At 55.4% G+C, this 57,671-nt stretch carries 52 protein-coding genes, 1 pseudogene and 1 other annotated feature; of the genes and pseudogenes, 13 read left to right on the top strand and 40 right to left on the bottom strand.

Translation table 11 applies throughout. From position 1 onward, the window contains the following. Positions 1-74: 74 nt before the first annotated feature. The 7 genes from uhpT to rbsK form a co-directional block, all read right to left on the bottom strand. The gene (gene uhpT / locus LCS67_RS00265; protein WP_000879181.1) at positions 75-1,466 is read right to left on the bottom strand and encodes a hexose-6-phosphate:phosphate antiporter; all 1,392 of its coding nucleotides are present in this window, start codon (positions 1,464-1,466) and stop codon (positions 75-77) included. Positions 1,467-1,608: 142 nt separating this feature from the next. Next, positions 1,609-2,937 carry an MFS transporter gene (locus LCS67_RS00260; RefSeq protein WP_000948174.1) on the bottom strand — a complete coding sequence of 443 codons (1,329 nt, stop codon included), beginning with the start codon at positions 2,935-2,937 and terminating at the stop codon, positions 1,609-1,611. 9 nt (positions 2,938-2,946) lie between these two features. After that, positions 2,947-4,449, bottom strand: coding sequence for a signal transduction histidine-protein kinase/phosphatase UhpB (gene uhpB / locus LCS67_RS00255; RefSeq protein ID WP_031567088.1), 1,503 nt, complete (start codon positions 4,447-4,449; stop codon positions 2,947-2,949). Next, positions 4,449-5,039, bottom strand: a complete 591-nt coding sequence (gene uhpA / locus LCS67_RS00250; protein WP_000633664.1) for a transcriptional regulator UhpA — start codon at positions 5,037-5,039, stop codon at positions 4,449-4,451. Before uhpA ends, uhpB begins: the two co-directional genes overlap by 1 nt. A gap of 74 nt (positions 5,040-5,113) precedes the next feature. Next, a complete protein-coding gene (locus LCS67_RS00245; RefSeq protein WP_000213192.1) occupies positions 5,114-6,127 on the bottom strand; it encodes an aldose 1-epimerase family protein in 1,014 nt (337 codons plus the stop codon). An 11-nt stretch (positions 6,128-6,138) separates the two neighbouring features. Next, the gene (gene fucP, locus LCS67_RS00240; RefSeq protein ID WP_000998359.1) at positions 6,139-7,455 is read right to left on the bottom strand and encodes an L-fucose:H+ symporter permease; all 1,317 of its coding nucleotides are present in this window, start codon (positions 7,453-7,455) and stop codon (positions 6,139-6,141) included. A 30-nt stretch (positions 7,456-7,485) separates the two neighbouring features. Beyond that, positions 7,486-8,406 (bottom strand): ribokinase, encoded by a 921-nt coding sequence (gene rbsK / locus LCS67_RS00235; RefSeq protein WP_000350272.1) that lies wholly within the window; start codon positions 8,404-8,406, stop codon positions 7,486-7,488. Between the two features lie 324 nt (positions 8,407-8,730). Here rbsK and LCS67_RS00230 point away from each other — a divergent pair, with 324 nt between their 5' ends. Next, positions 8,731-9,516 carry a DeoR family transcriptional regulator gene (locus LCS67_RS00230; protein ID WP_000448642.1) on the top strand — a complete coding sequence of 262 codons (786 nt, stop codon included), beginning with the start codon at positions 8,731-8,733 and terminating at the stop codon, positions 9,514-9,516. A 1-nt stretch (position 9,517) separates the two neighbouring features. Here the strand turns inward: LCS67_RS00230 and ilvN are convergent, their stop codons facing one another. The 3 genes from ilvN to ivbL form a co-directional block, all read right to left on the bottom strand. Next, positions 9,518-9,808: an acetolactate synthase small subunit gene (gene ilvN / locus LCS67_RS00225; protein ID WP_001171826.1), complete on the bottom strand. Its 291-nt coding sequence runs from the start codon at positions 9,806-9,808 to the stop codon at positions 9,518-9,520. A 3-nt stretch (positions 9,809-9,811) separates the two neighbouring features. Then, entirely contained in the window at positions 9,812-11,500 is a 1,689-nt protein-coding gene (gene ilvB, locus LCS67_RS00220; protein ID WP_000168439.1) for an acetolactate synthase large subunit, read from the bottom strand. A gap of 106 nt (positions 11,501-11,606) precedes the next feature. Further along, a complete protein-coding gene (gene ivbL, locus LCS67_RS00215) occupies positions 11,607-11,705 on the bottom strand; it encodes an ilvB operon leader peptide IvbL (RefSeq protein ID WP_001541152.1) in 99 nt (32 codons plus the stop codon). A 522-nt stretch (positions 11,706-12,227) separates the two neighbouring features. Here ivbL and LCS67_RS00210 point away from each other — a divergent pair. The 4 genes and pseudogenes from LCS67_RS00210 (at position 12,228) to emrD (ending at position 14,768) form a co-directional block, all read left to right on the top strand. Beyond that, a pseudogene (locus tag LCS67_RS00210) lies at positions 12,228-12,342 on the top strand (hypothetical protein). Then, positions 12,339-12,428 carry a type I toxin-antitoxin system toxin TisB gene (gene tisB / locus LCS67_RS00205; RefSeq protein WP_000117642.1) on the top strand — a complete coding sequence of 30 codons (90 nt, stop codon included), beginning with the start codon at positions 12,339-12,341 and terminating at the stop codon, positions 12,426-12,428. Before LCS67_RS00210 ends, tisB begins: the two are co-directional and overlap by 4 nt. A 92-nt stretch (positions 12,429-12,520) precedes the next feature. Further along, the gene (locus tag LCS67_RS00200) at positions 12,521-13,381 is read left to right on the top strand and encodes a DMT family transporter (RefSeq protein ID WP_072202822.1); all 861 of its coding nucleotides are present in this window, start codon (positions 12,521-12,523) and stop codon (positions 13,379-13,381) included. A gap of 202 nt (positions 13,382-13,583) precedes the next feature. Beyond that, positions 13,584-14,768: a multidrug efflux MFS transporter EmrD gene (emrD, locus tag LCS67_RS00195; protein ID WP_000828737.1), complete on the top strand. Its 1,185-nt coding sequence runs from the start codon at positions 13,584-13,586 to the stop codon at positions 14,766-14,768. Here the strand turns inward: emrD and LCS67_RS00190 are convergent. Both LCS67_RS00190 and dsdC read right to left on the bottom strand, forming a co-directional pair. Next, positions 14,695-15,780 carry a cellulase family glycosylhydrolase gene (locus tag LCS67_RS00190; protein ID WP_000238920.1) on the bottom strand — a complete coding sequence of 362 codons (1,086 nt, stop codon included), beginning with the start codon at positions 15,778-15,780 and terminating at the stop codon, positions 14,695-14,697. The genes emrD and LCS67_RS00190 overlap by 74 nt on opposite strands. A 63-nt stretch (positions 15,781-15,843) precedes the next feature. Next, the gene (dsdC, locus tag LCS67_RS00185; protein ID WP_100521861.1) at positions 15,844-16,767 is read right to left on the bottom strand and encodes a DNA-binding transcriptional regulator DsdC; all 924 of its coding nucleotides are present in this window, start codon (positions 16,765-16,767) and stop codon (positions 15,844-15,846) included. Positions 16,768-16,992: 225 nt separating this feature from the next. On the opposite strand from dsdC, the gene dsdX reads away from it, so the two are divergent. Further along, entirely contained in the window at positions 16,993-18,330 is a 1,338-nt protein-coding gene (gene dsdX / locus LCS67_RS00180) for a D-serine transporter DsdX (RefSeq protein WP_000543317.1), read from the top strand. Positions 18,331-18,347: 17 nt separating this feature from the next. Continuing rightward, a complete protein-coding gene (dsdA, locus tag LCS67_RS00175) occupies positions 18,348-19,670 on the top strand; it encodes a D-serine ammonia-lyase (protein WP_000427988.1) in 1,323 nt (440 codons plus the stop codon). Between the two features lie 81 nt (positions 19,671-19,751). Here the strand turns inward: dsdA and LCS67_RS00170 are convergent, their stop codons facing one another. From LCS67_RS00170 to ibpA, 6 genes are all read right to left on the bottom strand, one after another. Beyond that, positions 19,752-20,282, bottom strand: coding sequence for a radical SAM protein (locus LCS67_RS00170; RefSeq protein ID WP_000147834.1), 531 nt, complete (start codon positions 20,280-20,282; stop codon positions 19,752-19,754). Then, positions 20,279-20,641: a DUF202 domain-containing protein gene (locus tag LCS67_RS00165; protein ID WP_001113454.1), complete on the bottom strand. Its 363-nt coding sequence runs from the start codon at positions 20,639-20,641 to the stop codon at positions 20,279-20,281. The genes LCS67_RS00170 and LCS67_RS00165 overlap by 4 nt, the downstream gene beginning before the upstream one ends. Then, the gene (locus LCS67_RS00160; protein ID WP_000703964.1) at positions 20,631-20,978 is read right to left on the bottom strand and encodes a YidH family protein; all 348 of its coding nucleotides are present in this window, start codon (positions 20,976-20,978) and stop codon (positions 20,631-20,633) included. Before LCS67_RS00160 ends, LCS67_RS00165 begins: the two co-directional genes overlap by 11 nt. Before the next feature lie 443 nt (positions 20,979-21,421). Continuing rightward, entirely contained in the window at positions 21,422-23,083 is a 1,662-nt protein-coding gene (locus LCS67_RS00155) for a putative transporter (RefSeq protein WP_031567056.1), read from the bottom strand. Between the two features lie 188 nt (positions 23,084-23,271). Continuing rightward, on the bottom strand, positions 23,272-23,700 hold the full coding sequence (ibpB, locus tag LCS67_RS00150; RefSeq protein ID WP_001246919.1) for a small heat shock chaperone IbpB: 429 nt from the start codon (positions 23,698-23,700) through the stop codon (positions 23,272-23,274). Between the two features lie 109 nt (positions 23,701-23,809). Next, a complete protein-coding gene (gene ibpA, locus LCS67_RS00145) occupies positions 23,810-24,223 on the bottom strand; it encodes a small heat shock chaperone IbpA (protein WP_001532742.1) in 414 nt (137 codons plus the stop codon). Beyond that, positions 24,217-24,290, bottom strand: a sequence feature (ROSE (Repression Of Heat Shock gene Expression) occurs in the 5'-region of heat shock genes and acts as an RNA thermometer to modulate expression.). (Overlaps the previous gene by 7 nt.) Positions 24,291-24,532: 242 nt before the next feature. On the opposite strand from ibpA, the gene LCS67_RS00140 reads away from it, so the two are divergent. Next, positions 24,533-24,865, top strand: a complete 333-nt coding sequence (locus LCS67_RS00140; protein ID WP_001543704.1) for a YceK/YidQ family lipoprotein — start codon at positions 24,533-24,535, stop codon at positions 24,863-24,865. Between the two features lies 1 nt (position 24,866). Here LCS67_RS00140 and LCS67_RS00135 read toward each other — a convergent pair whose 3' ends face one another. The 13 genes from LCS67_RS00135 to torC form a co-directional block, all read right to left on the bottom strand. Then, on the bottom strand, positions 24,867-26,093 hold the full coding sequence (locus tag LCS67_RS00135; protein ID WP_024798146.1) for a DUF3748 domain-containing protein: 1,227 nt from the start codon (positions 26,091-26,093) through the stop codon (positions 24,867-24,869). A gap of 121 nt (positions 26,094-26,214) precedes the next feature. Continuing rightward, complete coding sequence (locus LCS67_RS00130; protein ID WP_031571841.1) at positions 26,215-27,258, bottom strand: cytochrome c-type biogenesis protein CcmH; 1,044 nt, start codon at positions 27,256-27,258, stop codon at positions 26,215-26,217. Then, on the bottom strand, positions 27,255-27,812 hold the full coding sequence (gene dsbE, locus LCS67_RS00125) for a thiol:disulfide interchange protein DsbE (RefSeq protein ID WP_000828293.1): 558 nt from the start codon (positions 27,810-27,812) through the stop codon (positions 27,255-27,257). The genes LCS67_RS00130 and dsbE overlap by 4 nt, the downstream gene beginning before the upstream one ends. Further along, positions 27,809-29,740, bottom strand: coding sequence for a heme lyase CcmF/NrfE family subunit (locus tag LCS67_RS00120; RefSeq protein ID WP_031571846.1), 1,932 nt, complete (start codon positions 29,738-29,740; stop codon positions 27,809-27,811). Before LCS67_RS00120 ends, dsbE begins: the two co-directional genes overlap by 4 nt. Beyond that, entirely contained in the window at positions 29,737-30,216 is a 480-nt protein-coding gene (ccmE, locus tag LCS67_RS00115) for a cytochrome c maturation protein CcmE (protein ID WP_001053601.1), read from the bottom strand. The genes LCS67_RS00120 and ccmE overlap by 4 nt, the downstream gene beginning before the upstream one ends. After that, positions 30,213-30,425, bottom strand: coding sequence for a heme exporter protein CcmD (gene ccmD, locus LCS67_RS00110; protein WP_000074110.1), 213 nt, complete (start codon positions 30,423-30,425; stop codon positions 30,213-30,215). Before ccmD ends, ccmE begins: the two co-directional genes overlap by 4 nt. Next, positions 30,422-31,159, bottom strand: a complete 738-nt coding sequence (locus tag LCS67_RS00105) for a heme ABC transporter permease (protein WP_031571853.1) — start codon at positions 31,157-31,159, stop codon at positions 30,422-30,424. The genes ccmD and LCS67_RS00105 overlap by 4 nt, the downstream gene beginning before the upstream one ends. Positions 31,160-31,210: 51 nt before the next feature. Then, positions 31,211-31,870, bottom strand: coding sequence for a heme exporter protein CcmB (gene ccmB / locus LCS67_RS00100; RefSeq protein ID WP_000990033.1), 660 nt, complete (start codon positions 31,868-31,870; stop codon positions 31,211-31,213). After that, positions 31,867-32,484: a cytochrome c biogenesis heme-transporting ATPase CcmA gene (gene ccmA, locus LCS67_RS00095; RefSeq protein WP_076167067.1), complete on the bottom strand. Its 618-nt coding sequence runs from the start codon at positions 32,482-32,484 to the stop codon at positions 31,867-31,869. The genes ccmB and ccmA overlap by 4 nt, the downstream gene beginning before the upstream one ends. Before the next feature lie 5 nt (positions 32,485-32,489). Beyond that, positions 32,490-33,890: a cytochrome-c peroxidase gene (locus LCS67_RS00090; RefSeq protein ID WP_000724469.1), complete on the bottom strand. Its 1,401-nt coding sequence runs from the start codon at positions 33,888-33,890 to the stop codon at positions 32,490-32,492. A gap of 189 nt (positions 33,891-34,079) precedes the next feature. Continuing rightward, on the bottom strand, positions 34,080-34,712 hold the full coding sequence (gene torD, locus LCS67_RS00085) for a molecular chaperone TorD (protein WP_001041512.1): 633 nt from the start codon (positions 34,710-34,712) through the stop codon (positions 34,080-34,082). Beyond that, complete coding sequence (torA, locus tag LCS67_RS00080; protein WP_000790661.1) at positions 34,705-37,257, bottom strand: trimethylamine-N-oxide reductase TorA; 2,553 nt, start codon at positions 37,255-37,257, stop codon at positions 34,705-34,707. Before torA ends, torD begins: the two co-directional genes overlap by 8 nt. Next, positions 37,247-38,431: a pentaheme c-type cytochrome TorC gene (gene torC, locus LCS67_RS00075; protein WP_001230254.1), complete on the bottom strand. Its 1,185-nt coding sequence runs from the start codon at positions 38,429-38,431 to the stop codon at positions 37,247-37,249. Before torC ends, torA begins: the two co-directional genes overlap by 11 nt. Before the next feature lie 129 nt (positions 38,432-38,560). Between torC and torR the strand changes: the two genes are divergently transcribed. After that, on the top strand, positions 38,561-39,253 hold the full coding sequence (gene torR, locus LCS67_RS00070; RefSeq protein ID WP_001562512.1) for a two-component system response regulator TorR: 693 nt from the start codon (positions 38,561-38,563) through the stop codon (positions 39,251-39,253). Here torR and torT read toward each other — a convergent pair. Further along, positions 39,226-40,266, bottom strand: a complete 1,041-nt coding sequence (gene torT / locus LCS67_RS00065) for a TMAO reductase system periplasmic protein TorT (RefSeq protein ID WP_001202035.1) — start codon at positions 40,264-40,266, stop codon at positions 39,226-39,228. The genes torR and torT overlap by 28 nt on opposite strands. 79 nt (positions 40,267-40,345) lie before the next feature. On the opposite strand from torT, the gene torS reads away from it, so the two are divergent. Further along, positions 40,346-43,081, top strand: a complete 2,736-nt coding sequence (gene torS, locus LCS67_RS00060) for a TMAO reductase system sensor histidine kinase/response regulator TorS (protein WP_031570950.1) — start codon at positions 40,346-40,348, stop codon at positions 43,079-43,081. A 104-nt stretch (positions 43,082-43,185) separates the two neighbouring features. On the opposite strand, the gene LCS67_RS00055 is transcribed toward torS, so the two are convergent. The 4 genes from LCS67_RS00055 to yidA all read right to left on the bottom strand — a co-directional run bounded on the left by LCS67_RS00055 (position 43,186) and on the right by yidA (position 47,482). Then, entirely contained in the window at positions 43,186-44,313 is a 1,128-nt protein-coding gene (locus LCS67_RS00055; RefSeq protein ID WP_015406218.1) for a DUF4056 domain-containing protein, read from the bottom strand. Next, positions 44,310-45,449: a BamA/TamA family outer membrane protein gene (locus LCS67_RS00050; protein WP_100521912.1), complete on the bottom strand. Its 1,140-nt coding sequence runs from the start codon at positions 45,447-45,449 to the stop codon at positions 44,310-44,312. The genes LCS67_RS00055 and LCS67_RS00050 overlap by 4 nt, the downstream gene beginning before the upstream one ends. Next, positions 45,446-46,468: a hypothetical protein gene (locus LCS67_RS00045; protein WP_000747394.1), complete on the bottom strand. Its 1,023-nt coding sequence runs from the start codon at positions 46,466-46,468 to the stop codon at positions 45,446-45,448. The genes LCS67_RS00050 and LCS67_RS00045 overlap by 4 nt, the downstream gene beginning before the upstream one ends. 201 nt (positions 46,469-46,669) lie before the next feature. Next, positions 46,670-47,482 carry a sugar-phosphatase gene (yidA, locus tag LCS67_RS00040; RefSeq protein WP_000985571.1) on the bottom strand — a complete coding sequence of 271 codons (813 nt, stop codon included), beginning with the start codon at positions 47,480-47,482 and terminating at the stop codon, positions 46,670-46,672. A gap of 304 nt (positions 47,483-47,786) precedes the next feature. Here yidA and LCS67_RS00035 point away from each other — a divergent pair, with 304 nt between their 5' ends. The 3 genes from LCS67_RS00035 to LCS67_RS00025 all read left to right on the top strand — a co-directional run bounded on the left by LCS67_RS00035 (position 47,787) and on the right by LCS67_RS00025 (position 51,267). Beyond that, a complete protein-coding gene (locus tag LCS67_RS00035) occupies positions 47,787-49,049 on the top strand; it encodes an MFS transporter (protein ID WP_000061262.1) in 1,263 nt (420 codons plus the stop codon). 13 nt (positions 49,050-49,062) lie between these two features. Continuing rightward, on the top strand, positions 49,063-50,256 hold the full coding sequence (locus LCS67_RS00030) for a mandelate racemase/muconate lactonizing enzyme family protein (protein ID WP_000975837.1): 1,194 nt from the start codon (positions 49,063-49,065) through the stop codon (positions 50,254-50,256). A 114-nt stretch (positions 50,257-50,370) separates the two neighbouring features. Then, positions 50,371-51,267: a LysR family transcriptional regulator gene (locus LCS67_RS00025; RefSeq protein WP_001054587.1), complete on the top strand. Its 897-nt coding sequence runs from the start codon at positions 50,371-50,373 to the stop codon at positions 51,265-51,267. An 18-nt stretch (positions 51,268-51,285) separates the two neighbouring features. On the opposite strand, the gene gyrB is transcribed toward LCS67_RS00025, so the two are convergent. The 4 genes from gyrB to dnaA all read right to left on the bottom strand — a co-directional run bounded on the left by gyrB (position 51,286) and on the right by dnaA (position 57,505). After that, positions 51,286-53,700 carry a DNA topoisomerase (ATP-hydrolyzing) subunit B gene (gene gyrB / locus LCS67_RS00020; protein ID WP_000072047.1) on the bottom strand — a complete coding sequence of 805 codons (2,415 nt, stop codon included), beginning with the start codon at positions 53,698-53,700 and terminating at the stop codon, positions 51,286-51,288. 28 nt (positions 53,701-53,728) lie between these two features. Further along, entirely contained in the window at positions 53,729-54,802 is a 1,074-nt protein-coding gene (recF, locus tag LCS67_RS00015) for a DNA replication/repair protein RecF (RefSeq protein WP_000059372.1), read from the bottom strand. Between the two features lie 197 nt (positions 54,803-54,999). Next, complete coding sequence (dnaN, locus tag LCS67_RS00010; protein ID WP_000673474.1) at positions 55,000-56,100, bottom strand: DNA polymerase III subunit beta; 1,101 nt, start codon at positions 56,098-56,100, stop codon at positions 55,000-55,002. A 4-nt stretch (positions 56,101-56,104) separates the two neighbouring features. After that, positions 56,105-57,505, bottom strand: a complete 1,401-nt coding sequence (gene dnaA, locus LCS67_RS00005; RefSeq protein ID WP_000059093.1) for a chromosomal replication initiator protein DnaA — start codon at positions 57,503-57,505, stop codon at positions 56,105-56,107. Positions 57,506-57,671 lie beyond the last annotated feature (166 nt).

The raw sequence follows: 57,671 nt of genomic DNA, 5'->3' as shown, positions 1-57,671 counted from the left end.
TATCCTGTCTGACGAACGCAAGGCATAAAAAAGCCCGGCGTTAAGCCGGGCAAAACGTTACCAAATGCACACATTTAAGCGATATTGACTTGCTGAATTTTTTTCTCACGGCGGATTTTGCGCTCTTCCATCACGGCGACCATCGCCATCAGGCAGATACAGCCGATCGCGGCGGCGTCCAGCGCGGCGAAGGTGCCCGCCCAGCCGGTCAGACCAAAAACGGGGGTGCCGTCGGCAATCATGCCCAGACCCAGCTTGGCAAAGCTATCGCCGATAAGATAAGCGAAGGTTCCCTTGATACCGTCCGCAGCGCCGATAGCTTTTTTCGGTACGAAACCGACTGCCGCCACGCCAATTAACAGCTGCGGCCCAAACACCAGGAAACCGAGCGCGAACAGCGAGGCCAGATAGACATACTGGTTGCTGGCGTGCTGGTAGACGCCGAGGGTGGCGATGATTAACGCCAGCGCCACACAGGCTACCAGCGCACGACGACCGTTCGCCAGGTCAGAGAGCCAGCCCCACAGCAACGTGCCGACCAGCGCGCCCACTTCGAACAGGGTAAAGCCCTGAATCGCCACCTCTTTAGAAAGTTTCAGTTCCTGGAAGGCGTAGACGGTTGACCACTGGTCGATACCAATACGCACCACATACAGGAAGATATTGGAGAAGCACAGCAGCCAGATCACTTTGTTTTTCAATACATATTCAACAAAGATCTGCCACTTGGTCATTTCGTTTTCTTCAGTCTCTTTATCCTCTTCGCTGATCTCTTCGCCGAACAGTTCTTCAGCTTTACCCAGACCGTAAGACTCCGGGGAGTCGCTGCCAAAACGCAGACCGATAAAGCCAACAATCAGCGCGATAATCGACGGGAAGATAAACATGCCGATGACGTGACCGTCGAACAGGTAGTTGGCGCCGAACAGCGCCACGCCTGCCGCGCCCGCGCCGCCGAGGTTGTGGGAGATATTCCAGAAGCCGAGAAAGGTGCCGCGTTTACGACGCGGAGTCCATTTGGTGATGGTCGAGTAGCTGCACGATCCGCCGGTACTCTGGAAGAAACCGCTCAGGGCATAGAAAGCGATCATCAGAAACAGACTGGTTGACCCCGCGCCCATACTGGCGCTGAAGCCGAGCATACAGATAGCGGAGAGGATCAACATAAACGGTAGAAACTGCTTGGTATTTTTACCGTCAGCGTAGTAGGAAACCAGCGTTTTCCCCACGCCGTAGGTGATCGAAAAGCCCAGGCCAATCATCCCCAGCTCGGTCATGCTCAACCCGTAGGTAGAGATCATGTCGTTCTGCGCGATGTTAAAGTTTTTGCGGATCAGGTACATGGTCAGGTAGCCGATAAAAACCACCAGATAGGACTGCATGAACGGCTTGAACCACATTTTACGCCGCACATCGAGCGGCAGATCCAGGGTCGGCTTGCGCACCTGGTTTAAGAAGGCCAGCATGGATTACTCCTGAGCTAATTTTTATACCTGCGAATGGCAGGCATTGTAAAAATCCACAGGAAAAGTGGCCTGCGACAGCGTCCAGGCAAAACCGGGAAAATTTCTTAGTTTTGCCCCATTCAGCGCAAAAAGGTGAGGTGCGTCACGCTTCGCTGGTCTCGCGTGGGGCCTGGGCGTTCAGAAATGGCAGCAGCAATAGCGCGGAGATCCCCGCCGCGATGGCGATGACCGCAAAAAAACCGGTCCAGTGCCAGATCTCCAGCACTTTCGCTAACGGCCAGCCGGAAAGCGACGCGCCGAGATAGGCGAACAGGCCGACAAAGCCGGTGGCCGCGCCCGCCGCCTCTTTATGCGAGCACTCCGCCGCCGCCATGCCAATGAGCATCTGCGGGCCGAAAACAAAGAAACCGGTGGTGAAGAAACAGGCCGCCTGCATCACGTAACTGGCGAACGGCATCAGCCACAGCGAACCCACAGAGAGCAGAATCCCGGCGGCGAAGATTAAATTCATCGGTCCGCGGTTGCCGTTGAAGAGTTTGTCCGAGCCCCAGCCCGCCACCAGCGCGCCGATAAATCCCCCCAGCTCAAACATCGATACTGCCGTGTTGGCCGTGACCAAATCTACGCCCAGCGTCTCGGACATATACAGGTTGCCCCAGTCATTGATCGCCGCGCGCACCACGTACACTAAGACGTAACACAGCGAAAGCAGCCAGATATAGGGATTCAACAGCACATATTTAGCGAGGATTTCTTTGCGGCTTAGCCCCGCGCCCTCTTGCTGTTGGGCTACCTCCAGCGCATCGTGCCGCCAGTCGCCTACCGGCGGTAAACCAATCGCCTGCGGACGGTCGCGCAGCCGCCAGCAGAGGACCATGCCCACCCCGATGGCAAGCAATCCGGCCACCATCATTCCGACGCGCCAGCCATAATGCAGGGCGACAGCGGCCATGACGAGAGGGATCAGCGCCCCGCCGACATTATGCGCGGTGTTCCATAACGCCCACCAGCCGCCGCGTTCGGTACGCGAGTACCAGGCGGTCAGCAAACGGGCGCAAACCGGCGATCCAAACCCCTGGAAAAAGGCATTCAACGCCCATAGCAGAGCAAAGGCCCACAGCGAGGTCGAGAAGCCGAACAGAATATTCACTACGCCGGTCGCAATCAGCCCGATGCCCATAAAATAGCGAGCGTTGGAGCGATCGCTAACGATGCCGGAAACAAATTTCGACACCCCGTAGGTGATGTAAAACAGCGTCGCCAGCAGGCCGATATCGCTGCGGGTCAGAATGCCGCTGGCAAGGATTTCCGGCGCGGCGGCGTTAAAGCTTTTACGGGTGAAATAGAACAGCGCATAACCCAACCAAATGGTGATCAGGATGTGCCGCCGCCAGTAGCGATAGCGGGCGTCAACCTCGTGCTTATCGGTGATGAGCGGCGCGTTGGCCGGGGCTTTTAAAAACGAAAGCATTATCCTTCCTTAAACGTAACGCTGGGGCAACGAGACGCTCACCCGCGTACCGTGGGTACAAGAGATGGTTAGCGTCCCGCCGAGCGCCGACACGCGTTCGCGCATTCCGGTCAGGCCGAAGCCCTGCTGCTGAGAGCCCGGCGGCAGGCCGCTGCCGTCATCCTCAATCACCAACATCAGCCGCTCATCCTGCTGCCAGCCCTGGAGCGTCACCGCGCTGGCATTGGCATGTTTTACGATGTTATTCAGCCCTTCCTGACAGACGCGAAACAGCGTCACGCGCTGACTTTCACTCAGCGCCGTTTCGTCAATTCGCCAGTCGAGGTGACTGACAATACCGCGGCTTTCCAGCTCCATTTCGCGCAGCAGCGAACGGATGGCCTGCGCCAGCGTTAAGTCGTCTAGCTGGCGCGGGCGCAAGCGCCCCAGCAGGCGACGCACGGCGTCATACACGCCCAGCGAAAGCTGCTCGATAAGTTGCCCGCTCTGCTTCACGCCGCCGTTATCCGCCGCCAGTCGTTGCACAATGCCCGCCTGGGTTCGAATCGCGGTGATGGTCTGCCCGATGTCATCGTGAAGCTCACGCGCAACATCGCGCCGCACGCTCTCTTCGGTCTCCAGAAGACGCTCCGCCAGCCGATGGTTGCGCGCCAGCTCCTTTTGCAACGACTGGTTCAGCTCGCGCAGACGCTGAATGCCCGCGCCAAGCAGTAGCCCGGTCAGGCTTTGCGCCAACAGCGAAAGTAATAAATCGACAGGATGATCGTGCCAGGTCTGGCTGGCGATCAGCGCGATAGCGTTCATCAGTGTGGCAATGAGCGCGCCCTGCCAGCCATAATGCCAGGCGAGCGCGATAATCGGCAACGCCAGGCAGAACGGCGTAAAGCGCGAAAGTTCAGCAGGTAAACCCAGTTGCAGCCACAGACTGACGATAAACAGCAGCAGATACCAGATCAGATGCCGCCCGCGCCAGTTTACCGGCTGCGATACCAGCGATGGTCCCAGCGGCAGCCAGGTAGTGCTGGTGAGATAGTGCCAGAAAACCAGGCAGATGGGAGCCAGCGTCAGACCACCCGTGAGGGTCAGCAGTAGCGCGTTCCATGCCGCTTCCCCCTGCCCCAGCCAGGGCAGGGATTGCAGTAGCGCCGCGGCGGTGAGGGCCGCGCCCTGAAGCAATAACGTGCGCCAGTCGCGCTGATGGCGGTAACGCGAAGTCAGCGCCACGGGCAGTAGCGTCAACACACCACCGATCATCAAAAGCGGCAGATGGGCCAGCGCAACTTCCTGCGCTAACCAGTACACCAGTAGCCACTCCGCGCCCAGCAATACTGGCCAGTATCCACGCGGGCATTGCAGCATAAGTCCCAGGCGCAGGCCGAAGGGAAAGAGTAGCGTCGCCAGCTCCGGGCGTTCTACCAGATGCAGGCTGATGCTCCACAGGCAGAACCACGCGGCGGAGAAAATAAAAAAGCAGGCAGCAACGGTGATTAAACGGGAAAAAAAGGTGTTCATTACCAACCGTCAAACATGCGATGCGCCAGTTCAACGTCATTGCTGACGCCTAATTTTTCCAGCAGATTCGCGCGATGGACATGCACCGTTTTTGGCGACAGCCCCAGCTCGGCGGCAATCTCTTTTACCGCCATACCCTGGGCGAGTTTTTCCGCCACCTGACGCTCGCGTTTGGTCAGCGGATCTTGCCGACCCGCCGCCAGTTTCACGGCAATATCGGGGGTCAAATAGCAGCCGCCTGTCGCCACCGTATGCACCGCGGCGATCAGTTCATCCGGACTACAGCGTTTAGAGAGAAAACCGCGCGCGCCGGCGTTCAACGCCTGTTCCACCAGCGCCGGGCTATCGTGAACCGAGAGCATGATCGTCGCCAGCCCTTTTGGCAGTTGGCTTAGCAGCTCCAGTCCGGAAATATCCGGCATTGAGATATCGCAGATACATACCTGTACGCCGCGCCCCGGTAAGCCTGCCAACGCTTCGCGCCCGGAACCAAATTCGGCGACCACCTGCAAATCGGGTTCCAGCCCCAGTAGCTGTGCAAAGCCGGAGCGGACGATAAGGTGGTCGTCGATAAGGGCAACGGTAATCATGGGTTCTGTCCTGATGGATAAAAAAAACGCGCTTACCTTAACGATAAGCGCGCGGCTGTTCAAGCCTTGAGCGGTCAGACAATGCCTGTCGTGACGGTGAACGTCCGGGTTTGCTGCGGTTCCAGTTGAAGCAAGGTTCCATTTCGCTGCGCCGCGAGAAAACCTTCAGGCCGACAGGTCGCGGGCAGGGCAAAGGCGGCAACCTGCTGATCGCCGTTATAAAGAATCCAGCGGGTCACGTAATTCAGCTCCGCGCTGGCGAAACGTGTCACGAACGTGGTGCCATCCGGGGCGATCATACTGAATTCCGGGGTATCCGTGTATCTGTCCAGTTCATCGGCGAAGAACACGATTTCCGGGTCGTAAAAACCAGGTTCGTTAAGCGTTGCCAGCGAGGCTTCACCCTGCAAAAGTCGTTGATTAAACGCCAGCCACTGCGCCGTGGGTTTGACATGCGCCGGCACCGACTCGCGTAGCGTCAGCGCGGTATCCGGGATATTCTGGCGGAACGTGGCGTTCGGCACATAGGCATAGTTCATGTGGCACATGTACTGTAGCGGCATGGCGACTGAAGCCAGGTTAGTCACTGTCATCTGAATATCAAACAGCGCGCTTGCTTTACGCATTACCACCGCAGGTTGCGCCTGATAATGATGACCGAACCCCATCACATACTCGTAGCGCCCGGTCACGCGCAGACTGTCGCCCTCTAACTCCAGCCAGGCGTCGTCCATAGCAGCGCAGGGCATCTCGCCGTGCAGCGGATGTGTATCTTCCGGCGACGGGCAGCCATTCGCCAATAGTCCGGAATGGAAAGCAAAGCAACCATACGTTGCCACCACTTCCGCAGCCGGCTTCGGCTGGCGGAACATGTTGCGCATAGTCAGATCATGACCGTCAAACTGCGCGTCCCAAATCATCTGCCCCATCCAGGGCAGAATCACCAGATGACCGCGGCTGTTTTGTATTTTCAATCCTTCCACGCCGCTGGCGTAACGAAACGCCGTAACCGTAAAATCATCATTTTCCAGCAAGATACGCGGCTGCTCGTTAAAAAGCTCCCGCCATAATGTAATACGTGTTGTCATGGTTGATCTCCTCAGGACGCGGCGACTTCAGCCAGGTTGCCGCGCACTTTGCTTTCGCGCCAGAAGTAAACGCCAACGTAAACAAAGCACAGCATGGAAACCAGGAATGAGAGCTGTAGCGAGTGGAACATGTCCGCCACATAACCCTGAATCGCAGGAACCACCGCCGCGCCGACAATCGCCATCACGATCACCGCCCCCGCCATTTCGGTATGTTCGTTATCGACGGTATCGAGCGTTCCGGCATAAATGGTCGCCCAGCAGGGGCCAAACAGAACGCTGACCAGCACCGCCACGTATACCGCGCTAAAGCTGGGCGCCAGCGCCACGTAGGCCAGGAACAGCGCGCCGATCACAGAGTAAAGGATCAGGACTTTTTCCGGGTTGAAGCGTGTCATCAGAATGTTGGCGATAAACTTGCCGATAAAAAAGCAGGCGAAGCTGTAGACCATAAAGGTTGAGGCATCGCGCTCATTGATATCGCCTAACTCCAGCGCCAGACGGATAGTGAACGACCAGACCGCCACCTGCATTCCCACATACAGGAACTGCGCCACAATACCGCGACGGAAACGGGCGTTGCTGGCGAGATAGCGTAACGTATCCAGCGCCGAGGGGCGTTTATGACTCGCGGTTTGCGCGACTTTACAGGTCGGGAAACGCGTCAGCAGGAACAGTACCATCACCACTACCAGAACCATAATCATGTACTTATAGGGTTCCAGAGTGTTTTCTAGCATCAGCACCTTGAAGTTGTGGACTTGCTCGGCATTCATGCCCGCCATCTGTTTTTCCAGGCTTTCCCCTTCGGAAAAGACCAGATATTTACCCAATAAAATGCCTGCCGCCGCGCCGATCGGATAAAAGGTCTGGCTGATATTCAGCCGCAGCGTGGCGTAGGCTTTCGGCCCGATCATCGAACTGTAGGTATTCGCCGCCGTTTCCAGGAAACTCAGGCCAATCGCAATGGCGAAAATCGCCGCGAGGAACATGGTGTAGGTCGCCATGTGCGACGCCGGGAAAAAGAGCGTACAGCCGACAATGTATAGCGTCAGGCCGATAAGTATCGCCACTTTATAACTGGTTTTTTTAATGACCAGCGAGGCCGGAATAGCAATTAAAAAATAACCGCCATAAAAGGCGCTTTGTACTAATGCCGAAGCAAAGTTGCTCAGCGAAAATACACTTTTAAATTGCGTAATCAGAATATCATTTAACGCGGCTGCGCATCCCCATAATGGGAATAAACAGGATAACAAAATAAACTGGAACAGAGGTGTCTTATTCAGATACCCGTCGGGCATCTGAACGATGTTTTTATCGTTCATAGTGCTACCTTTAACAGTGCAGGGTGATTGTTATTCGTTCAACGAAAGATACTCATTAAATTGCTCAATGCTTGGATAAGAGGATTGGGTGCCTTTCCCGGTGACGCTGAAAGCGGCAAAGAGGACGGCTTTTTTCATGGCGGCTTCCACATCCCCGCTCTGGACATAGTAATGCGCGAAACAGCCGATAAAGGCATCGCCCGCGCCGCTGGTATCGACAGCGTTCACTCTAAACGCCGGAACATGGACTTCCTGGTCACGCGTCATCCACAGCGCGCCTTTCTCACCCATGGTGACAATAATATTGTTCAGCCCTTTATCTACCAGCGAACGTGCCGCTGCGCGAATATGGTCATAGGTATCCACTGGCATACCGGTTAATATTTCCAGCTCGGTTTCATTGGGTACAAAGAAATCGCATTTACAGGCATAAGACATATCTAATTCCCGTAATGCTGGCGCAGGGTTTAATAACACTTCAATCCCGTGTTTCTTGCCAAATTCTATTGCGTGATAAACCGTTTCCAGCTGAACTTCCAGTTGCAGAACAATAAGCTGGCATTTTTTTAAATCTTCCGCCGCGCGATCGATATCTTCCGGCGAGAGAAACTTGTTAGCGCCTTTGATGATCAGAATGCTGTTGCTGGAGTTGGCGTTGACGAAAATCGGCGCTACGCCGCTGCTGGTACACGGTACTTTTTCTACATACGTCGTATTGATCCCCCAGGATTCGAGATTACGAATGGTGTTGTCGGCAAAAATATCGTCGCCCACTTTGGTCAACATCAATACTTTTGAATTGAGCTTAGCGGCCGCCACGGCCTGGTTCGCCCCTTTTCCGCCGCAGCCGATTTTAAACGCCGGCGCTTCCAGAGTTTCCCCTTCTTTGGGCATCTGGTTGGTGTAGGTGATAAGGTCCACCATGTTAGAGCCAATAACCGCGATATCCATTTTACTCCCTCTCAGAAATCGTCACACGACAATGATATTAAAATAACATTATCATGTTACTTCCGTATCATTTGTGACTATGATCGCGATTAGAGGATCATTTTGCCATTTACTGCGTGAACAATCCCTGGCGGAACATACGCGCATCAAATCATTTTTAGGGTTACAATTTACTGAAAATTAAATATTTATTGTTATAAAACGCGAATAAACCCACTTTTATTTCCTGACGGCCAGACGTATAGTAGTGCCACACTGTAATGTTCTCAGAAACACATAAATGTTACTGATGGAACATAACAACATGATTTGCGGAGAGGGTGAATGGAGACCAAGCAAAAAGAACGTATCCGACGCTTGATGGAGTTACTGAAAAAGACCGATCGAATCCATCTGAAAGACGCCGCGCGGATGCTGGAAGTTTCGGTGATGACCATTCGCCGCGATCTCAGCCAGGATGATGACCCTTTACCGCTGACGCTGCTCGGCGGCTATATCGTCATGGTAAATAAGCCTACGTCTTCAACCAATATGCCGCTGCCGGCGAAAAAGACGCATCATCGGGACGACCTTCCCGTTGCGATCCTGGCCGCCGGCCTGGTGCGTGAAAACGATCTGGTTTTTTTTGATAACGGTCCGGAAATGCCATTAGTTATCAGCATGATACCGGATGATATTACCTTTACCGGGATTTGCTACTCGCATCGGGTATTTATCGCGCTGAATGAAAAGCCTAATGCCACGGCGATTCTGTGCGGCGGCACCTATCGGGCCAAGAGCGATGCCTTTTATGATGCCAATAATCCTTCGGCGCTGGATTCGCTCAATCCGCGCAAAGTGTTTATTTCCGCCAGCGGCGTACATGAACATTTTGGCGTGAGCTGGTTTAACCCGGATGATCTTGCCGCCAAACGTAAAGCGATGGAGCGCGGTCTGCGCAAAATTTTGCTGGCGCGTCACGCCCTGTTTGATGAGGTCGCGCCTGCCAGCATTGGTCCGCTTTCTGCCTTTGATGTCCTGATTAGCGATCGCCCATTACCGACAGATTATGCCGTTCACTGTCGGAATGGTTCCGTCAAAGTCATCACGCCTGATTCGGAAAGTGAATAACTTACTCAAAAAAGACGGCAATTTTATTGAACATGGTGGGATCGGACTGGTTTCGTACCACCTTCGCCACGTCTTCCAGTTTATCGATCTGACTGATCATCTGTTCAAGCCGCTGATCGTCATTGACCAGAAGCCAGATGCGGCTCTGATCGCTACCCTGAATCGGTAAACAGAGAATACCCTCAACGTTGAAAGCGCGTCGGGCGAACAGCCCGCAGACGTGGGTCATCACGCCAGGATGGTTGCGAACGGTCAGCTCCAGAATAACGTTATCATGTGATTGTTTCTGCATGGCTTATTCCCCCACCATCTCTGTATTTGCCGCGCCCGGCGGCACCATCGGATACACTTTTTCTTCCGCATCAATGCGCACGTGGATCAACGCCGGTCCAGGACGACGAATGATAGCCTGCAACGCCGCCTGCGGATCGGCTTCGTTATTCAAATCACAGGTGTCCAGACCAAACCCGGCGGCAATCTGCATAAAATTGATGCTTCCCGGATAGGTTGCCGCAAAAACGCCCTGTTTATAGAACAGACTCTGTTGCTGATGTACCAGTCCCAGCGCGTCGTTATTCATCAGGATGATTTTCACATCCAACTGGTTTTCGCTGGCGGTAGCCATCTCCTGAATATTCATCATCAAACTACCGTCACCGGAAAAACACAGCACCTTGTTGCCCGGATTCGCCAGCGCCGCGCCAATCGCCGCGGGCAGACCAAACCCCATGGTGCCCAGCCCGCCGGAAGTCAGCCACTGACGCGGACGGTTGAGCGGATAAGCCTGCGCGGTCCACATCTGATGCTGACCTACGTCAGTGGTAATAATCGCGTTGTCGTCCACACAGGCGGCGACTGCGTTAATCAGCCCATAGTGACTAAGCGGGTTATTTTCCTGGGGAATACTGCAGGGGAATTCTTGCTGCAAGTCCGCCACCAACTGATGCCATGCTTCCCGCGGCTGTGCCTCGATATGGGGAATTAACTGTGCCAGTACATCATCGACATCCGCCTGAATAGCCACATGCGGCTGCTTAATTTTGCCTAACTCGGCGCGATCGATATCCACATGGATGATTTTGGCGTTCGGACAAAACTGCTCCGTTTTGCCAATCGCCCGGTCATCAAAACGCGCGCCCAGGACAATCAGTAAATCGGCCTCTTGCAGAATAAAATTGGTACTGCGCGCGCCGTGCATCCCCAGCATTCCTAACGACAGCGGATGCGCCTTAGGCAGCATTCCCAGCGCCATTAAGGTCATTGTCGTCGGCAGTTGCGCTTTTTCCGCCAGTTCGCGCACGCGTGTCGGCGCATTGATCACGCCGCCGCCCAGATACAGCACCGGACGCTTCGCCGCGTTAATCATTGCGGCGGCCTCGCGGATACTCTCCGCGCTAAACTCCGGCGGGGGTGATTTTTCCGCCGGCGACGGCAACGCATCCAGCTCAATTGTCGCCGTCTGCACATCTTTAGGAACGTCTATCCACACCGGGCCGGGACGCCCCGACTGCGCCAGACGAAAAGCATCGCTCATCACCTGAGGCAGCTCATTGATATTTCTGACCAGATAGTTGTGCTTGGTGATAGGGATAGAGATACCGTAGGTATCCACTTCCTGAAACGCGTCAGTACCGATCATGGACGCCGGAACCTGCCCGGTAATGCAGATTAACGGAATGGAATCCAGGCGCGCATCGGCAATGGCCGTGACCAGATTGGTCGCGCCCGGCCCGCTACAGGCCATACAAACAGCAGGTTTACCCTCCGTCCGCGCCATCCCCTGCGCAATAAACCCCGCGCCTTGTTCGTGGCGCGCCAGAATATGACGGATTTGCGTGCTTTGGCTTAACGCGTCGTAAACGGGGAGGATCGAACCGCCGGGAATGCCGGTGACGATACGAATCCCCTGGCGCTCCAGAAAATGAACAATAAATTCCGCGCCCGTAAAGCGCTGAGGTGTAGATGTTGTGCCCGAACTTGCCATGCTCCATTCCTTTTATTCTGAGCCGACGTTCCGGGAAGGTGTCTTAAACAAAAAACCCCGCCCGGTTTGCGCCGGCGGGGTTTTGGAATCGTGTGTGTTCCGGACCCTACGGCGCATTGCCGACGACCACCACCACACGCACGACGACCACTGCGCGAGATGGCGCAGTTGTTAGTAGGGTCGCGTTCAGCATGGAAGGGTTCATTAGGGGCCTTGTCTGTTTGTTATTAACACGTTTTATACAAGCACAGCGCTTTCAGCATGACAACGGAAAAATTTTCATCTGCACAAAAATGCGTCAGCGATCACATTTTTCTACGAATTTACACGCTTTGAGTATAGGCGTGATAAGCGTAGCGCCCTCCGGTAATCGCCGGGATTGATGATCACGCGTTTCACAATGCCGGAAAACAAAAAACCTCGCCGAAGCGAGGTTCTTACAGCGTAATGCGGGTGGTAGCCGCGAAGCACACTGTGTTATGTCAACAGCAGAAGTATACGCGTTCTGTGCAGAACGCGCAATTTCGGCGCGAATTTTGATGAATTTGAGTATGGATCAGAAGCTCCGTTCTGTCTATAAATTACTGTTAATTTATACAGTACTTAACTATAATGTCTTTGACACAATGTGTTATGCGGGGGCCGCATCGTAAACCGGCGCAACGAAGTCCTGGCTGAAACGGGTGGTGCCGTCAGCGCCTTAACCCCCTCGTGAGCACACTGTGTTATGTCAACACGCACACTATTCCTCGCAAAAGGGATCGCGTGCGCAACAGCTGGCAACAGGCAGCGGAAAGGTACGTCGGCTGGCAGTGCTCCTTAACCACAGGAGACGCGTATGAGCGTAGTGGATATCACCATTCTTATCCTGAAACTCATTGTTGCAGCACTGCAACTGCTTGATGCTGTTCTGAAATACCTTAAGTAATTCAGATTCAAGCCGCACCGAAGGGGAGCGGGCAACCGCTCCCCTTTCACCTTATCCGCTGGTCTTTCGCTTCCCGGGTATGTTACGTTTTTATGACACCCTCAACGACGCCTGACGCTATGACCCTTTCCGTTTTCTGCATTTTGCTGTTCGCCGCGCTGCTACATGCCAGCTGGAACGCCATTGTCAAAGCGGGAAACGATAAGCTCTACGCCGCGATCGGCGTCAGCGGTTCCGCGGCGGTCATGGCATTGATCCTTTTGCCCTTCTCGCCGCAGCCAGCTCACGCCAGTATCCCTTTTTTAGCGGCCTCTACCGCGCTCCAGGTGGTGTATACCGTCCTGGTGGCGAAAACCTATCAGGTCTCGGACATGAGCCAGACCTATCCTCTTATGCGCGGCACCGCGCCGCTGCTGGTGGCGCTCATTAGCGTTCTGTTTCTTGGCGACAGCCTGTCGTCGATGGCCTGGATCGGCATCGCAGTGATCTGTATGGCGATACTTGGGATGGCCTGTAATGGCCGCGCCAGCTCTCAACGTGGTGTCGTGCTGGCATTAACTAACGCCTGTTTTATTGCCGGATATACGCTGGTGGACGGGACCGGCGTAAGACTCTCCGAAACGGCGCTGGGCTATACGCTATGGTCATTTTTTCTCAACGGCGCCTGCCTGTTAACCTGGGCGATGATTGCGCGGCGGCGGGAAGCGTCGCGTTATCTGGCGCAACAGTGGAAAAAAGGCATTTTTGGCGGGATTGGCACTATGGGATCTTATGGGCTGGCGCTATGGGCCATGACCCAGGCGCCGCTGGCGGTGGTCGCCGCGCTGCGTGAGACGTCGATTTTATTCGGCGCGCTGATAGCCTGGCTGCTGCTTAAAGAGAAAGTGGCCGGGCTACGTCTGGTGGCGGCTGGCGGGATTGCCCTCGGGGCGATTTTACTCCGTCTGTCATGATTGCCCAATAACAGCCGCAGACGTAACACATTCTCGGCAACATTTGTTGCCGCTTTTGTTTACATATGCTGCCGTTCCTTCGTCTGCCATTGCTGGTCGCTGTCTGGCCTTCTTTTTCTGGTGTGATAGATTCCTCTCGCATTTATGGGAATGCGCAGCAAGTTATTCTTATTTTTTCTTTTTTTGAAAAGTAATCAGCGAAATGAAAAGGCAGAGAAACGTCAATTTGTTGTTGATGTTGGTGTTACTAGTGGCCGTAGGGCAGATGGCGCAAACCATTTATATTCCCGCCATCGCCGATATGGCACAAGCGCTAAACGTCCGGGAAGGCGCCGTCCAGAGCGTAATGGCTGCTTACCTCCTGACCTACGGCGTCTCGCAACTGTTTTACGGCCCGCTTTCCGACCGGGTTGGGCGCCGCCCGGTAATCCTCGTCGGCATGTCTATTTTTATGGTAGCGACTCTGTTCGCCATGACCACGCATAGTTTGACGGTGTTGATTGCCGCCAGCGCCATGCAAGGGATGGGAACCGGCGTTGGCGGAGTAATGGCGAGAACGCTCCCGCGCGATCTGTATGAAGGAACGCAACTTCGTCACGCCAATAGCCTGTTAAATATGGGGATTCTGGTCAGCCCGCTGTTAGCGCCGCTGATTGGCGGTCTGCTGGACACCCTGTGGAACTGGCGCGCGTGTTACGCTTTCCTGCTGGTGCTTTGCGCTGGCGTCACCTTCAGCATGGCGCGCTGGATGCCGGAAACCCGCCCCGCCGGCGCGCCGCGTACACGGCTGATCGCCAGCTATAAAACGCTGTTTGGCAACGGCGCATTTAACTGTTATCTGCTGATGCTAATCGGCGGGCTGGCTGGCATTGCGGTCTTTGAAGCCTGTTCCGGCGTGCTGATGGGGGCAGTATTAGGTCTCAGCAGTATGGTGGTAAGCATTCTGTTTATTCTGCCGATTCCGGCGGCGTTCTTCGGCGCCTGGTTTGCCGGACGCCCGAATAAACGCTTCTCAACCCTGATGTGGCAGTCAGTTATTTGCTGTCTGCTGGCAGGCCTTATGATGTGGATTCCCGGCTGGTTTGGCGTGATGAACGTCTGGACGCTACTCATCCCCGCTGCACTGTTTTTCTTCGGTGCCGGGATGTTATTTCCACTGGCCACCAGCGGCGCGATGGAGCCGTTTCCGTTCCTCGCAGGCACCGCTGGCGCGCTGGTCGGCGGGCTGCAAAATATTGGTTCCGGCGTACTGGCGTGGCTTTCGGCAATGTTGCCGCAAACCGGTCAGGGCAGTCTGGGATTGCTGATGACCCTTATGGGATTACTGATCCTGGCGTGCTGGCTGCCGCTGGCGTCACGGATATCGCATCAGGGACAGACGGTTTAACGTTCCCCTCGCCCGGCTTTTTGCCGGGCGTTTCACATTCCGGCGCGATCATCGCATTGAGCAGGGGCTCCTGCGCCGGACGCCACGCTCCTTCTTCGCCGTCATAAAACTGAGTGTCCGCGTTTATCGCATACGGAATATGCGCTTTTTTCAGCTCGCAGGCCATAAAACGGGCAAACGCGAACTGTGAAGCGACCGGCGTTATTTTTATCGACTCTCCCGGCGCCCATCCGCCCACCCAGCTTGCATGGCCGGTCTTATGCTGCCAGCGAACTGCAGCGTTAATCCGTGCCCGAATCGCCGCTTTTTCCGCCGCCGTGCCTGACGTCCACGGATATTTACCGCCGCTTTTCAGGGGGCCCCACGGGAAGATGTGCCACTCCGCCAGTACATAGTTCTGGCTTTGCGCCGGCAGTTTAAGCGCCGACAAATCCTCCGGCGCGGCGCGCATGCGGGGGGCAACGAAAATCATCCGCTGTGGGTCAATGGCGTGAATCAGGCGGATGGTTTTGTCATATACGCGATTCAGCGACGCCATATTATGATTAAGTTTGTCGGCAGGCTCATAAATGAGATCGAACCCCAAAAGCGGGGATGTCTGACCAAAATAGCGCGCGACCACGCTCCACCAGTTGATCAGCTCCTTTTCATGGCTGGCGCTGGGATCGGTTTTATACGCATCCGCCTGATAGGCAATAATGGGTATGACGCCATAGTATTCGCAGGCCTCTACCAGCTTACGCAAATGGATGAGGCGCGCTTCCGTCGGCGCGCCTGCCACACGAATACGGACATGCGTTAACCCTTTTGCCTTAAAATCCCGCACGACCAGCGGATCAAACTCGCGAATACCCCGTTCCGTTCGCGCCCAGTCAACATCCATCCCAACGCCAAGCTGCTGCGCATAGCGCGCCGCCGTCAAAGGCATCGGTTTCGCATAGACGACCGCGCTGGTCAGCATGAGAGAGGCAATAAGCGGTTTAAACACGACGCCCCCTAAAATTTTTACCACGGTGATAGCACGTATTTAGCATATTCACTCCCGGCAGGTGTAGCGGCAAAGCGTAATAAATCTTCACACCTGTTCCTGCAACCAGCGAATAAATGCCTCGATTTTCGGCCACTGCCTGCCAGGCAGAGTGGTGACATAATAATGCTGATGACATTTCAGCCTCATGTCACCAAAAGGCGCAATCAGTTCGCCGCTGTCGAGACGCTTTTGCACCAGCCGTTTACGCCCCATCGCCACGCCAATGTGGTTCATCGCGGCAATCACCGCTAAATCAGAACGATCGAAGCCAATGCCGGATGAATCCGGCAAATTTACCGCAAAATGCTGCGCCCAACTGTGCCACTCATCGGTGCCCGAATCGTTACTCCACGCCTGTCTGTCGTGTAAGAGCGTACAGTGCCGCAAGTTATTCAGGTTGTCCTGCAAGGCGAAACGACGGGCGTAATCCGGGCTGCAAACGGGCAAAATTGCCTCATCCATTAAAAAATGGTGCGTGAGCTGCGCCGACGGCGCATCGTCAAAATAGATAGCCAGGTCAATGCCGGCACGCTGTAGGTTAACGTTATCGTTGCCGGTCAGCATAGTGAGAGAAATTGACGGATAGCGACGGGTAAAGTCCCCCAGCGCGGGCACCAGCCAGCACTGGGCGATAGAGGGACGGGAATACACGGTCAACGTGCCGGACAGTTCCTGATTTTTGATATCGAGGATTTCCTGATTCAACGTATCCAGCGACGATTTCAGCGCCCAGAATACCCGTTTGCCTTCATGGGTAAGCTCCACTTTACGGTGAGAGCGGACAAATAGCTGGATTCCCAACTCGACTTCCAGTTGATTGATACGATGGCTTACCGCACTGGGGCTTAACGACAGCTCATCTGCCGCCAGAGCAAAGGACTGGTGTCTGGCCGCGACTTCAAAAGTATAGAGTTTGGATAACTGCCAGCCGTTGAGTAAGCGGTTTCGGGTATCGCGAAGGGGTTCCATGGCAACCTCAGTCATCTTTTAATTTCCCGAAGTGTAAAAAAACACGCTGAAAAAATCCGCACATAGATGAAGCAAAATGAACCATATCGCAAAATAAAGGCAATATTAGATGGAAATCACATAGTTGATTCAATTTACATCATGTGAATGGCAAATTATATCGTTTGTCAGGAGGTGCTGTTTTTCTGTCCAATAAGAACAGATTAATCACAGGGTAGGTGAGATATGCACGCTCAAATCTGGGTAGTGAGCACGCTGCTGATCAGCATCGTGTTAATCGTATTGACCATCGTGAAGTTTAAATTCCACCCCTTCCTGGCGTTACTGCTCGCCAGTTTCTTTGTCGGCGCGATGATGGGCATGGGGCCGCTGGAGATGGTCACGGCGATAGAAAACGGAATAGGCGGTACGCTCGGTTTTCTGGCCGCCGTTATCGGTCTTGGCACCATCCTCGGCAAAATGATGGAGGTTTCCGGCGCGGCGGAACGCATCGGGCTTACGCTCCAGCGCTGCCGCTGGCTCTCAGCTGACGTGATCATGGTACTGGTAGGGCTGATTTGCGGAATCACGTTGTTCGTGGAAGTGGGCGTCGTGTTGCTCATCCCACTGGCGTTTTCTATCGCTAAAAAGACCCATACCTCGCTGCTGAAGCTGGCCATTCCGCTGTGTACCGCGCTGATGGCCGTCCATTGCGTGGTACCGCCGCATCCGGCTGCGCTGTTTGTCGCAAATAAACTGGGGGCGGATATCGGCTCGGTGATTGTCTACGGTCTACTGGTCGGGCTGATGGCCTCATTGGTCGGCGGCCCGCTGTTCTTAAAGTTTCTGGGTAATCGTCTGCCGTTCAAGCCCGTACCGACAGAGTTTGCGGATCTTGAAGTGCGCGCCGAAAACACCCTGCCGTCGCTGGGCGCAACGCTGTTTACCGTTCTGCTGCCGATTGGCCTGATGCTGGTGAAAACCGTCGCTGAACTGAATATGGCGAAAGACGGCACGTTGTATACGCTGCTGGAGTTTATCGGTAATCCGATCACCGCGATGTTTATCGCTGTCTTTGTGGCGTATTACATACTCGGTCTGCGCCAGCATATGGGGATGAGCGCGCTACTTACCCACACCGAAAACGGCTTTGGCGCCATTGCGAACATCCTGCTGATTATCGGCGCGGGCGGCGCGTTCAACGCCATTCTCAAAAGTAGCGGGCTGGCGGACACGCTGGCGGTGATCCTCTCAAATATGCATATGCACCCGATTCTGCTGGCATGGCTGGTAGCGCTGATTCTGCACGCGGCGGTCGGCTCTGCGACGGTGGCGATGATGGGCGCCACCGCGATTGTTGCGCCCATGCTGCCGCTCTATCCTGACGTCAGCCCGGAGATCATTGCGATTGCCATTGGTTCCGGCGCCATTGGCTGCACGATCGTGACCGATTCCCTTTTCTGGCTGGTCAAGCAGTATTGCGGCGCTACGCTGAATGAAACGTTTAAATACTATACGACGGCCACGTTTATCGCATCTGTCGTTGCACTGGCTGGCACATTCCTGCTTTCCTTTATCATCTGATCGTAAAGAGACGTACTATGGAAAACATACAAAAGCTCATCGCCCGGTATCCTTTGGTCGAGGATCTGGTCGCCCTCAAAGAAACCACCTGGTTTAACCCGGGCGCCACCTCTCTTGCACAAGGTCTACCGTATGTCGGCCTGACGGAGCAGGACGTAAACGCCGCCCATGACCGTCTGGCGCGCTTTGCGCCGTATCTGGCGAAAGCGTTTCCGCAAACCGCTGCCGCTGGCGGCATGATCGAATCTGACGTGGTCGCTATTCCGGCCATGCAAAAGCGGCTGGAAAAAGAGTATGGGCAAACGATCGACGGTGAAATGCTGTTAAAAAAAGACAGTCACCTGGCAATCTCTGGTTCCATTAAAGCGCGCGGCGGCATCTACGAGGTGCTAACGCACGCGGAAAAACTGGCGCTGGAGGCGGGTCTGTTAACCACCGACGATGACTATAGCGTGTTGCTTTCGCCGGAATTTAAACAATTCTTCAGCCAGTACAGTATCGCCGTCGGTTCAACCGGCAATCTGGGGCTATCGATCGGTATCATGAGCGCCTGCATCGGTTTTAAAGTGACGGTACATATGTCTGCCGACGCCCGCGCCTGGAAAAAAGCGAAGCTGCGTAGCCACGGCGTGACGGTCGTGGAATACGAGGATGATTACGGCGTGGCGGTTGAGCAGGGCCGAAAAGCAGCACAATCCGATCCAAACTGTTTCTTTATCGACGATGAAAACTCCCGCACGCTATTTCTGGGCTATGCGGTAGCGGGCCAGCGCCTGAAAGCGCAATTCGCGCAACAGGGACGCGTCGTTGACGCCAGCCACCCACTGTTTGTTTATCTGCCGTGCGGCGTTGGCGGCGGCCCTGGCGGCGTCGCCTTTGGCCTGAAACTGGCGTTTGGCGACAACGTCCACTGTTTCTTTGCCGAACCGACCCATTCACCCTGCATGTTACTCGGCGTTTATACCGGTCTGCACGATGCCATCTCAGTACAAGATATCGGTATTGATAACCTGACGGCGGCGGACGGCCTGGCGGTAGGTCGCGCTTCGGGCTTTGTTGGTCGGGCAATGGAGCGCCTGCTTGACGGCCTCTATACCTTAGACGATCAAACAATGTACGACATGCTGGGCTGGCTGGCGCAGGAGGAAGGAATTCGACTGGAGCCATCAGCTCTGGCGGGGATGGCCGGGCCACAGCGCATTTGCGCCGCCACCGAGTATCAGCAAAGGCATGGATTCAGTCAGACGCAGCTCGGCAACGCGACGCATCTGGTATGGGCAACCGGGGGCGGCATGGTGCCGGAGGATGAAATGGAACAATACCTGGCAAAAGGACGCTAATACTCGCTCAGTGCCGGAAAGACGGCAGCGCCATCCGGCACGCCATCGCCTGATGGCGCTACGCTTATCAGGCTTACGACGCTAACGCAGCATCGCCATCAACTCCTCCGGCGAGCGATGCTGCTTCAGTAAATCCCGCATCACCCGCATATGCGGCGAAGAGTAGTTAAAAAAGGTCTGGTAGCCCTCGCAAAGCTGATTTTTCCCCTGGCTATCCCGATGCTCAGGGCATCCGCCGCCGCAAAAGTGCAAGAAAGAGCACTTCTGACATTCAGCGCTTAGCGGCGCCTTGTCCGGCGCTTCAACGCCATTCCTGCCGCCGCACCACTGCTGTAGCGTCTCATCAAAAAGGCGGACCGAGATACGCTGAATATCTTCACGTACCCAAATATCAAATACGCTATTTAAAAACCGCCCCCAGTCTGCTGAACACAATGAATCCTCGGTCAACATTCCGTTCCGGTCATGTTCCAACAATGGGATAAAATGGACATTGCGAATGCCGAGCCGTTGTAAGTTACGGTACAGTTGCTGAGGGCGCTGGCTATTCTGGCGATTTACGACGACCTGAATCTGGTCATCACTCACGACAATGTCCTGACGTCCTGTCATATAAAATTCCCGATAAATGCAATAAGTTGGCGAATATGGGTAACAGCAAACAGGATTGCGAGCGACAACACCGCGAGGGAGATCAAAAATTTGTCACGCACGACATGAGTTTCGGAAAAATCGCTATGCGCGACATCCATCAAATTACGACTCAGGGTATAACGCCAAAGAATCACCGCCACTATCGCCAGAACGCTGATTGACACCCAGAACAAGAACCCCGCCTGATGCCAGTGGTGCCTGACGGCTAACGCCATTAACGCCCCGTATCCCAGCAGCGTGCGAAACCAGGCCAGTGACGTACGTTCCGGTTGCAGTCCCGGATCGTTTTGCCGACGGGCTTTACGACTATCCGGCATACAGTACCAGCCCCATCACAATCACCGCGACAATCATCAAAATAACGCTGATGATCAACAGGCTATGGGTATAAGGCAAATCCTCTTTCAGACGCATCGCTTTTTCATTACGTAACCAGCGTAGATAGCCATAAATCGCCAGGCCGCCCGCAAACAGACAGAGTAATAACGCCAGCAGTTCACGGATCACTGGCGTGGCAAAATCCGGGGCGAGCTGATCAAGACCGACGCCTGCCGCCAGAAATCCCAGCGAGGTGCGAATCCACGCCAGAAAGGTACGCTCATTTGCCAGCGAGAAGCGATAATCCGGCGCTTCTCCGAGGCGGGAAATCTTCATGACGACTCCTTTTACGTTCTTATGTATTCCCGTTCGTTTTCAGAATACCACTCACGTTGTTGCTGATATGCTTCACATTATCCCGCAGCAAGGGAATCTTATTGCAAAATAACTGTAGTTCACTGGTGACGTGTTTCGGCGCAACCGCGCTCATTCCCGCTATTTTTCATTTCAGTTACGACCTTTTTCAACGCCACCGCCAGGAAAGGCATTATTGCCGGATTAAAAGCTGAAAAACCACCCGTCGCGACGAAAAAAAAGGCGAAGAAGATTGATAACTAACTGAAACAAATTGGAATTATGCTCGTTGCCATTACGCTGATTAGCGCGTTCATTGAGGAAAGAGATAAGAAGAAGAGCAGAAGTGTGACCGGTGCGGCGCGCGTTATCCAGCCTGGATTTAACACAGTGCATAGGCCGGATAAGCAACGCGCCATCAGGCGCTAACCCATTCCCCAAAAAATCACCGCCAGCAGTTGTGGCGTGATAATACGCAGGAACATCACTAACGGATAGACGGTCGCGTAAGAGAGCGCCGCCGCGCCGCTGGTGGCATGAAGATTGTTGGCAAATGCCAGCGCTGGCGGATCGGTCATCGAACCGGCCAGCATCCCGCACAGCGTCAGATAGTTCATTTTGGCAAAAATCCGCGCCAGCAAACCGACGGTAATCAGCGGAATAGCGGTGATGAAAATACCATAGCCAATCCAGCTTAATCCTTCGCCCTGCGTCAGCGTATCGACAAAATCGCCGCCGGATTTCAGCCCAACGACCGCCAGAAACAAAACGATGCCTAACTCACGCAGCGCGAGGTTGGCGCTCGGCGGCATAAACCAGTACAGCTTACCGATGCTACCGATACGCCCCAAAATTAGCGCCATGATCAGCGGCCCGCCGGCCAGCCCCAGTTTTAACGCGACCGGGAATCCCGGCACAAACAACGGGATTGACCCAAGCATAACCCCTAATCCGATGCCGATAAACACCGGCAGCATCTGCACCTGCTGGAGTTTTTGCTGCGCGTTGCCGACCACATTGGCTACCGCATCAATCGAGGCTGGACGCCCCACCAGATTGAGAATGTCGCCAAACTGCAGGCTAGCGTCACTACTGGCGACCAGCTCAACGCCCGCGCGGTTAAGACGGGAGATAACCACGTCATAACGCTCTTTAAAGTGCAAATCGCGGATACGTTTGCCGAGCACTTTTTCGTTGGTGACGACCACACGCTCGACGCGTAAATCCGTGCCGCGCGTCGACAACGAGGTGTCCACTTCCTTGCCGATCACCAGTTGCGCGTTATGCAGGTCGGTAGATTGGCCGACGAGGTGCAGCAGGTCGCCTGCCTGGATAATCGTCCCCGGCGACGGCACCATCAGCGTGTCGTCGCGTTTCAGGCGTGAGCAAATGATTTTATCGCTGTTCAGGATCGGCACATCCTGAATAGCCATATTATTGAGGTTCGGATTCTCGACACGGATATTCATTGTTTGAATTAATGAATGACCGTTAGCGAGAGAGGATTCGTGCTTCTGCGCTTCCGCCTCGACGTTAACGCGAAAAATCAGCCGCATCAGCCACATGGTGAGCAAAATACCGCAGATGCCAAACGGATACGCCATCGCATAGCTCATCCCCATCTGATCCACCAGATCCACTGGCGTTCCCAGATCGCGCAGGATTTGCTGACCCGCCCCTAACGCAGGCGTATTGGTGACTGCGCCGGAGAAAATCCCCAGCACCACTGGCAGCGGAATAGCGAAAATTTTATGCAGAATCGCGGTGACCAACCCGCCCATAATCACAATCAGAACAGCAAACAGATTGAGACGCAGCCCGGAAACGCGCAGCGAGGCGAAAAATCCCGGCCCCACCTGTATGCCGATGGTATAAACAAAAAGGATCAGGCCGAATTCCTGGATAAAGTGCAGCATATCGCCGCTCAGCGTCACCCCAGCCTGATCGACGAAGTGGCCGACGATAATACCGCCGAACAGAACGCCGCCAATACCAAAGCCGACACCGCGCACTTTAATGTTGCCGATCCATAAACCGACAACCGCCACCAACGCCAGAACGCTGACCGTCAATGCGATATCACTCATCTTCTCTTCCCTGTGAGTAACATTTCAATTTATAGGGATTATGACTGAACCGTTAAGGCATATATACAGCATGGCGCACATTCTCATGTTACAAAACCGCCCAGACGTCCTGACTTCGGCAGCGTCTTACCCTTTTTCGTGGCACAAAAAAGCCCCGCCATCTCTGGCGGGGCAAGGCAAGGAGCTCATTAGCTATTTAATGCGGAGCGTTCGTTAATGGCGATACGCTGCGGCGCAATGGTTTCCGGCTCGTTGCGGGTTAAATCAATATGCAGCAGGCCGTTGGTAAACGTCGCGCCGGAAACTTCCATATTCTCAGCCAGCGTAAAGCTCAGGCTAAAAGGCTGCATGACCAGGCCCTGATGTAACCATTTGGGCTCGTTTTCCGGCTGTTCCGGCGTGCCTTTCACCGTCAGGCGCGTGCCTTCCAGTTGAATATCCAGATCTTCCTGACGGAAACCGGCTAACGCTAAGGTAATGCGATAATGGTTATCGTCGCTTTTTTCGATGTTATAGGGCGGGAAGCTCTGGCTTTCGCCGCTGTTTTGCAGCGCATTGGCCAGCTTGTCAAAACCGATCCATTGACGCAGCAGTGGGGATAAATCGTAGTTACGCATAATCATTTCTCCTTCTAAGAAGCGAGTTTTTACCTTCACACTTTACGTGCGAATATGCTCCCTGACGGCGAGCATGGGATGACAGGCCGCGCAACGCGACCCGACGGAATCAGTTAATTTCGATACGGCGCGGTTTGTTCGCTTCCGGAATCACGCGCTCCAGTTCGATATACAGCAGCCCGTTGACCAGGTTTGCGCCGCGAACGTGAATGTTCTCCGCTAACTGGAACTTACGTTCAAAGTTACGCTCGGCAATGCCCTGATACAGGTAAGTACGCTCTTTCTGCTCGTCCGCATGAGCGCCTTTTACCACCAGTAAATTATCCTGGGCAGTAATCTCCAGTTCGCTTTCCGCGAAACCGGCAACGGCAATGGCGATGCGGTAGTGGTTTTCGTCTACCAGCTCAACGTTGTACGGAGGGTAGCCGCCATTACTTTGGCTTTGGTTATTTTCAAGCAGGTTAAACAGACGGTCAAAACCAATGGCAGAACGGTACAGCGGGGATAAATCAAAGTTACGCATAATCATAAACTCCTGAAATCAGCGAGAATGTCAGACCTTCCATCATGGACAGGCCAGGATTGCCAGAACACCCATCAGGCGTGCCCTTCTATTCACTACGTCTTATAAATGGGTCTGAATACGTACTTTTCAAGTATTTTAATCCGACTTTTTTTTGCAGTTTATTGGCTATTGCATAGACTGGTTGGGACAGCACTGATTGTTAAAGTGCGATTACCGCCACAGTGCCACGTACTGGTGATGTTATTTTTAGCAACGGATCGCTATAACTCATCATGCAAATAACGACAACCAACAGATGAATGAGTGATGATAAAAAACGTGTTGTTAACGCTGATAATATGGAATGGGATGCTTTTATTAGGCGGTTGTTCAAGCGTCATGTCGCACACCGGCGGTAAAGAGGGTACTTATCCTGGCACGCGCGCCAGCGCTACGATGATCGGTAACGATGAGACAAACTGGGGCACCAAATCGTTGGCCATCCTGGATATGCCATTTACCGCCGTGATGGATACGATCCTTCTGCCGTGGGACATCTTCCGCAAAGACAGTTCGGTAAGATCGCGCGTAGAGAAAAGCGAGGAGGAGACGAAAATGACCAATGCCGTCATCCCCCCGGCGAAGATGCCTCCTCCCTGATCTATCGCCCGGTTTCCGTCACCCATAGCTGACGGAACCCTTTCACCTCTTCCATCCATGCGACGTGTCGCCCATCTGGTGAAAAAACGACGGCGTCCGCAGACGGCGGGTTGTCGTGCCTGGCGGTTAAGAAGTCGATCCTCCCACTTTGTGCGTCGCAGCAGGCAATCCGATTTTCCAGCACCAGTCCCAGCCATTTACCCGACGGATGCCAGTTAAACGCTGACTGTACGCCGGTCGCATGATGCGTTAACTGCCGGGGCTCGCCTCCCTGCGGCGATATCAGCCACAGTTGCGCTACGCCGTTATCGTCTCGCATCAAAAAGGCGATCGCCGTCGCCTGCGGATTACTGCGGACCCAGTGGCGTGGTTCGTTAGTGAGCCCAGGGTAAACACGCTGGTGAGTAAAGGTAAGACGCCGCTGAACTACGCCCAACGGCGGCGATGGCATCGTTGATTCGGTTCCCGTCAGCGGCGTGTCGCCTGCCTGTTTCCAGCCGTTTTCATGACACGGTAAATCGACAATAAACAGCTCCGGGACTTTTTTGCCCGTCAGCGACAGCGTATCGCCAATAAAGGCGATCTGGCGGTTGCCCACCCAGCCCTCTTCATAGGCGCGGTTAATGTCATCGCTGCCAGGTCTCGGCGCAGGCGTCGTGCGGCTAACCAGTACGCACCAGTAGCTACCGCTGTATTCGCGCGGATGCTGAGCCGGTACCGTAACCGGCCCATACGGCACAGCCACGCCGACATTACGCAGATCCAGCGCCGGATCTCGCTCATGCAGAACGTGGTCATTATAGGTAAAACTCACCAGCTCGCCGTTCGGGCTAAATACATGGACGTGGCTGCCGCCGCGCAGCGCGCCGGGAGTATACGGCGCAGTAATATCCATCGCATCGAGGTTAGTCACGCCCCTCGGCGTTGCAATAACGCCCCGGCGGTGGTGAAAATCGTAATGCCACGTCTCATCAGGGTTTTCAGGGCCATGAATAAACACATAGTGATTGTCGGCAGGATGCACCGTCACCACGCCGACATGCGCGCCCTGCACGGCGCGATAAATCACCTCCACGTCGCCGGTATGCACATTGACACGCTCAATAGTCTTGCCCGTAAATGACGCGCCTGAAGGCCGCACATCAAAGACCAGCCACTGGCTGTCAGGTGTCCAGGTATTGGTGTTGGTAAGCTGGTGATGGCGCGGCGTAAAGGTGATTTGTTTCATGGGATGTCCTGATAAGAGACGATGCTCGCCATCATACTTCACACGGGCTTTACTTTCAGGCTTTAGCGTATCGTTGAGATAGCCAGGCCCGGTGGCGCCACGCCACCGGGCCGTCAGGGCATTATTTCTCCTGCGCCAGCCGGATACTGCGCTCTATCACCGCCCGCCGGGCGTCACCCGCCGGCAGCAGCTTCAGCATCATCTCCCAGGCCGCCACCGCCTCGCCAAAGCGCTGCTGCTCAAAGGCGCTGAACGCATACAGGCTTAACACCCGGATATCCGTGTGGTCGCGGCTCACCAGCCGGCGCAGCAGCTCCCCGCCGCGGCGGTTATCCTCCGGGTCGGACGAGCGCGTCAGCGCCTCCGCGTAGCCCAGCGCCGCATCGCTGTTTTTCGGGTCCAGGCGACAGGCGTTCGCATACGCCCCGGTGGCGGTACCGGCATTACCCAGTACCATACCGATGCGCCCCAGCATGAGCCAGCCCTCAACATTGCCGGCATCATTCTGCAGGCGGGTGCGCAGCCCCAGCGCCAGCCGCGCCATCTCCTCTTCATTCAGCGGCTGCGCCTGCGGGTCCAGCGCCCGCGCCAGCAGCCCGGGCGTCTGCGCCGTCGCCTGCTGCCAGGCCCTGACCTGCTGATAGCTGCCGGTCTGTGAGTAACTGATGGCGGCCACGACCAGCGCCATAACCACGCCCGGAAGATACACCCCCACCCCTGCGCGTGGTCCCGCCGCCGGAATGGCGTCAGCCAGGACGTCCTGTCTGATACGCACCCGCCGGCGCGTGCGGGCAACGATTATCCACCCGCCCGCCACGATGGCGGCCAGCGGCAGCACCCACAGCAGCACCGTCAGCGGGGTCAGCGGCGGGTCGTAGGTGACAAAGTGGCCGTAGCGCGCCACCATGTAATCGATGATTTCCTGGCGGCTCTTCCCCTCCTGCATCAGGTCATACACCCTGCGGCGCATGTCGGTGGCTATCATCGCGTTCGAGTCCGCAATGCTGTTGTTCTGGCATTTCGGGCAGCGCAGCTGCTCCGTGAGCTGGCGGAACTGCTGCTCCTGTGCTTCATCTTTAAACGGCATCACGTCGGTGGTCGCCCGCGCTGACCCGGCGATAACCAGCGCCAGCATCAGCATCACCATGCCCGGTAACAGTCTCATTGCGCCGCCTCCCGGCTGTATCTGTCCCACAGCGGTTTCAGTTCACTTTCCCATACCCGGGCATTCAAATCGCCCGCATGGCGGTAGCGGATAATCCCCCTGCCGTCGATGAGGAAGGTTTCCGGCGCGCCGTACACGCCCAGGTCCAGCCCCAGCATCCCGTCGCTGTCCGATAAACTCAGCGCATACGGGTTGCCCAGTTCTTTTAACCAGGCCACCGCCTTCGCCCGGTCGTCCTTATAGTTCAGCCCGACCACCCGGATACCCTGCGCAGAAAGCTGGTTCAGGTACTGATGTTCGGCGCGGCAGGTCGGGCACCAGGTGGCCCAGACGTTAAGCAGCACCGGTTTCCCCTGCGTCAGCACCTCCGCCTCATAGTACTGACCCGGCGTCTCCAGCGATTCCAGGCGGAACGCCGGCACCGGCTTTCCGGTCAGCGCCGATTCGAGATTCGTCGGGTCATCGCCCTGCGCGTTGCGCGCCAGCTGCCACAGCAGCGCCGCGGCAATCAGCAGAAAAATCAGCAGCGGTAATAACAGTACGTTGCGTTTCATCCGGCCTCCGGCAATGGTTTACGGCGGCGGTAGCGCGGGTCCGCCAGGCACAGCAGCCCGCCCAGCGCCATCAGCAGCCCCCCGGCCCATATCCAGCGGACAAACGGTTTGTAGTACAGGCGCACGGCCCACGCGCCGTTGTCCAGCTCCTCCCCGAGCGCGGCGTACAGGTCGCGGGTCAGCCCGCCGTCAATCGCCGCCTCGGTCATCACCATCCGGCTGGTGTTGTAGAGCCGTTTCTCCGCGTGCAGCACCGCCTCCGGCTCGCCGTGGCGCGTCACCCCGATGAGGGCCACCCCGCCGCGGTAGTTGGGGCCGGTGATGTCCCGCACCTCCCGGAAGGTGAAGCGGTAGTCGTGAATGGTCACGCTGTCGCCCGCCCGCATCCGCACGTCACGCTCCACGCTGTAATTCTGGCTGAAGGCGATGCCGGTAATCGTCACCGCCAGCCCGAGGTGCGCCGCCACCATTCCCCAGTAGCTGAGAGAGGTTTTCGTGCCGCGGGACACGCGCTGTACGGCTTCGGCCACCGCCAGCACCGTAATCCAGCAGGCCATCGCCATCCCGGCCACCGCCATGGCGGCGATGCGGTCCTGCAACAGCCACGGCAGCAGTACCGACAGCGCCAGGGTGGAGACCAGGGCGGTGAGCAGCAGCGCCCTGATGTTACGCGGCCGGTCCCGGCCCCAGCGCACCAGCGGCCCCACCCCCAGCAGCAGGGCAAAGGGGACCATCAGCCAGGTGAACATGGTGTTAAAGAACGGCTCCCCCACCGAAATGCTGCCCAGCCCCAGCTGTTTGTGCACCAGCGGCAGCAGGGTGCCCAGCAGCACCACCAGCATGGCGGCCATCAGCAGGACGTTGTTGCCGAGCAGCAGCGACTCGCGCGACCACAGCGTGTTGTTCACCCGCGAACGCACCCTGTGCCCGCGCACGGCGAACAGCAGCAGCGAGCCGCCGGTGACCAGCACCATAAAGGCGAGGATAAACATCCCGCGCGCCGGGTCGGAGGCGAAGGCGTGCACCGACACCAGCACCCCGGAGCGCACCAGGAAGGTGCCCAGCAGGCACAGCGAGAAGGCGCAGATGGACAGCAGCAGCGTCCACGCCTTAAAGCCGGCGCGCTGTTCCGTGACCGCCAGCGAGTGCAGCAGGGCGGTACCCGCCAGCCACGGCATAAAGGAGGCGTTCTCCACCGGGTCCCAGAACCACCAGCCGCCCCAGCCCAGCTCGTAGTAGGCCCACGCCGAGCCGAGCACGATGCCCAGCGTCAGGAACACCCACGCCGCCAGCGTCCACGGGCGGGCAAAACGGGCGAACGCGCTGTCCAGACGCCCGCTCAGCAGCGCGGCGATGGCGAAGGCGAAGGCCACCGAGAAGCCGACATAGCCCATGTACAGCAGCGGCGGGTGGAAAATCAGCCCCGGGTCCTGCAGCAGCGGGTTCAGGTCGCGCCCCTCCACCGGAAAGGCCGGCAGCGTGCGGGCGAACGGGCTGGAAGTGAACAGGATGAACACCAGAAAACCGGCGCAGACCATTCCCATCACCGCCAGCACCCGGGCGACGATATCCGCCGGCACCCGCCGGCTGAACACCGCCACCGCCAGGGTCCAGCCGCTCATCAGCAGCACCCACAGCAGCAGCGAGCCCTCGTGCGCTCCCCAGGTGGCGGCCACCCGGTACCACACCGGCAGCTGCGTGTTCGAGTTGCCGGCGACATAGGCCACGGTGAAGTCGTTAACCACAAAGGCGTGCACCAGCACGAAAAACGCGCCCGCCACGCAGATGAACAGCAGCCAGGCGAACACCCCGGCCGACGCCATCATCCGCGCGTCGCCGCGCGCCACGCCCCACAGCGGGTAAACGGACAGCAGCAGCGCCACGCCGAGCGCCAGGCACAGCAGCGCGGTGCCGTATTCAGGCATCATGATGAGGTGTCCTTATCAGCGCGTTGCGGGCGGCGGTGGTTTTCCTGCATCGCCTTTTCCACTTCCGGCGGGGTGTAGTTCTCGTCATGCTTGGCCAGCACCTCCTGCGCCAGGACGTGGTTGCCCTTCTCCAGGGTGCCCTGCACCACCACCCCCTGCCCCTCGCGGAACAGGTCCGGCAGTATCCCCTCATAGCTCACCGTCACCGACCCCTCGGCGTCGTAGAGGCTGAAGTTCACCTTCAGCGAGTCCGGGTCGCGCCTGACGCTGCCGGGCATCACCATCCCGCCGACGCGCAGGCGCTGGCCCGCCGCCGGCAGCTGCTGCGTCTCGCGCTTGCCGTAGAGAATTTCGCCGGGGGTATAGAACAGGTCGATATTCGCGCGCAGCGCGTACAGGACCAGGGCGGTGGTCAGCGCCAGGCCTGCCAGCACCGCGCAGACCACCCATAGCCGGTTTTTACGTCGCAGGTTCACGCCGCCTCCTGTTGCGCCTGTGCGGCACGCATCCGCGCCTCGCGCGCCCGCTGCTGCGCCACGCCGCGCAGAATGGCCCGGCGCTGCAGCACCGTGTGCAGCGCCAGCAGCGCCAGCGGCGCCACGGTCATCGCCACCGCCAGCCAGACAAAAAAGGCGTACCCGCCCATGGCGAAAAAATCGCTCCACGATGAAAATGCCGGACTCACCGGTGCCCCCTTTTCAGTATCAGTTCGCTCACCCACGGGCGGCGTTTTTCCATCAGTAAAATCAGGTTGCGCATCCGCATCAGCGACAGCGTCATAAAGAGCAGCAGGTAGCCGGCGATGGCCCAGCGCAGCGGCGAGCGCATCGCCGGGTCGATACTCTGCTGCATCTGCGTCGAGCCCTGGTGCAGGGTGTTCCACCACTCGACGGAATAGTGGATAACCGGCAGGTTCACCACGCCGACCAGCACCAGAATGCCCGCCGCGCGCCCGGCCATTTTACGGTCGTCAAAGGCGTGCCACAGGGCGATGACCCCGGCGTAGAGAAACAGCAGCACCAGCTCCGAGGTCAGGCGCGCGTCCCACACCCACCAGGTGCCCCACATCGGTTTGCCCCACGCCGCGCCGGTGACCAGCGCGATGAAGGTGTACACCGCCCCCACCGGCGCCATCGCCGCGACGGCAAGGCTGGCCATTTTCATCTGCCAGACCAGCCCGGTAAACGCCGCCACCGCCATCGCCGCATAGATACCCATTGACCAGATGGCCGCCGGGACATGCAGGTACATAATGCGGTAGCCCTCCCCCTGCTGGTAGTCCGCCGGGGCGAAACCAAAGCCCCGGATCCAGCCGGTGGCCAGCGCGATGATGCCGGCCGCCGCCAGCCACGGCACGAGCCTGCCGCAAATCTGATACAGCCGGGGCGGCGCCGCCAGCTGATGAAGGGTTTTCCACATAGTCGTCACCTGACCTCCTGAAACCAGTAAAATGTCCGTCGCGCCGGGGCGCTACTGCACGCTGAGGCGCAGCGCCGCTGCGGTGGCGAACGGGCTTAACGTTGCGCTGCCCGCCAGCAGCGCCCCCAGCACCGCCAGATAGCCGTCAGCGGGTAAATGCATCGATGCCGCGTCCATCGCCGCAGCGGCGAAAATCAGCACCGGGACACTCAGCGGCAGCACCAGAATGCCCAGCAGGACACCGCCGCGCCGCAGGCCGGCCGTCAGCCCGACGCCCGGCGCGGCGAGAAACCCCAGCGCCGGCGTGCCGAGCAGCAGCGTCAGCGCCATGATTTTCCAGCCGTACACGTCCATCCCCAGCAGCAGCGCCACCAGCGGGGAGAGCATAATCAGCGGCAGGCCGGTCACCGCCCAGTGGGCCAGCACCTTCGCCAGCACCACCGCCGGCAGCGGCACCGGCAGCAGCATCAGCTGCTCCAGGCTGCCGTCCTGCAGGTCGTCGCGAAACAGCCGCTCCAGCGCCAGCAGCGAGGCCAGCAGCGCCGCCACCTGGATGATGCCCGGCGCGATACGCGCCAGCAGCTGCGGCTGCGGCCCGACGCTTAACGGAAACAGGGTGATGACCATCAGGAAGAACCACAGCGGGCCGGCGATGTCCGCGCCGTGGCGGAACGCCACGCGCAGCTCGAGACAGAAGACACGCCACATCACAGCCCTGCCTCCCCGCCGGTCAGCGCCAGGCGGCGGACGGTGTCCGCGGCCCCCGGCAGCGGCTGGTGGGTGGTGAGAATGACCATCCCGCCCTGCGCCGTGTGCGCCGCCATCCGCCGGGTGAGGCGCGCCACGCCGTTAACGTCAATGGCGGTGAACGGCTCGTCGAGTACCCACAGCGCGGCGCGGGTCAGCCACAGGCGGGCCAGCGCCACCCGGCGCTGCTGCCCGGCCGAGAGCCGGGCGACCGGCACGTCCTCAAATCCCGCCAGCCCGGCCTGCGCCAGCGCCTCCGGGAGGCGCGCGCCGTCGCCGGGGTGGAAGAAGTGCAGGTTCTCCCGCGCCGTCAGGCGGGATTTAATCCCCGGCTGGTGCCCTATCCACAGCAGGCCGGAATGGAAGCTGTCGCGCACGCGGCGCAGGGGTTCGCCCTGCCAGTACACCTCCCCGCCGTCCGGGCGCGCCAGCCCGGTCAGCAGGCGCAGCAGGGTGGTTTTTCCCGCGCCGTTGCCGCCGGTGACCTGCACCCACTCCCCGGCGTCCACGGTGAACGACAGCCCGCTGAACAGCGTCCTCTCGTCCCGCTCGCAGTACAGATCTCTGGCTTCAAGCATCATTGTCATTGCGCATATTCAGGTTGATATGGCGTATAAACACCGGTCAGGCTTTCCAGGAAGGCGACGATATCGTCAATATCGTTTTGCGGCAGATCGGTGCCAACCTGGTAACGCAGCATCAGTTTTACCGCGCCATCCAGCGTCGGTACGTCGCCCCGATGGAAATAAGGCGCTGTTAACGCGACGTTGCGTAAGCCTGGGACTTTTTGCCGTAATTTATCGCGAACCTCTTTGGTGACGTTCATACGACCAATATCCGCTGCGGTAATTTCACCAAAATTAAAGTCTCGCTTTAATCCCAATGGTTCAAAAGAGCGCCCGCCTAAAATGATACCGCCGTGACAGGTTGCACATTTATTCTCTTTAAATAATTGATAACCGTGTTTCTGTTGCGCGGTCAGCGCATTTTCATCTCCACGTAGCCATTTATCAAAGGCGGAATCCGGCGTTATCAACGTTTTTTCGAATTCGGCGATCGCATCAGTAATATTTTCCCCGGTAAATCCTTGCGGATAAACCGCCTGGAAATCTTTTTTCAGGACAGGATCTTTATCAAGCTTGCTAATAATTTCATCCCAGGATTTAGAAGCCATTTCAATAGGATTTAACGGCGGTCCGCCTGCTTGCTCCTGCAGGGTTGCAGCACGACCATCCCAAAATTGTTCGATATTAAATACGGAGTTGAATACCGTCGGCGCATTTATTGGTCCTACCGCACCGCCAACGCCAATTGAGGTTTTTCTGCCATCGACACCGCCCGCATTTAACGCGTGACAATGCGCACAGGATATTGTGCTGTCGCCGGATAAACGTTCATCATGATAAAGACGGAAACCTAAGTCGACTTTTTTCGCATCGACGGGAATATTGCGCGGAATAGGCTGAACGGGTTCATTCCGGTGCGCGGCGTCGGTATCGGCGCTGGCATAGTTGCGCTCACGCTGATCGGCTATCCAGTTCAGGATGTCAGTACGCTCTTTATCGCTGACGCCCCCCGCCCAGTGCAGCGCGACATAGCGGGTTGGCGGCATAGTCTGATGTTGCATAACCCATTCAATTTTATTCAGTTCGCTTTGCGGCACCGGCGTATCCGCAATCAGGGCGGCCCGTACCGCCTCCAGGTTAAACGATTTGTAGCCGAGCTGGATATCGTAATCCATTAGCTGCTTTGCCACCGGAAAAGAGGAATAAAAAGGTAATTCAGCGGAAGGCGTATGACAATAATCACATCCTTTCTCCCTGAAATAACCCAGTATTTTATTATTTTCACCCACAACCGAGGCCTGCACATCGCTTTTTTTACTGCGCTGTTTGTCGTAATACCATACATACCCGGACAAACCTAAATAACATAACAGCCCAACGGTGATAACCGTTGTCGCATAGAGGGTAATTTTTTTCATATCACTATCCTTATGGGGTATTGCGGCATGATTAATTAAATTTTATTTTTTTACTCATGAGGCCCGTCAATACTAAATACAAACCCATCATGGATATTGATTGGTATCAATAATTACAATTGGCTAAACCTATAGATATGATAACCCCCGACTATCGTAAGATTTATTTTGCGATGCCCGTCACAGGGTTTATTCAGCCGCAACAATGGATAAATCCTCTTTTCCGTCATCAAAACGAACGATAGCCAACAATAATTGACTTAACGCAGCATAAAAACCATAGGAATCATGCTTAAAGCAATTATTTGTAAATTCCGGAAGCCATTCCAGTAATGACGACAATGTTTTCTGGCGTAATTTATTCATTCTCCGTTGTTGGAACGATTCACCCAATGAAAAATGTAAATGGCTGAGTAATTCCAGATAAATCGCCAGGTGGTCGGTCGGCTCTTTAAAATCGTCGTTGACCTCCATCCCGGCTTCAAGCAATAAATGTTTAATCATGCCGGGTTCCTGCTGCGGGTATTGCGAGGCGTAGGGCAAGGCCGATTTTTTATCCGTCATCAGGAACAATCCGCAAAAATCTGCGGCCAGCTCCAGCTGCGCATCCTGGCGTAGGCTAAGCGCGGCAATTTTTTGTTCGAGTAACGCCACCGACGCCGCCAGCGCAGGCTGACGCTTTAACAGCGCCAGCCAGTCCGCGATTTCCGCGGACTGTAATTGTATTAACCCTTCATCATCCACTTCCCGGAAAAAGAGTAACGCCAGCCATGCATATACGCAGGCGTACTGTTCCTGAGCAAGCGCTGGCTGCTTATTCATGCGGATTCCCCTGCGATGCGGGTACATATTCACACTGCGCGACCATCTCGACCGGACCGTTAAACGCCGTGACGTTATCAATAGGGCCGGTATATTTTTCAATTTCCACCAGCGTCGTATGCGCGCTGGTCGCCTGCGCGAGCTGTGATGTACCGATATCCAGCGTTAATACGTTAGGGTTGCCGTACTTACACAACGCATTGATGTCGCCGCCTTTATCAGGATCGTACCAGGCGCCTTCATGAATTCGCGCCACGCCCGGCGCATAGCGATCGGAAACTACCGCCCCCGCCAGTACCTGCCCGCGTGCATTGAATACCCGCACGATGTCACCGTTGCGGATCCCGCGCGCGCTGGCATCCTGTGGGTTAATAAAGACCGGCTCCTTGCCGCCAACGGCATATTGCTGACGCAGCGCTTCCGACTCGCACAGTTGGGAATGCAGACGGAAATCAGGGTGGACGGATTGTAAGTGCAGCGGCCAGCGCTGCGATCCCGGCCCGCCATGCGAGCGTTCGATTTTTTCGAACCACATGGGATGGCCCTGACAATCGTCGTATTGCATGTCGGCGATCGTTTTGGAGTAAATCTCGATCAAACCGCTTGGCGTGCCCAACGGCTCCAGGTCCGGATCTTCACGGAAAGCCTGATGGCGCACAAACATCTGCGGATGATCAAACTCGATGTACTCCTGTTGATTCCAGAACACCTCGAAAGTCGGTAAGTGGATACCGCGACCTTTTCCCTGCTGGCTCCCTTCCTGCCAGATGCGTTTCAGCCAGCCCATTTCATCAAGACCTTCCGTGAATGCCGCTTCACGGTTAAAGCGTCGGCAGAGATCGCGGAAAATATCAAAGTCGTTACGCGCTTCAAACTGCGGCGACACCACCTGTTTCATGGCGATAATGCCGCGGTTAGAGTGGTTGCCGAACTGATCGAGGTCGTTACGCTCAAATTGGGTGGTAGCCGGCAAAACGATATCCGCAAAGCGGCAGGTCGACGTCCACTGGTTATCAATAGCGATGACCGTTTCCAGCTTGCGCCAGCCTTCAATTATGCGGTTAATTTGTTGGTGTCGGTGGAACGGGTTGGTCCCGGCGAACACGCACATCTTCAGCGGCGGTAATTTAACCGATTTGCCGTTCCAGTTAATGACCTTGCCCGGTTCAAGAATGGCATCCATAAAACGCGCAATAGGAATGGTGCTGCTGTAGCCTTTGTAATCCGTGCTGTCGTGTACTGGCGGAACGGTCGTCGAACCGGAAAAGCCGCTTAAAATGATCCCTTTACGACCAGGCGTCCCGGCGCCGTTGTAGTGCCAGCCAAAACCAAAGCCGCCGCCCGGTAAACCAATCTGTCCCAGCATTGCCGCCAGCACGACGACCATCCATGACCACTGTTCGCCATGCTGCATACGTTGTACGCACCAGCCAGCGATGATTTGCGTTCTGTCGCCCGCCATCTGCCGCGCCAACGCGCGGATGGTGTCGGCGTCAATACCGCACAGTTTTTCCGCCCAGGCGGCATCTTTGGGCTGTCCATCTTTTTCACCCAGCAAATAGGGTAGGAACTGGTCAAAACCGACGCAGTAGTTATCGAGGAAATTTTTATCGTACAGTTTCTCGCTGTACAGGGTATGCGCCAGCGCCAGTTGTAACGGGACATCCGTCTGCGGGTTAATGGCGATATGTTTGACCTTATCGCGCCCCAGATAATCGTGCGTGGAGGTGACGACCGGGTCGATGCTGATGACCGAGATAGCGCCGCTGGCAACTTTTTCTTTTAATTGTTCATAGTACTGATAGACATCGTGATCCGGGCACCACCAGTTTGCCTGCTGGTTTTTCACCATATCAGAACCCCATAGCACAATCGTTTTACTGTTCTGTAAAACCAGAGGCCATGACGTTTGCTGCTCGTACACTTCCATTGAACCCACCACGCGCGGCAGAATCACCTGCGCCGCGCCGGTCGAATAGTCCCCTCCCGTGCTAACGCTATTGCCATGTAGCGCAATCGCGCGCGCCAGCATCCCGGAGGCGTTATGGAACATGCCAGTAGATTGCCAGCCGCTCGCCGTCAGTAGCGCGCTCGGCCCGTAGGTTTTTTGCACCCGCTCCAGTTCCTGATAGAACAGATCCAGCGCTTCATCCCAGGAGACGCGCACAAAACGATTATCGCCGCGCTGCGAGGTGTCGCTTTGATGACCTTTGCGCATCCAGTCGACGCGCACCATCGGATAGCGAATACGCGCCGCGTTGTGGACGTGATCGGGCAGACCGGCGATCATTTTGGACGGGTATTTATCCTGTTCAAACGGTTTTGCCGCCACAAATCGACCGTCAACCACCGTGGCGCGAATCGCCCCCCAGTGAGAGCCGGTAAGGATACCCTCTTTCGTCGCGGCGCCTGGCGCAGCGGCATCCGCCGCGCGGGCGCTACGGGGCGTCAGTAGTGACGGCCCCAGCATTCCTGCCACCGTCAAGCCGCCAAGCTGCGCCAGAAAACGTCGACGAGAGACGTGTAACGAGTCCTTATTTTTCATTGTGTTCTCCCTTATCGCTGTGCGGCGTGTTGGTGGTATCAGACGCATTCATCTGGAGATATTTCAACAAGGTACGTTCTTCACGCTTATCCAGACTGGTGAAACCGATCATGCCGTTGAGCGTGCCGATCCAGCCGTTAGCGTCAAAGTGCGCTTTGTCCGGCGCGCCGTGACACTGATTACAGGTGCCGTTATAGAGGGAGTCGGCATAGGCCCAAATCGGTTTAATGTCATTTACCATGTCGCCTTTTTGCATCCACGCGGTTGCCTGTAATTTGCTCCACTGAGTATTGGTCGCCGCGACGGTGGTCTCTTCCAGCGTTTTCACATGCTGTTGCACATCGCCACGAATCGAGGCGACAAAAATACGTTTACCGGGCAACTGCGTCAGCACGCGCTGGCGACCGTCCGTCTCCGTCCAGCCTTCGATTTGTACTTGCAGCCAGTCACCGTCCCGTTTAAGGACTTTCACTTCAGAAGCAGGTAACAGCGAACCTGCCGGTTCTTTATCGCCTTTAGCGGCGTAAATCGGCTTGATATCCAGCGAATAGAGCGTATCGCCGTCATTATGCGTACTGGCGCTGGCGCGCAGTTCATCAAACTGTTTGCGGAAACCGCTGCTCATATCCGGTAGCTGGTGGGCAATCCCTTTATGGCAGTCGATGCAGGACTGATTTTCTTTCGCGGCGATTTTCATTTGCCGCGCCGCTTCCGGGTTCTGTTTCGCGTGATCCATCGCATCGTAGTTATGGCAGGAACGACAGGTCGCGGAGTTATTCTCTTTCATGCGCGCCCATTCACGCTCGGCAAGCTCGGCGCGTTTGGCTTCAAATTTTTCCGGGGTATCAATCGAGTGGGCGATAAATGTCTGGTAAAGATCGTTGCTGGCTTCCAGCTTACGTTTCACCATGCCTGGAATATCAGGGGGGATATGGCAATCGTGGCATTCCGCGCGTACGCCGGAAGCGTTCTGGAAATGTACGGACTGTTTATATTCCTGATACACCGGCTGCATACTATGGCAGCTGACGCAAAACTCTGTCGTACTGGTCAGTTTGATACCGACGTGAGGTAACACGATCAGCGCAACGCCGATCACAATCCCGACAATGACCAGCGCCAGTATCGACCAACGGGCGCTTGGCCTGAGTAGCGCTCTCCAGAGTTTTCGCATAATAGCCCCTGTAATTATATGGTTTAATGCGCAGATCTTATTCCGCAAATATGAACAGCGTCACTGGTCAGGATGAACGGGATACGGCAATATATGAACAGATATGAACAGAAAGAGACCGCGCGCAGGATGTCACATCACATTGTTATTGTTGAGGATGAACCTGTTACTCAGGCCAGATTACAGGCCTATTTTGAGCAGGAGGGGTATCGCGTTTCGGTGACCGACAGCGGCGCGGGCCTGCGCGACATCATGGAGCATGAGCACGTTTCGCTGATCCTGCTGGATATCAACCTCCCCGATGAAAACGGGTTGATGCTGACCAGGGCGCTACGAGAACGCTCCACGGTGGGCATTATTCTGGTGACGGGGCGTTGCGACCAAATCGACCGCATCGTCGGACTGGAGATGGGCGCGGACGACTACGTCACCAAGCCGCTGGAACTGCGCGAGCTGGTAGTACGGGTGAAAAATCTTTTGTGGCGCATCGATCTGGCCCGCCCCACGCCGCAAAATGCCAGTGAAAACTGCTATATGTTTTCCGGTTACTGCCTGAACGTGATGAATCACACGCTGGAGCACAATGGTGAAGCCATTAAGCTTACGCGCGCGGAGTACGAGCTACTGCTAGCCTTTGTGACCAACCCAGGCAAAGTGCTGCATCGTGAACGCCTGCTGCGAATGCTTTCCGCCCGCCGCGTAGAGACTCCGGATCTCCGCACGATTGATGTCCTGGTTCGCCGCTTACGCCATAAAATTACGCCGGAACTGTTGGTCACACAGCATGGCGAAGGCTACTTTTTAGCCTCGGAGGTGTATTGATACAGATAGACGGGCCGAAATCCCGGAGGCGATAGCGAACGACGAACGCGCGCGCTGTCAGCGTTGTTATGCGTCAAAATAAGCACCGGCGGGCTGATATTTTCAGGTACCGGTTGCCCCTGTAAGACCTTAATCGACTGCGTTATCGCTAATTCTCCCTGCCAGGCCATCTGATCGCTGAGCGCCATCAGGATATGGCCGCGTTTTAAACCGCGATAAACCTGATGCGTCAGATAAAATGAGACGATCGTGAGCGGAGTCGTCAAATTTCGCCCTTCGCCCATCGCCGCCTCCGCCGCTATCGCCGACCCGGCGACCACATTGGCGTCCGGATGACGCTCCAGCATTTCCTGGAGTAAGTTTCGCTGCACTTCAATGTCGTTATCGCCCCAGGCGATATCCACAATGTTGATGGCGCTGCCTTTAATTGCCTGACGAAAACCCGCCACCATCTCCTGACTGCCGCCGGCTTCTTCCGGCCCCGGGAAGAGTAAAACGTTAAGCGCTTTTCCTTTGTTCCACTGCACCAGAAAACGTCCCGGCAGATACCCCATCTGAAACCACGGCAGACCAACGCGGGTTGCGACACTGGCATCGTGAATCATGTTCACCAGTTCAATAACCGGCACATTACCGGCAAACCGTTCCAGCTCCGGGAAACGATCGGTACTGCTGCCAAGCAGAATAGCGTCGGCACCCCACTCCCGGCACTGCATCATTTGCTGTTGTTGCGTCGCCAGTTGCCGATAGCCATTCGCTTCCAGCACTTTTAAATCAACGCCATACAATTTGGCCGCTTTTTGCATCCCGTAGTTGACGGACAACCAGTAAGAATCTTTCAGGCTGGGGTATAATGCGCACAGTTTCCAGGGTTTACTCGCATTGACTGACGTTTGCCGCCAGGGAATCGCCCGATCGGCGCGCGTCCAGTGTAGCAGTCCGGTTTCGGCTGACGCCGTTTCTACATTCGAGACGATGATTATCAAAAAAAAGAACGAAATAAGCGCGCGCATGATAGCCCCACCAGCAACAAGGTTTTATCCTAATGGTTTTTCCGGCGGCAACTCAACCCATTTCACCCGCGGCGCATAAATGTCAACGCCTTCACTGACCCGCAGATTATGGCTGGCCTTCGCCCTGATGGCGGCACTCACCCTGCTCAGCACCGTGATCGGCTGGATAAGCCTGCGCGTCATTAGTCAGGTGGAGCAAACCAATACGCAAGCGTTGCTCCCCACGATGAATATGGCCAGGCAGTTAAGCGAAGCCAGCGCTTACGAGCTCTTTTCCGCGCAAAATCTGACCAATGCCGACAGTGAGGGCGTTTGGCTGGCGCAGGGGAAGATGCTGAAAGCGCAAAGCCTTAAAATTAACCATCTTTTGCAGGCATTAAGCGAGCAGGGATTTAATACCTCGGCCATCGCCCGGCAAGAAAAAGAGATTGCGCAAACGCTTGGGCAACAGGGAACACTGGTCGGTGAAATTCTCACGCTGCGCGCACAGCAACAGCAGTTAAGCCACCAGATTGCGGAGGCGGCGGAAAGCATTGCCGCCCAGGCTCACGGTCAGGCCAATAATGCAGCGACATCTGCGGGCGCCACCCAGGCCGGTATTTACGATCTTATCGAAAGCGGTAAAGGGGATCAGGCTGAACGCGCGCTTGACCGACTGATTGATATCGACCTTGAGTATGTGAATCAGATGAATGAGTTGCGGGTCAATGCCCTGCGGTTTAAGCAGCTCATTGTGACCTTAAAAGACGCGCAAGGGCTGAGCGATGCCGAGGACACCGATGAAAAACTTAATCAGTTGGTTAAAATTTTATCCCGCCGCCAGCAGCGTATAGAAGATCCTACCGTTCGCGCCCAAATCGCCGACGCGCTGGAGAAAATAAACCAGTACACCACACTGGTTACCCTGTTTCGTAAGGAAAATGCCATCCGCGACCAGCTTCAAACGCTTATGGCCAATAACCTCTTTCAGTTTACCCGCTTCAGTACGGAAGTGTCGCAGTTGGTGAACGCCATCGAAAAACGAAACGAGGCTGGGTTAGCGCGCCTTACACACGCCAGTCAGCGTGGGCAAATAGGGTTAGTGATCTTAGGTATCCTGGCGCTGTGCTCATTAAGTTTTATCCTTTGGCGAGTGGTTTACCGTTCCGTATCCCGCCCGCTGGCGCAACAAACGCAGGCCTTACAGCGGCTACTGGAGGGCGATATTGACTCACCGTTTCCGGAGGCGGCTGGCGTCAGCGAACTGGATACCATCAGCCGTCTGATGGAAGCGTTTCGCGCCAACGTGCGCAAATTAAACCGCCATCGTGAGGATTTGGCGGAACAGGTGCGATCGCAAACGGCGGAGCTTCATGCGCTGGTGCTGGAACACCGGCAGGCGCGCGCCGAAGCGGAAAAGGCCAACGAGGCGAAATCGACGTTCCTTGCCGCCATGAGCCATGAAATTCGCACGCCGCTTTACGGCATTCTCGGTACGGTACAATTGCTGGCCGATAAACCGCTCATGGCAAACTACCGCGACGACTTACAGGCCATTAATGATTCAGGCGAATCGCTACTGGCGATTCTTAACGATATTCTGGATTACTCGGCGATTGAAGTAGGCGGCACCAACGTTTCTATTAGCGAGGAACCGTTTGAACCGCGACAATTGTTGAATAGCGCGCTGCATTTAATGCACAGCCGCGTGCAGGTAGCGCTCATCGCCGACTTTAGCGAGCAACTCCCCTCCACGCTACAAGGCGATCCGCGCCGGATACGTCAAATTGTGATTAATCTTTTAAGTAATGCGGCGAAATTTACCGATCGCGGCAGCATAGTGCTGCGCACGTTTTGCGACGATCAGAGCTGGTTTATTGAGGTTGAAGATACCGGATGCGGTATCCCTGAAGCAAAGCTGACGGCTATTTTCAAACCGTTTGTGCAGGCGACAGGACGCCGGGGCGGGACGGGCCTGGGGCTGGCTATCAGCGCCAGCCTGGCAGAGGCGATGGGCGGGACGCTAACCGTCACCAGTACGCTTCATGTTGGCAGTTGTTTTCGCTTACAACTGCCGGTTCGCCACCCCAGACCCGCAAGCAAAAATGCGTTCAGGGAACCGATAAATCTTAACGGACTACGCCTGTTGCTGATTGAAGATAATATGCTGACGCAGCGTATTACCGCTGAAATGCTCACGGGTAAAGGGGTGAAGGTCTCAGTAGCTGAAAGTGCGAATGACGCGCTACGCCGTTTAGCCGAAGGCGAGCCCTTTGATGTGGCGCTGGTGGATTTTGATTTACCGGATTATGACGGCTTAACCCTGGCGCAGCAGTTGATGAGTCAGTATCCCGCCATGAAACGCATTGGTTTTAGCGCGCATGTGATAGACGATAATCTTCGTCAGCGTACCGCCGGTCTTTTTTGCGGGATTATTCAAAAGCCCGTTCCCCGCGAGGAGCTTTACCGCATGATAGCGCACTATTTACAGGGCAAATCTCACAACGCGCGGGCGATGCTGAATGAACATCAGCTTGCCGGCGATATGGCGTCTGTCGGCCCGGAAAAACTCCGGCAATGGATCGCGTTATTCAAAGACAGCGCGCTGCCTTTAGTCGAGGAGATCGAGGCGGCGCGCGCCATGAATGACGACGTTAACATTAAGCGGCTGGCGCATAAATTAAAAAGCGGCTGCGCCAGCCTGGGGATGACGCAGGCAACCGAAGCCTGTCGGGAGCTGGAATTACAACCGCTTAGCGATATAGATATTAAAACTATCGTGACGCAGGGAGTGACGGCGCTCGACGCATGGATAGCCGGTCATCCTTCGCCATAATAGCTTCCGGCTCGCCAAACGACGCGTTTCACATCGCCAGTGATCAGGACATAAAACAGTACGCCGAGGGTATAAGAGGGAAATAGCCTACGGCTACTGCCTGTTTAATGATTCTGTGTTTTTTCGTCCTGTAGCCGTGCCTGCTCCGCCAGGGCGGCAAAATCTTTTTCGCTGTAATAGTGCGCGGGAGGCGGTAGCTGCGCCATATCCTCGCTGGGCCACAATTGTAGTTGCGCCAGCGTGCTAAGCTGGATACCGCGCCAGCGATGGGGCAAGCTCAGCGGCAATAGCGGCATTATCTCGCCAGGAATGGCGGTCGGCAGGCGGTCATCGCCCATCTGATAATTACGATGCAGCACCAGATATTTTTCCGGTACCCGCCGCTGGCTGTTCCACCAACGGCCATCAAGCATATCAAACTGGAAACGGGTGATCTGCGCCGGCTGCGCTGCCAGCTGCGTCAGCGCTTGCCGCAGCGCGGTTTCCATCGCCGTGTTGTACATCTCTTGCGTTTTCGTCTGGCCGCCGACAATTAAAGACGCTGCCAGACGGGCTCCCGCGAGGTTAGAATAGAGATCTTCCGGCGAAAAAGCCGATACTCCCTCAGAAAATCCGCGAACAGACTCGAAACCGTACCATTGGGCGATTTCGTGCCACTCCGCCACCTGGAACGCCAGATGCGCCGACAGCCAGGCGGCCAGCGTGTAACGCTCGCGTGCATCGACCGGAGGGGTAAAAGCAGTAAAAACCAGACGCCGTTCGGCCAGCTCCTCGCCCAGATTCAGCGTAAAAGCCTGCCCCAGCTTTGGTAGTAGTTGGCTGAAGATATACACTGTCATATCAGCGGTATCCCGCACATGTGCGGTGTCGATGAATCCGCCACGCAAGGTATACACAATACCGTTATTCTCACCGCTAAGGCCAATCAGGTTTGCCACGCCCGAGTACAGATGGTCGTTGTACTGATGATGCCCCAGCGAGTCCACCGTCACGACGTTATTTAACTGATAGAACGGAACCGGCAGTCCCAGCAGCTCGGCATGCAGGTCGTAACCAAAAGCACAACACGGCCGCAACCCCTTTGGCAGCGGCTGCGGCGGCATCGTCGGCCAGGCTTCACTGGCAGCAGGCGTTGGGTGAGTGGACAGATAGAGCGTCAGTGGTAAGGCGGCGCGGGCGCTCCCCGCCAGAAACAGCAGCGCCAGAAAGATAACCCGAACGACGGACCTCAAAATGCTTCTCCTACCTGAAAATAAAAACCGCTGCTAGCTTTGCCCACGCCGTAATCCAGCCGCACGTTGACGCGCGGCTTGAACTCAAAGCGATAGCCCACGCCCGCAGAAGGCAGCCATCGCCCGTCATCCAGATGGTGCAAAGACGATCCCATGGTGCCCTCGCCCACCCAACCGACAACGCCATGCCGCCAGCTCAGCTTATGGCGATATTCCAGCTGACCGCTGATAGCATTTTTATCGCGATAGCGCCCTTCATAATAGCCGCGCATACGATGGTTACTGCCCAGCAGCGGCAGCATATTCCACGGCACGTCGCCCTGGGTAAAGGCGCCGTCAGCTTCCCAGGCCAGCACGTCTTTATCATTGACGGCATGGTAACGACTATAGTGCAGTTGGTATTCATCAAACCGCGTATCGCTACCGACGTCCGGTGCGAAGTGGGTATAGCGAAGGGTGGCATACTGCCCTTTGCGTGGGTTAGGTATAAAATCACGATCATCCCAGCTAATCTCAACGCTACCGCCGTTACTCAGTGAAGAACAGCCCTGCGCTGTTCTTTGAATTTTGGGCGGATCGGTCTCATCAATTTGCGCGGCGTGCTGTACATCCAGCGTCCAGCCAACGCCAAGATAGATATTGTTAACAAGCCGACGATACAGCATGGGTTGCAGATCCAGCACCTGCGCAGTATAGGCCTGCTTATGGCTGTCTTTATCACCAGCGGCAAAACCCTGTCCCCAATAGTAAGTGGGCGTGTCGCTCAATGCGCCAGTGAGGAAGAAACGCCAGCGATCTTGCGCGAAAAAAGCGTAATTTTGCAGGCTTACGCCAAAAGCGCCTGTGGAGCTGAAATAGCTGCTCAGCGACAGCGTGGATACCTGGCTAACCTTATCGGCAGGATCGGGGCGATACATACCGACGATAGCGGTGCCGATGCCCAGCCCCAGTTCAGGGGTATAAAATGGCCCGGGCATTACTCCCCAGTTGACGCCTTTGGCGGCATCGTAAGTATCGCTATCCCCCATTTGTTGTAGCCAGCCGTCCACCTGACTGCGGCTGGGCAGCGACGCCTGCGCCACGCCGGACAGCACACCGGCGACGCAAAGCAACTGTCGGTAATGGCAGCGATTCAAAAGCGGTACTCACCGGCCACAAAGAAGCTATTGCGCTCGGCAAAGCCAAACTCGGTGGTAACGTTGAAATGGCGGGTTATTTCATACTGAGCGCCCAGCAGCATGTTCCACGGTGATTGTAGATGCTGTTTGACGTCAAAGCGGCCGTTATTGTTATAGTTAGCCATACTCACCAGCCTTTGTAGCGTCGCTGACGGCATGGTCAGGTCGTCGAGGCTGCCTTTAAACTCCTGCTGCACATCCTGATACATGCTGCCGACCCAGACGTTTAGCTTGCCCGACGGCAGATGCATCTTATCTATACCCGGGGTGGTAAAACGGTAACCAACGCGAGGTGAGACGGTAAAGGCGTCGATGCTGCCATCAAGAATATCGAACTGTGTCTGGGTGTAGTTAGCATCAACAGCGGTAAACCAGTTACCTATGCCGCCGACCAGCGTGGTGCCGATGCCATAGGTAGTGCCTTTAAAGTCGAGTTTAAATTTGAGGTTTTGCAGATCGGCGGGATGAAAAACGTGGCCATTTTTCGTCATCAACCCAACACCAATTTGCGAAACGGAATGACCATCGGTATAGCCCACCAGGCCGTACACATTCATAAATGGCAGCAGCCAGGCATCCAGCTTGACCGTTTCGGTCTTGCTCTTTTCACGGGTATGACCGACGTTAATTTTAAATGCGTTATCTAATGGAATTCCCCCGTTGGGACCTAAAGCCAGGCCATTAAAGTTGATGCTATCAACGTTAATATTCTGCCCAATATTCATGTAGTTAATATTGAGGCCAAATGGCTCGGGAAGCTCATAGCCACGCTTTCGGGCTTCATCACCCAGAAAAGGCAACACTGATGTACTGGCAGGCTTTGCCACCGGCGTTGTCGCGACTGGCGGTGTGGCAGCAGATGGGACGTCATCCTGATAGCTATAAACAAGCGACAGGTTCGCCGGGGGGCTGGTAGCCGCCCAGGTAGAAAAAGCCATAGCGGGCAGCGCCAACAGCAAAAGGGAGCGTTTTTTCATAATGATGAAGCGTTTATTCTGGCGAGAAGCGCCGCCGGATCGAAAGGAGGAGGGAGAATATAGTAATCGTCGCCTGGTGGGCGGGATTTCTGTGCGAATTAATCTTTTGAAATAAAAAACTATTTTCTACAACGTCTTTGTTGCAACACATTAGCTTCATGGGTGGAACTATCGGCCCGACGGCGATCGGGCCGGAGTGAATCAGGACAGAACATGTTGTTCAATCGCCCAGGCAACACCATCTTCAAGGTTCGATTTAGTCACAAAGTTAGCCACCTCTTTGACCGACGGAATGGCGTTGTCCATTGCCACGCCCATACCGGCGTATTCGATCATCGCAATGTCGTTTTCCTGATCGCCAATCGCCATCACCTCCTCTGGCTTAATACCCAGCGCCTCGGCCAGTGATTTTACGCCAGTGCCTTTATTAACCCGTTTATCGAGGATTTCAAGGAAGTACGGCGCACTTTTCAGCACGGTGTACTTTTCCTTCACCTCTGCCGGTATACGCGCAATCGCCCGGTCGAGAACGGCAGGCTCATCGATCATCATAACTTTCAGGAACTGGGTGTTCGGGTCCATCTTCTCCGCTTCACAAAATACCAGCGGAATGGTCGCCACATACGACTCATGCACCGTGTAGTAGCTGATATCGCGGTTAGCGGTATAAAGCGTATTTCGGTCTAATGCGTGGAAGTGAGAACCCACCTCACGGGACAGTTTTTCCAGGTAACGGTAGTCATCATAGCTGAGCGCCGTTTGCGCAACCGTACTGCCGTCCCCTGCTTTCTGCACCAGCGCCCCGTTATAGGTGATGCAATAATCACCGGGCTGTTCCATGTGAAGTTCTTTCAGGTAACTGTGCACACCCGCATACGGACGGCCTGTGGTCAGCACCACGTTTACCCCTTTTTCACGCGCAGCGGCAATCGCGTTTTTAACCGCCGGAGAAATGGTGTGATCGGGCAGCAGAAGGGTGCCATCCATGTCGATAGCAATAAGTTTGATAGCCATGAAATCCCCGCATTAAATGAGTCCTGACTCATGCTAACGCGATTCCGCTCAAAAAACAGTAAAGAATCCGAGAGAAAGGGGGATAAGATTCACAAACGGGATTCCCCTTTTCAGGCCGTATTCTCCCTCCTGATGTATTAGATAACCTCATTAATCAAACAGAAAATACCGTTTTTCTAAAAGAATGTGTATTGCTACTTTGGACATCATCACTTAGAGCCTAATGGGATTGGTTCTTAATCAGTAAAAATCAACAAAAACTTATATTTTAAAATAACCTTATCCGATGAGAAGGAGATCGCTAATGTCGATGGCCCTTACCGCCCCCCCAACCAGGAAAAGATTTTTAATCGTTGCCTGTCTGTTTATTGGAATATTTATTGCTTATCTCGATCGCGTTAATGTTTCGGTATTAGCCGCGAATGAACCCTTCTTAGCCTATATGGGTATTGAAGGTATGCCATTGCAAATCGGCATGATGATGACCGTCTTTCTGGCCGCTTATGGTATCGCTAACGTTGTATTATCACCGCTTGGCGATTATCTCGGCCCCAGAAAAGCAATGATGCTTTGTATTCTGATCTGGACTATCGCTTTAATGGTTGGCGGCGTAGCAACATCATTCGCTCTAATTATTATTTGCCGTATATTACTGGGCATCGGAGAGGGATTTTATTATCCACTGCAAAGCGTATTTATTAAAAACTGGTTCCCGAAGCAGGAGCGCGGCAGAGCAAACGCGGCGTGGATCGTCGGCCAGTCGGTGGCACCCGCCATTGCGATGCCTTTTTTCACCTGGTGGATAGGCACCCACGGCTGGCGTTCCAACTTCTTTTTATGCGCCGCTCTCGGGTTAATCCCACTCTGGCTACTCTGGCGATATGTTGCTGATAAACCAGAACAACATAAAAGTATCAGCGAACAGGAACTGGCTTATATCAAAGCCGGACAGGAAACGGAAAGCGCAGGCAACAGCGAAAGTTTTATGTTGCGGGTCAAACCGGTGATCACCAACTATTGCTACTGGTTGCTGGTGCTGTGGTACCTGTGCCTGCAATGCCTGTACTGGGGGATGATTACCTGGCTGCCGACCTATCTTAAATCAGCCAGAGGATTTAGCTGGGCGGAAATGGGCTGGCTGGCGTCGCTTCCCTTTGTCCTGTCAATATTTTCTAAAGCCGCTGCGGGGATCTTCGTCGATAAAATAGGACGCAGCGCCCCCATATTAATGGTATTAATGTTTTTCGCTGGCGTCAGTATCTATTTCGGTACCATAACCGAACATAAATATATGTCAGCGGTACTCCTCTCCTTTGCTGTTGCTTTCTGTACGATGGGTACGCCCGTTGCCTGGACGTTATTACAGGGAATGATACCCGGAAAATCTATTTCCGCCGCCAGCGGCGTAATGAACGGCGTCGCCAATGGACTCTCTTCATTATCTCCCGTATTTATCGGCTTATTTATTTCTATCACTGGAACTTATACCGGCGGCTTACTATGCCTGGTTTTTATCAGCGCTATCGCCGTGGTATCGGCATTAATCTTAACGATTAAAAAATATTAATTACGAGGAGTAAATGATGAAAATTACCAGCGTTGATATTATTGATGTGGCGAACGATTTTGCGTCCGCCACCAGCAAATGGCGTCCGGTGGTGGTAAAAATTAATACCGACGAAGGCATTTCCGGTTTTGGCGAAGTCGGGCTGGCTTACGGCGTCGGCGCCTCTGCGGGCATCGGCATGGCAAAAGATTTAGCCGCCATTATCATCGGCATGGACCCGATGAATAACGAAGCTATCTGGGAAAAGATGCTCAAAAAAACCTTCTGGGGGCAGGGCGGCGGCGGCATCTTTTCCGCTGCGATGAGCGGTATTGATATCGCGCTGTGGGATATCAAAGGTAAAGCGTGGGGCGTACCGCTGTATAAGATGCTCGGTGGTAAAAGCCGCGAGAAAATCAGAACCTATGCCAGCCAGCTACAGTTTGGCTGGGGGGACGGCAGCGATAAAGATATGCTGACCGAGCCGGAACAGTATGCGCAGGCGGCACTGACCGCCGTCAGCGAAGGCTATGACGCGATAAAAGTGGATACCGTCGCAATGGATCGCCACGGCAACTGGAACCAGCAAAACCTCAACGGGCCGCTCACCGACAAAATCCTGCGCCTGGGCTACGACCGTATGGCCGCCATTCGTGATGCGGTCGGCCCGGACGTGGATATCATCGCCGAAATGCACGCCTTTACGGATACTACATCCGCAATTCAGTTTGGTCGCATGATAGAAGAACTGGGTATTTTCTACTACGAAGAACCAGTCATGCCATTAAACCCCGGACAAATGAAACAAGTGGCTGATAAAGTTAATATTCCACTGGCGGCTGGCGAACGCATTTACTGGCGCTGGGGATACCGTCCTTTCCTGGAAAACGGCAGCCTGAGCGTGATTCAGCCCGATATCTGCACCTGCGGCGGCATCACCGAAGTGAAGAAAATCTGCGATATGGCGCACGTTTACGACAAAACGGTGCAAATCCACGTTTGCGGCGGGCCGATTTCCACGGCGGTGGCGCTGCATATGGAAACCGCAATCCCTAACTTCGTCATCCACGAACTGCACCGGTATGCGCTGCTGGAACCGAATACACAGACCTGTAAATACAACTATCTACCCAAGAACGGCATGTACGAAGTCCCGGAGCTTCCTGGTATCGGCCAGGAGCTGACCGAGGAAACCATGAAAAAATCACCAACCATCACCGTAAAATAAGCCAACTGTCTGCCTGCGCCGCAGGCAGACCCCCTGTATTTGCGAGTCGTATCAACACGACCTTATCCAGCCTGAGATAAAATCCTCTCTGTAAAGGGGTAACACAGGTGGCAAATGAATTTAACTATCCGGCAATTTCGCGCGTTTCTGGCCGTCGCGGATTTGCGTAGTTTTACCGCCGCCAGCAAATATCTGTGCATCACGCAGGGCGCCGTTAGCGGTTTAATCAACGAAATGGAAAGCCAGATGGAGGTTTCCCTTTTCGACCGCACTTCGCGCGTGGTGAAGCTGTCGCCCGACGGCGAAAAGTTTTTACCCGCCGCCATGCGGGTTGTTGAAGAGTTTCAACGGGCCGAAAATTATGCCCGCGACCTGAAAGAGATCAAAAAATCCCTGGTGCGGGTTGTTGGCGCACCATTAATAGCCTGTGCCTTTTTGCCGAAAATTATCCATGCCTTTAAGCGGCAGCACCCGCATACCCATGTACAGCTTATTGATAAGCCCATGTCGCAATTACAAAAAAGCATTATGCTGGGAGAAGCGGATTTCGGTATCGGCCCTGAGCGACCGCTGGAACCGGAAATCGATAAACAAACGCTGTTCACAACGGAAATCGCCCTGTACTGCCATCCGGACTATCGGCTGCATAAAAAAGCGGTACGCTGGGAAGAGATTCAGAGTGAAGAGCTGATTGCCGTCGGCAACGAATCCATTCCGATGATCTCCGCGACCGCTGGCGTGCGCATTAAGCCCAAAATGACGGTGGAGCATATGGCGACCGCCATGTCGCTGGCGGCGCAGTGTGAAGGCGTGGTGATCGCCGGAACCTTTTCCCGCCATTACGCCAAAAGCTACCAATTAGCGACCTGTTCGCTCACGCCTCCGCTGCGGCGCAATATGAACCTTTATTTCCATGCGTGGCGCGCACAAACGCCCGCCACGCAGCGCTTTAGAGATTTTTTATTTAGCTATGTCGATGAACATCATGATGCCCCGGCCAACCAGCGGTAGGCCGGGGATTAAGGCAGGTTAAATATCGATATTCGCTGCTTTCAGGGCGTTCTCTTCGATAAAGGCACGACGCGGCTCAACGGCGTCGCCCATCAGCGTGGTGAACAACTGATCGGCAGCAATCGCATCTTTAACGGTCACACGCAGCATACGGCGGCTTTCCGGGTCCATGGTGGTTTCCCACAGCTGATCCGGGTTCATTTCACCCAGACCTTTATAACGCTGGATAGCCAGACCGCGACGTGATTCTTTCACCAGCCACTCCAGCGCCTGCTCGAAGCTGGTTACCGGCTGGCGACGCTCGCCGCGTTCGATGAACGCGTCCTCTTCAATCAGACCGCGCAGCTTCTCGCCCAGCGTGCAGATACGACGATATTCCGCGCCGGTCACAAACTCGTGATCCAACGGATAGTCGGTATCCACGCCATGCGTACGCACGCGAACGATCGGCTCGAACAGATTCTGTTCCGTATTAGTATGAACATCGAACTTCCACTGGCTGCCGTGCTGCTCTTTCTCGTTCAGCTCGGTAATCAGCGCATTCACCCAGCGCGTTACAGTCTGCTCATCAGAAAGATCGGCTTCGGTCAGAGTTGGCTGATACACCAGCTCTTTGAGCAGCGCTTTCGGGAAGCGACGCTCCATACGACCAATCATTTTCTGCGTGGCGTTATATTCAGAGACCAGTTTTTCTAACGCTTCGCCGGATAGCGCCGGCGCATGGGCGTTCGCGTGCAGAGTCGCACCGTCAAGCGCGATGGAAATCTGGTACTGATCCATCGCTTCATCGTCTTTAATGTACTGTTCCTGCTTGCCTTTCTTCACTTTGTACAGCGGCGGCTGGGCAATGTAAACGTGGCCGCGTTCAACGATTTCCGGCATCTGACGATAGAAGAAGGTCAACAGCAGCGTACGGATGTGCGAGCCGTCGACGTCCGCATCGGTCATGATGATGATGCTGTGGTAACGCAGTTTGTCCGGGTTGTACTCGTCGCGACCGATACCGCAGCCCAGTGCGGTGATCAGAGTCGCCACTTCCTGAGAGGAGAGCATCTTGTCGAAGCGCGCTTTCTCGACGTTGAGGATTTTACCCTTCAGCGGCAGAATCGCTTGGTTCTTGCGGTTACGCCCCTGCTTCGCAGAGCCGCCCGCGGAGTCCCCTTCCACCAGGTACAGTTCGGACAGCGCCGGGTCGCGTTCCTGGCAGTCAGCCAGTTTGCCCGGCAGGCCCGCTAAGTCCAGCGCGCCTTTACGACGGGTCATTTCACGGGCGCGACGCGCCGCTTCACGCGCACGCGCGGCGTCGATAATTTTGCCGACGACAATTTTCGCGTCAGATGGGTTTTCCAGCAGGTATTCGCTCAGCAGTTCGTTCATCTGCTGTTCTACCGCCGATTTCACCTCGGAAGAGACCAGCTTATCTTTGGTCTGCGAGGAGAATTTCGGGTCCGGCACCTTCACGGAAACCACCGCAATCAGACCTTCACGGGCATCGTCGCCGGTGGCGCTGACTTTGGCTTTTTTGCTGTAGCCTTCTTTGTCCATGTAGGCGTTCAGCGTGCGGGTCATCGCCGCACGGAAGCCTGCCAGGTGAGTACCGCCGTCGCGCTGCGGAATGTTGTTGGTAAAGCAGTAGATGTTTTCCTGGAAACCATCGTTCCACTGCAGCGCTACTTCCACGCCGATACCGTCTTTTTCGGTGGAGAAGTAGAAGATATTCGGGTGGATCGGCGTTTTATTCTTGTTGAGATATTCAACAAACGCCTTGATGCCGCCTTCGTAGTGGAAATGATCTTCTTTGCCATCGCGCTTGTCGCGCAGGCGGATGGAGACGCCTGAGTTCAGGAATGACAGTTCACGCAGGCGTTTCGCCAGGATCTCATATTCAAATTCAGTGACGTTGGTGAAGGTTTCGTGGCTCGGCCAGAAACGTACCATCGTACCGGTTTTATCGGTATCGCCAGTGACGGCCAGGGGTGCCTGCGGCACGCCGTGCTCGTAGATCTGACGGTGAATTTTGCCATCTCGCTGGATAACCAGTTCCAGTTTTTGCGACAGAGCGTTGACTACCGAGACGCCCACGCCGTGCAGACCACCGGAGACTTTATAGGAGTTATCGTCAAATTTACCGCCCGCGTGCAGAACGGTCATGATCACTTCCGCCGCCGAGACGCCTTCTTCCGGGTGAATCCCGGTCGGAATGCCACGGCCATCATCCGTTACGGACACGGAGTTATCGGCGTGAATAGTCACGACGATATCTTTACAGTGACCTGCGAGCGCTTCGTCGATAGCGTTATCTACCACCTCGAATACCATGTGGTGCAGACCGGTGCCGTCATCCGTGTCGCCGATATACATACCCGGGCGCTTACGCACCGCATCCAGCCCTTTCAGGACTTTGATACTGGAGGAGTCATAAGAATTCGACATCAACGTTTCTCGCTCATTTAATCTTGGGTTAATCCGTTATTTTACCCTTTTCCACGGTAAACATCTTCGAATTTTCATCCGACATGTCTATAACGTGTTCAGCGCTAATTGCGCTGACAAAGACCTGCGATTGCGTGGCTTTTAAGCGGCTGGCCAGCAGTCCGCGACGCGCATCGTCAAGTTCAGAGGCAAAATCATCTATCAGGTACAGGCAGCGCCGCCCGCTTTCGCGGGTGAGGAACTCGCCCTGCGCCAGACGTAAGGCGCACATCAATAACTTTAGCTGCCCGCGCGACAGGGTATCTTCCACCGGCGCGCCGTCAGCGCGAATGCGAAAGTCCGCTTTATGCGGCCCGTGCGCGGTGTAGGTCAACATACGGTCACGCTCAAAGCTTCGCTCCAGCACGTCCGCATAGTCTGTCTCTTTCTCCCAGCCGCGCTGGAAAGAGAACGTCAGGGAAAATTCAGGTAAAAACTGCTGACAGGTATCCGCCATGTCCTGTGCGATAGCGATGCTGTACTCCGCCCGCCAGGTACTAATTTGTTCCGCCAACGGGATCAGCTCTTTATCCCACGGGCGCAATTGCTCATAACGACTCACCTGGCGCAGCGCAGCATTACGCTGTTTCAGCAATCGTTTCAGGTTACTCCAGGCGGTGAAGAATCCGGCTTCGTTGTGAAAGCATCCCCAGTCAAGGAACGCTCTTCTGTATTTGGGGCCGCCGTTGAGTAAAGTAAACCCCTCCGGCGTAATCAACTGCATCGGCATTAAATGCGCCAGCTCCGCGATCTTGTGACCGTCGGTACCGTCGATACGGACTTTGCTGTCGCCCTGCTTATCTTTGGTTAAGCCAATCGACGTCTCACGCTCTTCGCCCTGTAATCGCCCGTGGAGAACAAACGCTTCCTGCTCATGACGAATCACGCGGCCAGGCTGCAAACTGCGAAACGCCCGACCGTGGCCAAGCGTATAGATAGCTTCCAGCACGCTGGTTTTGCCGCTACCGTTGGCGCCAACCAGGAAGTTAAAGCCGGGGGATAAAGCGAGATCCGCATTTTCTATGTTGCGGAAGTCTTTGATTAGCAGTCTGGATAGCGACATATCAACTCATAACCAGGGCGTTATCGGCGCAGTTAGTCTGGTTACGGCCAGCGCACAGCAACCGGAGCGTACTGGAGTACGTGAGGATTGCTCGCTGCGCTCGCCCTTCGGGCCGTCCATAAGACGTCCAAAATACTTCGTATTTTGTGCGAGCACTGCCCGGAGCCAGAATAACAAGTAAGATAGCCCGATATTCTTTACAAGCGCATTGGCATAACAACATAGGCAGCCGACTGTGACGCCGCATCCTCAATCTGTACGCTGGATACGGAATCCGTCAGCATAATGCGCACGGTTTCGCACTTCAGCGCATTGAGCACGTCCAGCACGTAACTGACGTTAAAGCCGATTTCCATCTCCGTCCCGCCGTAGCTCACGTCCAGAATCTCTTCCGCTTCTTCCTGTTCCGGGTTATTGGCGGTGATTTTGAGCTGATTCTCACTGACATACAGACGCACGCCGCGGAATTTCTCATTCGAGAGGATTGCCGCGCGGGCAAACGCCTGCTTGAGGATATCGCAGCCCGCTTCCAGATGTTTATCCGGATTCTTCGGCAGAACGCGACGGTAATCCGGGAAACGACCATCCACCAGCTTCGAGGTAAAGATAAAGTCGCCGACGTGCGCGCGGATATTATTACTGCCGATCTGCACGCGCAGCGGGTTTTCGCCGCCGTCGAGCATACGCATCAGTTCAATCACGCCTTTACGCGGCACAATCACCGAGTGGCTGGGTAAAGACGCCTCCAGCGGCATTGAGCACACCGCCAGACGGTGGCCGTCGGTCGCAACAGTGCGCAGTTCGCTGCCTTCCGTTTCAAACAGCATACCGTTTAAGTAGTAGCGCACATCCTGATGGGCCATCGAAAACTGGGTCGCTTCAATCAGGCGCTTCATCGTGGCCTGCGGCAGCGTAAATTCAACTTCGCTTTGCCAGTCGTCAAGATTCGGGAAATCGGCGGCAGGCAGCGTAGACAGCGAGAAGCGGCTACGGCCAGAACGCACCAGCATCCGATCACCTTCCAACTGAACGGCAATCTCCGCGCCCTCCGGCAGGCCGCGGCAGATATCAAAGAATTTCCGCGCCGGCACGGTAGTAGCACCCGGCTCATGCGGCTGAGAAAGCGTAACGCGCGCGACCATCTCCATTTCAAGATCGGTGCCGGTCAGAGAAAGCGTACCGTCCGCTACCTGGAGGAGCAGGTTACCGAGAATCGGCAGCGTAGGACGACCGCCCAGCGGGCCGCTGACCTGCTGAAGCGGTTTTAATAAATGTTCACGTTCAACGGTAAATTTCATAGGATCACGACGACAATGTTCTGATTAAATTCGAAAAATCTTCTTTGATATCGTGGCTTTCTTCACGCAGTTGCTCAATTTTACGACAGGCATGAAGTACGGTAGTGTGGTCGCGCCCGCCAAACGCATCGCCGATTTCCGGCAGACTGTGGTTGGTGAGCTCTTTTGCCAGCGCCATAGCCATCTGGCGCGGACGTGCTACCGAGCGAGATCGACGCTTAGAAAGCAGATCCGCAATTTTGATTTTGTAATACTCCGCCACCGTCTTCTGAATATTGTCGATGGTGACCAGTTTTTCCTGCAACGCCAGTAAATCGCGCAGCGCTTCGCGCACAAAGTCGATAGTAATCGCCCGGCCGGTAAAGTTGGCATTGGCGATCACCCGGTTCAGCGCGCCTTCCAGCTCACGCACGTTAGAGCGTAGACGCTTGGCGATAAAGAACGCGACCTCGCCTGGCAGACGAATATCATTTTCGTCCGCTTTTTTCATCAGGATCGCCACGCGGGTTTCCAGTTCTGGCGGTTCGATCGCCACTGTTAGCCCCCAACCAAAGCGGGACTTGAGACGATCCTCAACGCCGTTGATCTCTTTCGGATAGCGATCCGACGTCAAAATGATCTGCTGATTGCCTTCCAGCAGAGCGTTAAAGGTATGGAAAAACTCTTCCTGGGATCGTTCTTTATTGGCGAAGAATTGAATATCGTCGATCAGCAATGCGTCAACGGAGCGGTAGTAGCGTTTAAACTCTTCGATGGCGTTATTTTGCAGGGCTTTTACCATGTCCTGCACAAAGCGCTCGGAGTGCATATACACGACTTTCGCGTTGGGTTTGCGCGCCATAATGCCGTTACCCACCGCGTGCAGCAGGTGAGTTTTACCCAGACCGGTGCCGCCATAGAGGAATAACGGGTTATAAGCGCCGCCAGGATTATCCGCCACCTGACGTGCCGCCGCGCGCGCCAGTTGGTTGGATTTACCTTCGACGAAGTTATCAAATGTATGCTTAACATTGACGTTGGAGCGGTAGGTCGGCTCCGCCGGCGCTGGTACGTTATCCCAGCCCGAACGGGCCGCAGGCGCTACGCGCTGCGGCTGCGCTGTCGTTGTCTGCGCAGGCGCGACAACGTTATGCACAGGCGTTTTTAGCGTTTGCGTAACGGGCTTTGTTCCCACTTCAAAACGCAGTTGTGGGGCATCCGCGCCGCAGAATGTGTTGAGTAATCCATTGATATTGTTGAGGTACTTATCTCTTACCCAATCGAGCACAAAACGGTTTGGCGCATACAAAGCCAGCGTGTTATCGCTCAGTTCCGCCTGCAACGGGCGTATCCACATACTGAATTCTGTGGCTGGTAACTCATCCTGCAATCGGGCAAGACACTGCTGCCAAAGCGAAAGTGACACGGCGGACTCCACTCGAACAAAAGTCGATAAATGACAAAGGCTGATACATTAATGATTGTTGGCGCACGTCGATAAGACCCTGCATGAAGGGTGACGCACGAACCGCTGTCTGCGGTTTTCACGGATCTTTCAAACGATCGCGACTTCACGCAGTCTGAAAGATTTC

The organism is Salmonella sp. A7 (assembly GCF_020181675.1).
Lineage (GTDB): Bacteria > Pseudomonadota > Gammaproteobacteria > Enterobacterales > Enterobacteriaceae > Salmonella > Salmonella enterica.
The sequence above is the reverse complement of the archived record's forward strand: the minus strand, read 5'-3'. Positions and strand labels throughout refer to the sequence as shown.

Coding starts and splice junctions, on each gene's coding strand:
- uhpT (WP_000879181.1), bottom strand. CDS start 1,466: ATGCTGGCCTTCTTAAACCAGGTGCGCAAGCCGACCCTGGATCTGCCG.
- LCS67_RS00260 (WP_000948174.1), bottom strand. CDS start 2,937: ATGCTTTCGTTTTTAAAAGCCCCGGCCAACGCGCCGCTCATCACCGAT.
- uhpB (WP_031567088.1), bottom strand. CDS start 4,449: ATGAACACCTTTTTTTCCCGTTTAATCACCGTTGCTGCCTGCTTTTTT.
- uhpA (WP_000633664.1), bottom strand. CDS start 5,039: ATGATTACCGTTGCCCTTATCGACGACCACCTTATCGTCCGCTCCGGC.
- LCS67_RS00245 (WP_000213192.1), bottom strand. CDS start 6,127: ATGACAACACGTATTACATTATGGCGGGAGCTTTTTAACGAGCAGCCG.
- fucP (WP_000998359.1), bottom strand. CDS start 7,455: ATGAACGATAAAAACATCGTTCAGATGCCCGACGGGTATCTGAATAAG.
- rbsK (WP_000350272.1), bottom strand. CDS start 8,406: ATGGATATCGCGGTTATTGGCTCTAACATGGTGGACCTTATCACCTAC.
- LCS67_RS00230 (WP_000448642.1), top strand. CDS start 8,731: ATGGAGACCAAGCAAAAAGAACGTATCCGACGCTTGATGGAGTTACTG.
- ilvN (WP_001171826.1), bottom strand. CDS start 9,808: ATGCAGAAACAATCACATGATAACGTTATTCTGGAGCTGACCGTTCGC.
- ilvB (WP_000168439.1), bottom strand. CDS start 11,500: ATGGCAAGTTCGGGCACAACATCTACACCTCAGCGCTTTACGGGCGCG.
- ivbL (WP_001541152.1), bottom strand. CDS start 11,705: ATGAACCCTTCCATGCTGAACGCGACCCTACTAACAACTGCGCCATCT.
- tisB (WP_000117642.1), top strand. CDS start 12,339: ATGAGCGTAGTGGATATCACCATTCTTATCCTGAAACTCATTGTTGCA.
- LCS67_RS00200 (WP_072202822.1), top strand. CDS start 12,521: ATGACACCCTCAACGACGCCTGACGCTATGACCCTTTCCGTTTTCTGC.
- emrD (WP_000828737.1), top strand. CDS start 13,584: ATGAAAAGGCAGAGAAACGTCAATTTGTTGTTGATGTTGGTGTTACTA.
- dsdC (WP_100521861.1), bottom strand. CDS start 16,767: ATGGAACCCCTTCGCGATACCCGAAACCGCTTACTCAACGGCTGGCAG.
- dsdX (WP_000543317.1), top strand. CDS start 16,993: ATGCACGCTCAAATCTGGGTAGTGAGCACGCTGCTGATCAGCATCGTG.
- dsdA (WP_000427988.1), top strand. CDS start 18,348: ATGGAAAACATACAAAAGCTCATCGCCCGGTATCCTTTGGTCGAGGAT.
- LCS67_RS00170 (WP_000147834.1), bottom strand. CDS start 20,282: ATGACAGGACGTCAGGACATTGTCGTGAGTGATGACCAGATTCAGGTC.
- LCS67_RS00165 (WP_001113454.1), bottom strand. CDS start 20,641: ATGCCGGATAGTCGTAAAGCCCGTCGGCAAAACGATCCGGGACTGCAA.
- LCS67_RS00160 (WP_000703964.1), bottom strand. CDS start 20,978: ATGAAGATTTCCCGCCTCGGAGAAGCGCCGGATTATCGCTTCTCGCTG.
- LCS67_RS00155 (WP_031567056.1), bottom strand. CDS start 23,083: ATGAGTGATATCGCATTGACGGTCAGCGTTCTGGCGTTGGTGGCGGTT.
- ibpB (WP_001246919.1), bottom strand. CDS start 23,700: ATGCGTAACTACGATTTATCCCCACTGCTGCGTCAATGGATCGGTTTT.
- ibpA (WP_001532742.1), bottom strand. CDS start 24,223: ATGCGTAACTTTGATTTATCCCCGCTGTACCGTTCTGCCATTGGTTTT.
- LCS67_RS00140 (WP_001543704.1), top strand. CDS start 24,533: ATGATAAAAAACGTGTTGTTAACGCTGATAATATGGAATGGGATGCTT.
- LCS67_RS00135 (WP_024798146.1), bottom strand. CDS start 26,093: ATGAAACAAATCACCTTTACGCCGCGCCATCACCAGCTTACCAACACC.
- LCS67_RS00130 (WP_031571841.1), bottom strand. CDS start 27,258: ATGAGACTGTTACCGGGCATGGTGATGCTGATGCTGGCGCTGGTTATC.
- dsbE (WP_000828293.1), bottom strand. CDS start 27,812: ATGAAACGCAACGTACTGTTATTACCGCTGCTGATTTTTCTGCTGATT.
- LCS67_RS00120 (WP_031571846.1), bottom strand. CDS start 29,740: ATGATGCCTGAATACGGCACCGCGCTGCTGTGCCTGGCGCTCGGCGTG.
- LCS67_RS00105 (WP_031571853.1), bottom strand. CDS start 31,159: ATGTGGAAAACCCTTCATCAGCTGGCGGCGCCGCCCCGGCTGTATCAG.
- ccmA (WP_076167067.1), bottom strand. CDS start 32,484: ATGCTTGAAGCCAGAGATCTGTACTGCGAGCGGGACGAGAGGACGCTG.
- LCS67_RS00090 (WP_000724469.1), bottom strand. CDS start 33,890: ATGAAAAAAATTACCCTCTATGCGACAACGGTTATCACCGTTGGGCTG.
- torD (WP_001041512.1), bottom strand. CDS start 34,712: ATGAATAAGCAGCCAGCGCTTGCTCAGGAACAGTACGCCTGCGTATAT.
- torA (WP_000790661.1), bottom strand. CDS start 37,257: ATGAAAAATAAGGACTCGTTACACGTCTCTCGTCGACGTTTTCTGGCG.
- torC (WP_001230254.1), bottom strand. CDS start 38,431: ATGCGAAAACTCTGGAGAGCGCTACTCAGGCCAAGCGCCCGTTGGTCG.
- torR (WP_001562512.1), top strand. CDS start 38,561: ATGTCACATCACATTGTTATTGTTGAGGATGAACCTGTTACTCAGGCC.
- torT (WP_001202035.1), bottom strand. CDS start 40,266: ATGCGCGCGCTTATTTCGTTCTTTTTTTTGATAATCATCGTCTCGAAT.
- torS (WP_031570950.1), top strand. CDS start 40,346: ATGTCAACGCCTTCACTGACCCGCAGATTATGGCTGGCCTTCGCCCTG.
- LCS67_RS00045 (WP_000747394.1), bottom strand. CDS start 46,468: ATGAAAAAACGCTCCCTTTTGCTGTTGGCGCTGCCCGCTATGGCTTTT.
- yidA (WP_000985571.1), bottom strand. CDS start 47,482: ATGGCTATCAAACTTATTGCTATCGACATGGATGGCACCCTTCTGCTG.
- LCS67_RS00035 (WP_000061262.1), top strand. CDS start 47,787: ATGTCGATGGCCCTTACCGCCCCCCCAACCAGGAAAAGATTTTTAATC.
- LCS67_RS00030 (WP_000975837.1), top strand. CDS start 49,063: ATGATGAAAATTACCAGCGTTGATATTATTGATGTGGCGAACGATTTT.
- LCS67_RS00025 (WP_001054587.1), top strand. CDS start 50,371: ATGAATTTAACTATCCGGCAATTTCGCGCGTTTCTGGCCGTCGCGGAT.
- gyrB (WP_000072047.1), bottom strand. CDS start 53,700: ATGTCGAATTCTTATGACTCCTCCAGTATCAAAGTCCTGAAAGGGCTG.
- recF (WP_000059372.1), bottom strand. CDS start 54,802: ATGTCGCTATCCAGACTGCTAATCAAAGACTTCCGCAACATAGAAAAT.
- dnaN (WP_000673474.1), bottom strand. CDS start 56,100: ATGAAATTTACCGTTGAACGTGAACATTTATTAAAACCGCTTCAGCAG.